We start from the raw sequence: 57,671 nt of genomic DNA, 5'->3' as shown, positions 1-57,671 counted from the left end.
ATCTCCTTCTCGGAAGATGCATCAGGCATGGCGGAAGGATGCGGCAGCCCTGACAGAATATGCTGCAATTACGTCGTTTCAGCGTATCAACGAAAAAAGGACAGGATAAAAGTTATCCTTGTAGAAGAAGATTTTGGATATTGACGGAGGGTAAAATGATAGTTTCATCTCTTGAAATGAGGCTTTATGCGCCGAATTGTCATTCTTTGAAGGAAAAGAGAATGATAGTGAAAAGCTTGATTCAAAGAACACGCAATAAGTTTAATGTATCAATAGCCGAGACAGATGAGCAGGATTATTATCAAACTATAGTGATTAGTACAGTATGTGTTTCTTCAAGCAGGGTTCAGGCAAATGCAGTGCTGGATGAGGTGATGCGCTTTATTGAAGAAAATACCGAGGCGGAGCTTACGGATTTTTTATTTGAGGACAGATAATAAAAACAAAGAAGCTGTTGCAGGAACGTTTCCATTAATCATGGTGAGTTCTTTTGCAACAGCCCTTTGCTTTTTTAGGGGAAAAGGTAATTTATGGTTACTGCATCTATAAAAAGTAATACTGTTATTTGTCTTCAGTAAAAGTCAGCTTAAGTGTAAGGGTTTTACCGCTTCTTATAACTACTGCATCTACAGTATCGCCTGCCTTATGCAGTTTTTTTACGGCATCAATATCAGACATGGTTTTAATTTCCTTACCGTCAAGCTTTGTCAATACATCACCTTTCACAATTCCTGCAGCCTGAGCGGCACCTTCGCCTGTAACTTCAACTACATATATTCCTACAGGGAGTCCATACATTTTGGAGATGTCTTCTGAAACCTCCTGACCGGATATTCCAACAAGCGGTTTTCCTTTTACATAGCCGTATGTCTTCAATTGTTCAATTATGGGCTTGGCAGTATTTATAGGAATGGCAAAGCCTAAACCTTCAACACCTGTAATTGATATTTTCGCAGAGTTTATGCCTATAACCTGTCCTTTTGAATTTAACAATGCACCTCCGCTGTTTCCGGGGTTTATGGCTGCATCAGTCTGGATAAGATTTAATGAAACATTCCCAGTGTCCAGCTGTCTGTTTAAGGCACTTATAACTCCTGAGGTAACAGAGCCCGCAAATTCCATGCCGAGAGGATTACCAATGGCAACCGCCAAGTCTCCGACTTCCACATCTGATGAATCTCCAAGCTCAGCGACCGGAAGATCGGTTAAATCAATTTTTATCAGAGCTAAATCGTTATCACTGTCTCCGCCGACAAATTTTGCTGTCGCTTCACGCTTATCAGGCAAATAAACCGTCAGTGTGGTGTTTTTTACATTGCTGTTTGGGTCGGCATATTCAACAACATGGTAGTTTGTCATTATATACCCGTCAGAGCTTATTATAATTCCGGAACCTTCAGAATCCGATGTTGAGGGAGACGACGAAGAACCGAAGAAAAATGAACGGTTAGTTGTTTGTATAGTCATTTTAATACCTACTATAGACGGACCCACCTTTTTAGCTATCTCGGTTACAGTCAGATCATCCGAATTATCCGAGGTTACGAGGTTTGTACCAGAAACGGAGCTTGAATCGGAAGCAGTCTGGGTAACTGTTGCTTTGTCGGTTGCTGAAATACCGCTCTGAATATCGCTGAGCTTATTAGAGAAGCTGGTATACAACGCTCCGCCTACTACAAAGCTTGTAACAACAGAAGTAACAAGAACAAGAGACATATATGTCAGAAATTTGTGCTTCCTTTTGCTCTCAGGCTTGATAATAATCTCTTTGTAATATGCTTGGCTTTGAGCCTGTGAGTCCGGGCTTCCATCAAAATCAAAGCTGTCCTGCGGCTGATTGCTGAAAGCATCATTACTTTGAGCTTGAGCTTCGTAATTGTCGGTGTCTTGCTCCTGATTGCTCATAAAAACAGGGTATTGCGATTGAGCAGACCAATCCTCCATGTTTTGAGCTTCGGTATCCGGCAGGTCAGTATTCTGCGGCTGCGTGTCCAAGTTACCGGAAGCCTGTGTGCTTGCGTTCATTTCATTATTTTGCTGCTCCTGAGAATATATATCGTTATTGTATTGTTGTTGAGAATCTGAATTATTATCATTTTGTGGTTGATTATTCCAATCGTTTTCGTTATACATAATATTTCCTCCAATCTATAAACAGAATTTATTTTACCTTATGTCTATATGATAAACAGAAATTATGTACAATTTACGAAGAAAATTTTAATAAATTGTTATAAAATTAAAAACAAATTGTTAACGAGCAAAATATGGAAGGGTTTTAATCCAGGCATACACCTTGGCAGACAAAAAATGCGGTATAACAGATACCGCACTCTGAAGCATGAATATAAGGGCTTCAAGGCTTATCCTGCAAGGAGTGTTTATCATTTACAAACATGAAATCATAAGGAATATCTTCGCTGAAGATTTCAAACAGGGATTTGCTTGCTGCTTTATCAATATCAACAAGTACATGCTTTTCTAATATTGCTGTGACCTTACCGTAGCCTATGAACCTGCCGTCTCTGGTTATAGCGATAAGATCGTCCTGCTTGATAAATTCTCTTTTTTCACATTGAACTAACATATATCCACCTTAGGTATAATTCTCACTTTCAATATTATATGAATATCAGCCGTAGGAATATAACAAAAACAGTACAGGATTGTTTATAAGAAAGCGGCACTATTATCATATCCTCCGGCTGGTACTTTTATACGTTATAAGGCGAATATTGCAAAAACCGTTCCATAAAATACAGAAACGGTTTTTGCATCACATATACATATATAAGTGCTGGGGGCACTGTATATCAAAAAAATAACGGAAGCTGTACAGAGTAAGAATTACTCAATACGAAAGGCTTTGTAAGCACCGGGACTAAGCGATATTTTAAAATAGGTCATTCCCTTGTGAACTGTTGCTTCCATTTCCGAGGAATCATAGCAGTTATGTGATTCAAGCTGAGACAAGAATCGGGCTTCTTTATGAACAACGATTGTAAATTCGGTGTTTGTTTCCCTGAAGGATTCAACTATAAAGGTGTCATTGTCATATATAAACAAGCCTATCCGGGAGGGAGCCTCCAAATGGACGGGCATATCTATTGAGGATGCCTCTCTGATTATATTCAGCACATCCTCCGGATAGCTGTACAAATCTCCGGGATTGTCAGGAATAGTTAAAACGTATAGCTTGCCTTTGCTGTATTTGTTCTCTAAAAGAATGGCATGATTGTTGCAGCTGTCTATTCCGACAGCTCTCTGCCAGCTGTCATTTGTTTTAAAATCAATATGAGGGATCAAAATTTCTTTATCAGAAGAACAGTACTTCTTGAAAGCGCAGGCTTCCATTGTCACTCCAAATTCTCTGACCTTTGATTTCTTATCGGTATAATTTATTGCCGCTATGTCGGAGAGCTGTTTGTTTAGTGCTCTGAGCAAGCCTGAGGTAAGCATTACGGATTTTCCGTCACGTAGGCTGGCTTTGATTTTATCAATAATTGCAGGATCCTTTTTCGCACTTTCGGTAAGCAATATAAACTTACTGTGTGAAGGGTATTCCGCAAATGGCTCCAGAGGCAATCCCAACATACCGAGATATCCATGGAGGTAATCCTCACCGTCTGAGTTAAACGGCTTATAGCAGGAGATGCCTGCAGGCTTGCCTGTGTTGCCCATGAGCTTGTCCGATTCATTAAATATGAAACCTGCCAATGGAACGAAAATTTTATAATCATATGCCAGCAAGCCGGCACAAAAAAGGGTTATTTCCTTTGCTTTAGAGAAAATGGTCATATACAGCTGCTCTGCATAAGCATTTAAATTACAGTTAAAGGCATCAAACCAACCGCCGAGATTTTTGCCGGGATTGATATTTTCAAAATATCTCATAATAAAATAACCGGCATATCTTTGGAGAACCTGTTGAGTGTACTGGGAATCACGGGTTTCGGTTCCTGTATAAAAGGAATCGAAAAGCTTTAGCTGAGTTTCAGGAGTGTAACCGTTAAACTGATGGTGATCATACCAGTTGGGATATTTTATTATCATATTTATATCAGGGTTGACTGATTTGGCAGTACTCATAATTTCAGAAGAGACTTCCGTCAGCAAATGAGTCCTGAAATCCGCCCAGCTCTTACCGCCCTTTGCTTCTATACATAAATCGCATTTACAATTAGTAAAATAGAAATCATCTAAGATTATTTCATCAAACAAACCTGCCGTATATGCAACAACCTCTTTCAGCTTCTCTCTTTGCTCAGGGCTGCTGTAGCAAAAGGAGCTGAAATCCCACGGGCTTTCAGCGGCAGGAGTTGTGGTTATAGCTCCTGATACCTTGACACCCTTGCCGTTAAGGTGTTTTTTACAGAAAAGCATATTTTCCTCCGAGAGAAAAGTACCGCTGCGATAGGTTTCCAAGTATATCTTTCCTATGTCTATATGCTTTGAGAAGAATTCAAAGGATGATTCAAATGCGCCGTCTTCTATCAGCCTTAATAAATCAAATGCATTGTAAAAAATAGCCGTACTGAAGTTTTTATAGGACATAATCTGCCTCCCTTGGCACAAAAATTTTTATAGATATTCTTTTCTGAAAGCTGCAGAGATTATTCGAATATATCTGTAATGCTGATATATTATGCTGATTACCATAGCTAAATTATAAATAACATAATAAAAAATATCTCGCCAAAGGTTGCTGTATATTACTCAAATATTGCCCTTTTAAATTCAGATGGAGAACAGCCTTTTACCTGCTTAAAAACACGATTAAAGGTTTTAATGCTGTTAAATCCTGAATTGAAAGAGATTTCCGATATGGAGTCAGAGGTATTAATGAGCATGCTGACTGCCTTAGAAACCTTATAATTATTCAGATATTGTCCAAATGTCATTCCGGTGGTCTCCTTAAAAAACCTTGTGAAATGAAACATACTGAAATTGGCTGATTTTGAGACATCAGCCAAGGTTATCTCCTCTTTGTAGTTTTCATCGATGTATTTTGTTACCTGCTCAAGAATTTCAAGCTTTTTCATCTGTTTATTCAATTGGGCAGAGCAGAGCTTTTCATTTGGTATATAACGGATTATGCCTGCGGCTATGTCATAAAGCCTGGCTCCTACAAAGAATTCATATCCTGCCTTCATATCGGATTTTTCTTGCTGAATGCCTAATATTTGTTTTTCAAAAAAGCTGTGTATGGAAAATTCAGAGTCTTTTTGAACCGTATCATAAGGAATGTGAGGCTTTAAAAGCTTTATTCGCGTTAATTGATTTGAAAGCTCCTCGAATAATGCAGGATTGAACAGAATAATTATCCGGTCGCATATTTGTGGCTGCATTAAAAAGTAATGCACCTCGCCCATGCCTACGATAAATATATCTCTGTTATGCAAGGTATAAACTGTGCTGTTCTGACCTATTTTCAGTTCATCTCCCAAGACATAAACTATTTCTATTCTTTCATGCCAGTGAGGAGGGAATTCTTGAACATCGGTGTGGAAGACGTTTATTGGAAAGGTATCTGTTTTGTTTGTGCTGATTTTCTGATGGTGTGCTTCCATAGCCAGTTCTCCTCGTATATGCAATATTGTTTTTTCAAACCCAAGCTGCGTTCAAAATCAGCTTAAAAGCTTACTTCGGCTGGAAAAGACGAAATAAATATAGATATCATCGCGAAGGCTTGAACCGTAATTGACTTAGTAATATACTAGCACAGAATATTTAATATATAAAGAATCATTTATAAATAGTTTCCATATTATATTATGAAATGAAATATAAATATTAATGAATATTTGGTAAGGAGGAATATATTTTGTATAATTTAAACCGATACGGAAAATATTCAAATGAAAATAATAATATTGTTGCAAGTGCTTTTGGGGATGTAAACGGAGATAATATTCCTGACTATGTATATCTTACCGGTATAAGGACTCACGACAGCTCGTTTATACAGGATATTACACTGAATATCAAGGATGGAAAGACCGGTATAAGACAAGGCTTCAAGCTGGCATCAAATGCAGGCTATAGTCCGGCTCTGACTTTGAAGGATTTTACAGGAGATAAGGTCAAGGATATACTTATAAGCATTGCTTCAGGCGGAAGCGGCGGAATTATGTTTTACTACATATTTTCAGATATAGATAATCAGATAAGGATGATTTTTGATTATGAGGAATATAACAACAGATACAGCTATAAAGTAAGTTTTGAGGACTTTTATCGGGTATGTGTTAAAAATATTGAGCTGAAAACAAAGTTTATAATAGATATAACATACAAAGGCTGTGAATACTTAAACGAAATATATGAGCCAAATGGTGAACTCAAGGCACCGATAGAAGGCTGGGTTGACCCGTTAAGCGGACTGTTTCCCATAGATTTTGACGGAAACGGGATTTATGAATTATTAGGCTATCAGGGCATATCAGGGAGATACCATGCAGATTCTTTGGGATATTTGCAGAGCGTGCTGAAATGGAACGGCAGGAAATTCTACCTTATGGAGCAGTATATTGCCATATTCGGCTCCGGTCCGGAGGATAAATAGAGGAGGTTATATATATAAAATAATCAACAATTTTATTTTCAAAAACACTAAAAATTTTTATAATTTTTCACATATACAATTTATTTTATATAATTTATAATATGTATTGTTGAAAATAATTCATTCTAGTTGGTGGATTAATTCCACCAGCTAGTCTTAATATATTTCTTTGAAAGTCATGTCCTTATGCGGAGGTTTAGCATAAGGCTTTTTATATTTTATCAGGTGGTTTATGCGAATTGAAGCTTTAAAATTGCTTCTCACAGAGCCGGCGAAAATACTCTTAAAAACAAATAAAAAATGAAAAATGCTATTGACATAAATCATCTTCTTTTGTATAATGTAAAAGCACGTTACAAAACGGCAGTATTATGGCGGCGTAGCTCAGTTGGCCAGAGCATTCGGTTCATACCCGACAGGTCGTAGGTTCAAGTCCCACCGCCGCTACCATATAAAGCGATAGAATATGTCGCTTTTTAACGGCCCGTTGGTCAAGCGGTTAAGACACCGCCCTTTCACGGCGATAACAGGGGTTCGATTCCCCTACGGGTCACCATTTGGGAGCTTAGCTCAGCTGGGAGAGCATCTGCCTTACAAGCAGAGGGTCATAGGTTCGAGCCCTATAGTTCCCACCAAAAGGATTGCATTTTATATGCAATCCTTTTTACATGTACGGATTTAATTACATAGTTATGTATCAATACTTCTAAATTCTTTTCCTGTAATTTCCGATGTGCTGACGGATGTGATAAAAGCACCCTCAGCTTTATAAACAGGGTCTCCCCCTTTTATTTTAAAAACCTTGTGCGATAGTATGCCGAAATGATATGTGACGTTTTTCAGGTGATAGCCTGAAAAAGTTTCGACAGGGTATATCAAAAACCGGTGGCTTTATAGCCGGGATTTTGTTTTAATCAAACTATAAGCACTTAAATTCATGTTATAGTTATACAGCTTTTTGATGATAACTGTCTAAAACATATTATTTCCCTATTCTAAATGTGACAAATAATTTTTATTGCCTGCATTATAATCATAAAGGCAATTACGGTTAAAAACAAATGATAAAGTACAGGGGGATTACTGAAGATGAAGACAGAGACGCTTCCATATAAGAATATCGGAGGATATAATTCGGCTGACCGCAAAAAGACAAGCGGTTCAAAAATTATGGCTTTATTGCAGTATTTGAACAAAACAAATTTTTTTATTCTGCCTATGGCTTTTTTGCTTGGAAGAATTACACTGTTTGACGGACGGATGCCGTTTGGCATTGCAATTTACGCTGCCACCTTAGGTATGAATATAAATAGGATATTTATATCAATTGCAATATTCGCAGGAATGCTCACAACAGGTTCTGCGTACGAAAGTGAGCTGTTTTACAAGCTGCTGACGGCAAGTACCGTAATGCTGCTGATTAATGCAATTAATATTCCTTTTAAAAAGAGTATGGGGTCTCATTTGAGAATAGGAATCATAACCTTTTTAGGTCTTTTAATCCCTGAAACGGTATTTATATATTTGGAAGGCTTTTATATGTATAGCATACTTGAAGCTCTTTTAAACGGTTTTATTATTTTTGCGCTTGTTTTTGTGCTGAAAAATGTAATGGAGGTTCTTGAGAGTCCTTCAAAGATATACAACATGACCAATGAGGAGATATTAAGCATTGCAATTGCATGTGCATTGGCAGTCAGTGGTCTGGGGCCGTGTAATATTTATGGAATAAGTCTCAGAAACATTTTCTGCATCATAATTATACTTATTTTCAGCTTTAAAACGGGTGCAGGAAACGGTACAGCAATAGGCGTTATTGTCGGCACACTTATAAGTATATCCTCAGAATCATCTGCTGCAATTGCTTCATATGCGTTCTGCGGGCTTATCTCGGGAATCCTGAGAAGCATGGGCAAAATAGGCTGCTGCATGGGTGTGCTAATGGGAGATGCAATACTGACTTACGTTATCACAGGATCTATTGAGGTGCTGATTTTGTACGAGATAGTCATATCTGTTGCAATCTTTATGTTAATTCCCGAAAAAGCGATGGATGCAATGGTAAGCAGGTTTGATAGAAAATTATTGGCTAAGGGAGACAAAAAGGGATACAGTGCCAGGATAAAAGAGATAACTGTAGAAAAATTAAACAGATTTTCAGCAGCCTTCGGTGAAATGGCGAAAACCTTCGATGAGATATCCGAAACTAAAACTATAACAGAGAAGCATGATATTACAGCAATATTTGACAGGGTTGCGGACAAGGTATGCAAGGATTGCAGCTTGTGCACCCATTGCTGGGAGCAAAATTTTTGCAATACCTATCAGGTGATGTTCAAAATTGTTGAAAAGCTGGACAGTAAGGGATGGATCGAGCAGGAGGATATACCCAGATATTTTATGGACAGATGTGAGAGGGTTGACGAATTTGTAAAAGCCGTTAACAATGTTTTTGAACTGTTCAAAGTGGACATGGTTTGGAGGAGCAGGATAGGTGAGAGCAGAGGCTTGGTTTCACAGCAGCTGAAAAGCATGTCAAAGGTAATCTCAAATTTGGCCGGTGAGCTGAATGTGGATATTGACTTCAAGGATGATATAGAAAATCAGATTATACTGGATTTATCAAAAGCAGGAATACGAAATGCGGAGGCTATAGTATACGAAAATAAATTCGGCAAGTATGAGGTGAGGCTAACGTATAAAGGCTGCGGGGGAAGAAGGGCCTGTATAGGGAATGTTGAAAAGGCAGTATCGGAGGTAATAGGGCGCAGAATGCTTAAAGACGGCAGTGAGTGCGGCTTGAATTCAAAAAGCAATATGTGCACAATCAATCTCGTTGAAGAAGAAACCTTCAAGGTAATTACAGGTGTGGCACGAATACCGAAAAATGAGAAATATGTATCAGGGGATAACTATACCTTTATTAATACCGGTGACGGCAAATACATTGCAGCCTTGAGCGACGGAATGGGAACAGGGCATAAGGCCTGTGTCCAGAGCAAGGCTACTGTAAATCTGATTGAGCAGTTTATGGAGTCAGGCTTTGACAAGGATACTACGGTTAAGCTTATTAACTCGCTTCTGGTTCTGAGGTCCAATGATGATTCTTTTGCGACCATTGATATGTCTGTAGTTGATTTATATGAAGGAGAGGTTGAGTTTGTAAAGGTGGGGGCGGCTCCTACTTTTATTAAAAGAAGTGAGGTTGTTGAAACTGTGAAAACAGCTTCGCTGCCGGCAGGGATTCTTAGTGAGGTAGAATTGGAGCTGGTACATAAGAAGGTAAATAACGGGGATTTTGTGATAATGGTTTCTGATGGTATTATTGATTCCTTTCAGAATACTCCTGACAGCGTAAAAGAAGTTCAAGGCATACTGGAGAGAATGACCAGTAAGAATCCTCAGGCGATAGCGGATGATTTGCTGGAGGAGGCATTATGCGCCTGCAAGGATAAGGCTCCTGTGGATGACATGATGGTGATGGTGGCTAAAGTATGGAAATCCAAGTAACTGGCTGTTATTAATCTGGTATATGCGTATAAAAATAGTAAACTTTCATAAACTACTGATAAATGCTCTTGTTGGAGGATACTATGTTTTATGGAAAAGCTAGAAGGGTGATTGTAATTAATGATATTTGTTCCAATTTATTTGAGTCGGCTATACTGGTTTTAAAAGAGGAGAAAGAAAGAGAGGAGAAATGTACCATTTTAAATTCGGATAAGCATAACAATGTAAAAAAGGATTTTATTCTGAAGGAGGCAGAAGCAATCATTAATAGCTATATTAAAGAAAATAAATGCAAGCTGCACCCTCCGGAGAAAAAAGAGAAAGCTAACAATAAATTCATTAAAAATATAATAATAAATTCAGCCTTGATTGGTAGCGTTGCAGCAGTTGTTTTTCTTTTAATGAAGCTGTTTTAATATGCATTAAACGGTAATAATTTCTTAAAATCAGTATTAATACTGATAACGCTCTTGATTTTAGCATGCCATATATATTATTATATGATATGTGTAAAACAATATTAAGGAGCATATATGAAATTGAGTTTTAACAAAATAATTGATTTTTTCCTGCTAAGAAAGGATTTTTATTCCAAGCTTAATGACAAAACTATGTGGCTTTATATAGGGATAGTCTTTGTTGGCTTGCGGGATGTATTCTTCGCTGCGGTTAGTATGTGTTCAAATAATGCAGAATTCAGAAATAATTTTGAATTCAATTTCAAGGTTATGGGGATATTGCTTTTGGCAGCCTTGGTGGTAGGCTTTGTGGATATGATGGGTTTTTCTTATCCCGCTTTTGATGCCATAAAGCATTTTAAAAACAGAAATGAAAGTAAGTCCATGTCATTGGTAATGATATATTCAAGCCAGTTAACAAAGGTCGCAAAGCTGTATGCAATAGCTAATGCTATTATTACACCTGTAGATTTGCTGTGTTATTTTACCGGAAGCATGGCTGTTACGTATAATTCTGATATACTGGCATACATATCCTCGGTGCTTGGCATATTGGCGTATTTTTGGTTCAACGGGGTAATTACACGGGGGCTGTGTGTGCTGTTCAAGCTTTCAAACAGTATCAGAGGAATTGTATTCGTACTTGTTTTTATTTGGAATGCATTGCTTAGTCAGGCAATTGTCTATTTGCTGGAGCTGGTTTTACTCCGGCTGTAATATATATGGCGGCATATTTTTTATAGTTGTAATGTAATTCAGCTATTTAGGGTGTACAGGGATAATTGAAACGATAATTTATTATATTGGCAGCTTTTTGATATTGTAAACAAGCAATTATTAGGCTATAATATGTATTGGATTTGTATGGGAAATTTACGTTGCAGGAAGCTTTTGTTTTAGCAGCTTAATTACATAATGTCTCGGTAGTCTAATGGATAAGACGGTGGATTCCGGTTCCACTGATACGGGTTCGATTCCTGTTCGGGACGCCAAGCGCTGGAAATTAAAGATTTCTGGCGCTTTTTGTTAAACAGTTATATTTAGGCAGGAGCTTTGGACTGCAAGTGATTCAGCAAAAGGAGACAACTTCTATGGATAAAAAAAATAAATTGGAACAAGGATACATAAATCAGCGCAAGGTTTTGGGCAATGCCCACAGCAGCATTGATGACAGTGTAAAGGATATATTTCCTGATTTAGAGAAGTATATGGTTGAATATGTTTGGGGGGAACTTTATAATAGAGAGGCATTGGATTTAAAATCAAGAGAGATAGCGGCAGTAGCAGCGTTAACAGCTCTGGGAAACGCCCAGCCTCAATTAAGGCTTCATATGAACGGAGCACTGAATGTCGGCTGCACTATTAATGAGATTAAGGAAATAATACTTCAAATGTCAGCCTTTTCAGGGTTTCCGTCATGCATTAATGCGGTAAACCTTCTGATAGCAGTTTTAGATGAACGGAAGAGCGAAGGTATAGAGGATGATATAGGGACTGAACCTACAAATGAAATTTTACCTGAGACCAGATACGAAATAGGCTCAAGGGTGCTTTCGGAATTGGACGGCAGGCAGGTGGAATTATTGGAGAAGTTTTACGGAGATTTTTCTCCGGAGCTTGTAGAGCTTATAGTTTGCGGGCAAGCGGATATTACAGCAAGAAATAATATAGACAAAAGGTATAGGGAGCTTGCTTCAATTTCTGCTATGACAGCTTTAGGGACTGCGCAGTCACAGTTAAAAACACATATTAATATGGCACTTAATATAGGGGTAACATCTGCTCAGCTAAAGGAATTAATGCTTTTAATGACAGCCTTTTCAGGATTTCCGTCGGCTGTAAACGGAATGAATAGCCTGATGGCTGTTTTAGCGGACAGGAAATAGCAATACATAGCCGGCAATAAAAATAAATTATCATACACTTATAAAAACGAGGAAACAAACAGTGAAAATAGGAAGCGCAGAATTGGAAAACAGGATTTTTTTGGCACCAATGGCCGGAGTAACGGATATGCCGTTCAGGGTGTTGTGCAAGGAGCAGGGATGCGGACTTGTCTTCACTGAAATGGTAAGTGCAAAGGGTATGCATTATAATGACGATAAAAGTACAAAGCTGACACTGCTTGATGAGAAGGAAAAACCCGGTGCAGTGCAGATATTTGGCTCCGAGCCTGAAATAATGGCGGAGGTGGCAGAGAAGCTGGACAGATCGGATGCCGGTATAATTGATATTAACATGGGCTGCCCTGCTCCCAAGATAACAAAAAATGGTGAGGGCAGCGCTTTGATGAAAAAGCCGGAGCTGGTCGCCAAAATAGTAAAGGCTGTTTCAGGAGCCACCAAAAAACCGGTTACGGTGAAGATACGCAAGGGCTGGGATGATTCCCTCGCTAATGCTGTTGAAATAGCCGGAATTGCCGAAGAAAACGGTGCCTGTGCAGTTACGGTTCATGGAAGAACCCGTGAGCAGTATTACAGCGGCAAGGCTGATTGGGATATTATTAAGCAGGTAAAGAGAGCTGTTTCTATTCCTGTAATCGGCAACGGTGACGTAACCGGCCCCGAAGCAGCAAAACGCTTATTTGAGGAGACGGGCTGTGATGCCGTAATGGTTGGCAGGGGAGCTCAGGGTAATCCATGGATATTTAATCAGATAAACAAATACCTTGAAGAGGGTATAATTATTCCTGCGCCTACAGCTGAACAAAAAATACAAACAATTATAAGGCATATGAATATGCTGATAGAGTATAAGGGAGAAAGAACGGGCATTCTTGAAATGAGGTCACATATAGCTTGGTATATTAAAGGCCTGAGAGATGCCGCATATACAAAGCAAAAGCTTTTTAAATTAACAAATAAAGAGGAGATTTTTAATCTTTTGCAGAGTTTTTTACTTCGTCAGGAAAATACTTAGCTGCGATGTCTTCTATTCCCAAGACTATCTGCTGTGCACATTTTTGCTGAAAGTCTCCGTCAGTTAATAGCTTTAAATCCTTCTTGTTAGACAGAAAGCCTATTTCCAGCAATATAGAAGGCATGCTTGTATAGCGGAGAACATATAAATTCGGGCGGGGCATCAGCTCTCTGTTTCTCATGCCCAGATTCTCAAGTCTTGACTGCATAATACCTGCAATATCCTTACCAGTGTCTGAGTATGGATTATATGCGGTTAATACACCTCTTTGAGCCGGATCGGTATAGGAGTTGTTGTGAATACTGACAAATAGCCTGCAAGCCTTTTCATTTGCAATTTTGATTCTGTCTTCGAGACTTACATATGTGTCATCATTTCTAATCATAAAATAACTGATATCTTTTTCTTTTAAAATTTTTTCCACTTCAAGGGCGATAGCTAGGGTAACCTCTTTTTCCTGTATTGAGCCGTTAATTGCACCGGGTTCCCAGCCGCCGTGACCTGCATCTATTATTACGGCAGGAGCAGGCCCTTCAGGTTGTGCAGAAAACTCGGACACAATAGCTTTCGGGAAAATATCTTTTATTGAGAAACCGTTTTTAACCAAAAAGGTAAATACTGATAACAAAATAATTGCTATAGAAAGCAAAGCTATTAAAATTCGAAGGCTTCGTTCACTTGGCCTTTTCATATAACCTCCACGCTGATTTCCGGCATAAAATATTTATTGAGTGTAAACTTGCGGAGAATATCTGCTCTGCGCTTAGTAACCCACTATTGTTTTTTCTGCTATTATTCTATCATAAGAGAAAATAAATAAAAAAGGCTTTCAGAAATTTTTTTCTGAAAGCCTTTTTAAAAGCATACCGGATTTTCGGTTTGCGATATTATAGCCTAATTAATTACTCTTCTTGCTCCTATATACCTGCTTGAATAATAATCACTGCTTAAGCTTGATATAGTGACTCCCTTTGAAGAGCTGGCATGTATAAAATTGCCGTTCCCCAAGTAAAAGCCTAGATGAGAAGGACCTTCTTTATAGGTTGTAAAAAATACTAAATCACCCACGCGCAGATTACTTTTTGAGACGCTTGTTCCTGATTTATACTGCTCAGCGGCAGTTCTTGGAACAGTAATGCCATTTTTGCCTAATACATATTGAGTAAATCCGGAGCAGTCAAAACCACTTGGAGATGCTCCGCCCCAAACATAAGGCACTCCCAGAAGGCTTTTTGCGGTACTGATTACAGCGCTTGCCTTGGAGCTTGTGGCAGAGGATGTCGTTCCTCTGTTTGAAGAAGTACTTTTTGTGCTTGAGGATGAACTTGAAGCAGCCTTATTGGTTGTTGCTTTTGCAGCTGATTCGCTTGAAGACGATGTGCTGGCTTTTGATTTAGCGGTATTTGCTGTTGTCTTGTTTTCTGTACTTGATTTTGAGCTTGTGACAGCCTTATTTGTGCTGGAATTGCTTGCGGCTGAGCCGGAAGTATTTTCAGCTGCTGCTTTTTTTTCTGATGTTATATTTTCAGTGCTCTCACTTTTAGATAATTTGACATCGTCGGTTAAGGCTTCTAGCTTTTCCGGATTTAATTGCTCCAGCTCACTGGCAGCTGATATACTGCTGTTGCTGCTGTTAAGCTCCAAATGCTTGTAAATTGGAATTATTGCTGCTGCACAAATAGATAATGCTAAAAAAGTTGATAACAATTTTTTATTCATTTGCCCTCCGATAGTTTCCCTATATGCCGGTTATAACAGCATAAGAACATTTTCTATAGGGTTATTTTTGATAGTCAGGTAGGCCTTATCCTCATGGACTGCATGCAGGGTGTTTCTACTATGCCATCATTTCTGAGAGCTTTGCGCAAAGCTGCTGTTAGGCCTATTATAAGGCTTTTTTGCCTGAAAGGGCAACCTGTAATATATGGCAAACCTCTTCAAACATAGAGACATAAATGGATACAAACTTCAATACTAATAGTAGAGAAGAGATATTTTGAATTAATATCTTTGTAATAAAATTACGACAGGATGAAAAATAAAATACTCAGAGGTGGCTATGACCAAAAAAACATTTATTACGGGTGCAATTATATTAATGATTGCAGGATTTATTTCAAGAGTAATCGGCTTTCTGTACAGGATATATCTCTCAAATCTGATAGGAGCAGAGGGCATGGGGCTTTATCAGCTGATAGTCCCTATATATACCCTTATTATATTGACATTGACCTCCGGAGTTTCAATAGCTGTATCAAAAATGACCGCTGAACAGATTGCGAAGGGAAACAGCATTAATATAAAAAGAATTTCAAAGATAGGCTTGTTTTTTGTTTTGGCGGCCGGCACAGTTGTTTCATCTGTTTTATATGCCAATATAAACTTTTTTGTTAATGAGGTATTGAAGGACAGCAGAACATATTTGTCGGTTATTATAATGCTTCCCTGCATACCCTTTATTGCGGCGGCTTCGGCATATAAGGGCTATTTTTACGGAATACAGGATGTTACTCCCACAGCAGTCTCTCAGATTGTGGAGCAGTTGGTCAAAATAGGTATAGTAATTACACTGGCTTCTCAGTTTTTAAAGGCGGGGCTTGAGTACGCATGTGCGCTGGCAACCTTGGCCATGGCAATAGGAGAGATGTCAAATTTGCTTGTGCTGGCTGTTTGCTACAAATATAAGAAATATTCATTTTCCGACAAAAATTCTGTGAAAGGCAAGATAAGAAAAAGAAAATTAGTCAGCTTGATTTTTGGCTGTGCAGCTCCAATATCCTTTAACAGATTTTTGATATCTGTAATGGCGGCTGTGGAGGTGATATTGATTCCGCAGAGATTGTTGGAGGGGGGCTTGAATTATATACAGTGTATGGAGGAATACGGCAAGCTCATGGGAATGGCAATGCCACTGATACTTTTTCCGGAGCTTGTCACCACATCGCTTGCGACTACCCTGGTACCGGCTATTTCAGAATCGATATCGCTGAAAAATTTCAATAGAGTTAATTACAGGATTTCCAAGTCGATTCAGATAACCATGGTTCTCGGCTTTGTATTTATGGCACTTTTTGCCTGCTATCCCAATAAAATATCTGATTTGATTTATCCCGGGCAGAATATCGGAGGAACATTGTTTTTACTTTCGTTTACCTGCATATTCCTTTATCTGCAGCAAATACTGATGGGTGTGATGAATGGTCTTGGCAAGCAGGGACTTCTATTGGCAAACTCTATAGCCGGGTCTGTTATAAGAATTCTGTTTGTATACTTCCTTATCCCTGAATATGGTCTGCCGGTATACATAATAGGTATGATAATAAGCTCATTAATTATATGCATTTTAAATTTTATTACTATAGTAAAAAATACGGGTATGGTACTGGATTTAAGGCATTGGGTGCTTTTGCCCGCGGCAGTGACGGTTGTTCTGTTCATTTTCGGGAAAAATATTTATGGCTTTTTCAGCTTTATGAGGCTAAATGCATCTGTGCATACACTTTTTGCAATAGCTGCATATATTATAATAGCATTATTCTTAATGGCACTGGTGGGTGTTATTAATTGGAGAGAGCTTTTACAGCTTCTAGGGCTAAAAAACAAAAGAGTGAGAAAATTTAAGAAATATTGAGACAGAGTGATATAAATTAAATAAACTAATTTTAAAGTACAATAAAGGTCAAAGAAAGTCAAAATCAAATATTGAAGCTTATATTAGTAATGAGTATAATATAGTCATAAGGTCAAGGAAAGTCAAAATCAAAAAACAACTAATAAATTAAAATTTTACGGAGGTGTTTTATATGTTTGGAATAGTACCATTCAGAAACAACAATGTTCAAGAAAGAGGAAGCTTGTTTGATATCGACAGCATGTTTAATGATTTCTTTAATGAACCTTTTATGGGAATTGTAAGTGCCGGTTCAATTAAAGCAGATATTAAGGAAACTGAAAACGAATTTGTAATTGATGCGGAAATCCCGGGTGCTAAGAAGGAAGATATTAAACTGGACTTGAAGAATGACAGGCTTACAATTTCAGTAGAAAAAACTGAAGAATCAAAGGAAGAGAAGAATAACTATATCAGAAGAGAAAGAAGATACGGCTCTGCAAGCAGGAGCTTCAATGTCCAGAATGTAAAGGCTGATGAGGTTTCGGCTAAATATGAAAACGGAGTTCTGTCGATTGTATTGCCAAAGAGTGAGTCTAAAAAGATTGAAAGCAGAATTGAAATTCAGTAAGCTCAAATCAGGCCCTGAGCTATACATTAGACTAAATTCAATTAGATTGAATTATGAAGCGAGGTGATATGATTACAGAGACTTAGCCTCCTAAAGCATTTTTTAACCATAAATAATTTCTCAAGAAGAGGTATGAAAGCAATTGAGCAATATGCTTTTATACCTCTTCTCCTTTATGCCTTCTATGCCCTATTGGGACACAAAAATTCTGAGTACAGCGGAATGTATTCTGAATATATCAGTTACTGAATTATTGATACATATAGAATATTATGGTAAAATTTTGCTTGTAGTAAAAATAAGGTGGGAACAATTTATTATGGAAATTATAAAAAATAAGAAACTATTACTCAGTTCAATAGGTGTATTGCTTTTGGTACTGCTGCTTTTAACAGTTTTTTTTATGATAAGGACACCAGCGGAGGTGTTTAATAATAATATTTCATTTAGTGGCTTATCTGTAAATCCACCATTGCCTGGTGGTGTATTAGCTTCATACAGGTATTATGAAAATTATGACCAGGCGGATAAATACGCTGATACAGTCGTAATAGGTGATGTTATTGAGGTTGATGCCCCAAAAGAGCTGGTGACAGGGAAGACTGTAAATACCCTGACGGGGGAAGGGGAACCGGTAAGTCATGTGTATACAGTTTCGGAAATCAAAATAAGTAAGGTTATAAAAGGGAGGTATTTTCCCGGAGACGTAGTAAAAATCAAGCAATTCGGAGGAGCCTATAAAGAGATTGAATATGATGAACGTAATATGTATGGGACTGTATACTATCAAACTGGAGAAAGACATATATTCTTTTTAGAGAGCTATGAGGATAGTCCATGTTCTACTATAAACCCGCAGCAGGGGGATATACTGATAGAAAACGGTAAAATAAAAGCAAGCAACAAGGTGCAGTTTATAAAGGACAATATATCGGAGGAACTAGCGGAGAAAGCACTAAAAGAAAGAATAGAGGCTCTGAAGGATAGAAATAACACAGAGAGTAAATAAGCACAAAGAGTCAGAAAATAAGGAGACGGACAAAGGAAATTAAAAGTCTGTCTCCTTGGTAACTTATAAGCCTTTCTGAATATACCAGTCAATTATTTGCCTTGAGATACTTACCTGTGAAGGCAGCTCAGGAAGATTGCCGGGGCTGAACCAGCCTGCTTTTTCGATTTCAGTACCGTCAACGGTTATTTCACCGCTTTCATATTCAGCTGTAAAGCCTGCCATTAATGAATTGGGATAAGGCCAGGGCTGGCTGCCGAAGTACTTTATATTCTTTACCCGTATGCCCACCTCTTCCATTATTTCTCTCTGAACACATTCCTCAAGGGTTTCACCCGGCTCCAGAAAGCCTGAAATAAGACTGTGCAGGTTTCCCTTAAAGGCTTTGGCATGTGCAAGAAGTATTTTGTCGCCTCTGAAAACAGCCGTTATTACAGCGGGACAAATCTGGGGATAGGTGATTAAGCCGCACTTGGGACAGCTTTTTGCCCTCTCGCCGGGCAGCTCCTGAGTAGGAGTACCGCATCTGCCGCAAAACTGATGAGATTGATCCCACAGTATTATTTGAAAGGCTTTGCCTGCTAAAAGAAATAAATCCATGTCAATTAAATCAAACAGGGCTCTCAAGGGTATGAATTCCATTCCCAAAGGGATATTATCCTGTGAGGCAATTTCTGCTGAATAGCAGGGGCAGCCTTTTAAGAGTCCCAGATACTGGGCTCTGACAGGAGAAATATTCATTTCCCGTAAATCGTTCATATAAGGGATACTGTAACTGCCGTTTTCAACCTTAACCAGCATATCATTTGCACAAAAAGCGAACCAATAAACCTTGCCGAAGGCTTTGCTTTGCGGTGTGACAGCCGGTTCATACTGCTTGTAAATACTTTCTTTACCCATAATTATAATCTGCCTTTTTATGTGATTTTTAAACAAATTAATCTTATAACAATAAAGCCAATGCTGGCTGTAAATAGCTGTAAATAATCAATTTGCCTCTTAAAAACTTTTTCTTAGAATATCATATGTAATATCGAAAATCAAATTCAAGGAGTATTCAATATTGTAATATGTTTTATACAAATATATACTAATAATATGCCTTGGAGAACCATATTATCAGAAAGGAAACATTAAATTGAATAAACTGAAATTTAAAGATATTATTTTTTACTTAATAATTTGCGGAGCTGTTGCCTTACTGGCGCTGATTTTAGTATGCGTTGTCCGTAATTTGGGACCGTCGGCAGTTAAAATGCCCTCGTATATGGGATACATTTATTTGATACTGTCAGCAGCGAGCATATTTTTATGCTGTAAGTTAAACTTAATTACAAAAATTAATACGGGACTGTTTATTATTTTGCTGGTGCTTGCCGCGCTTGCTCCAAGGCTGATATGGGTATACTTTGTTGATACTCAGCCCTTCTCGGATTTTCTTCATATCCATAACTATGGGGTAAGTGCAAGTCAGGGGAATTTTAAGGGCTTTGTCAATTTCTATGCCGTCTTTCCTTTCAAAATAGGTTTTGGTATGGTGCTGGCCGGCTTATACTCTGTATTCGGGTCCGGATTGATGGTTGCAAAAATGTTTAATGCAGTCCTTTCGATAATACTTGTAATGCTTATATATGCGGGAGGAAGAATGCTTTATTCTGAAAAGGCAGGAAGAATAGCCGCATTGATGACTGCATTCTGGCCCGCACAAATAATGTATACCTCTGTTATTGCATCGGAGCATTTGTTTATGGTGCTGTTTACAGGCTCGTTACTCCTTATTCTGAGGTTTATAAAAAGATATACCTATAAAAACTATGAAATTGGCAGCGGCAATCTGATATTAGCGGGAATAGGCCTGCTTACGGCTGCCGCGCAGCTTGTCAGGCCAATGGCAATGCTTTTGCTGCCTGTTTTTGCGGTATTTGTTTTGCTATATAAGAAATACAGGGCAAAGGCTATTAACAGCACCGGTTTGGGAATCAAGTCGATAGTCCTTGTTTTAATCTGCTATTTCGGAGCTCTCAATATAGTAAATATACCTGTGCAGATGGCCACAGGAGTGGATATAACAAAATCTGACGGCGGATTCAACCTGATGATAGGTACAAATACTAAGTACAACGGAGTTTTTAACAAGGAGGACTTTGGTATAATTGAAAAGAATGCTTATGATTTTGACAAAGTCCATAAGGAGGCAAAGCAGATAGCGTTTACCAGATTGAGAAGCAGTCCGGGGCAGCTCCGGAATTTAATTAAGAATAAATTTGAGATTTTATGGGGAAATGAAAATTATGGCTATTACTGGAGTACAGTAGCAGCTCACAGCTCGGAGGCAGAGGCGGTAATTAAATCACACCCAAGAGCGTTTTATGGACTGGCCCAGTTTTTCTATGTTTTGGTTATATTAATGGCTTTATGTTCATGCTTCTATACGCTTAGAGAGAAACGCTATGATGCGCTTGTTTTGCTTATGGTTTTTGGGGGAATACTTGTATCGTACACTTTGCTGGAGGTACAGGCCAGATATCATATGCCTGTTATACCTGTTTTGATTTTATTTGGGTCGGGTTTTCTGAATGAAGCTGAAGGGCATTAATTAACAGGCTTTAAAAGGAGTTCAAATGATAAAGATAACTGAAAAATATAACTGTACGGGATGTCATGCATGTGCTAATGTTTGCCCGAAGGAATGTATTAATATGGAGAGCGACAGCGAGGGCTTTTTGTATCCCGGAGTTGATTTGAAGAGCTGCATTGCTTGCGGACTTTGTGAAAAAGTATGTCCTGTGAGTAATAAAAAGGATATAGATAATGAGCCGCAGGCATTCGCCTGTTACAGCAAAAATGAACAGGTTCGTCTTGAAAGCTCTTCGGGGGGCATATTCACACTGATTGCAGAGCAGATAATTAATGAAGGCGGCGTGGTATTCGGTGTTATTCTGGATAAGGATATGACAGCTGTACACAGCTATGCTGAATCAATGGAACAGCTGAAGGCTTTCAGGGGTTCAAAATATGTGCAGAGCAAAATAGGAGAAGCATATAAAATCGCCGGGAATTTTCTCAAAAAAAACAGGAAGGTATTGTTTTCAGGGACACCCTGCCAGATAGCAGGATTAAAAGCCTATTTGCAGCAGGAATATGATAATTTGTTCTGCATAGACATTATATGCCACGGAGTACCGTCTCCAAGGGCATGGGGGAAATATGTTTCATATCAGGAAAGCCATATGGGGTCAAAGGTTCAAGGAGCAAATTTCAGACACAAGGACAAAGGCTGGAATAGGTTTTCTATGGAATTGGAATTTAATAATGGCACCCGGTATATACAGACTCTGGATAAGGACTTATATATGCAGGCATTTTTAAAGGATGCCTGTCTGCGGCCGTCATGTCACAAATGCAGTTTTAAAACCCTGCACAGGCAGAGTGATATTACACTTGCGGATTTTTGGGGGATTCAGAAGATTGCACCGCATATGGATGATGACAAGGGCACTTCACTTGTTTTTGCAAACAGCGGCAAAGGCAAGCTGATGCTTGACAGGCTTCAGAACCTGATTGTATCAGAAAGGGTTGATATTGATAAAGCAGTCTGTTATAATCCTGCCGCCTTTAGGTCTGCCGGAGAGAATCCAAAAAGAGGGGCGTTTTTTGAGGATATTGGCAAGCTTCCTTTCGACAAATTAGCATATAAATACTGCTCAGAGAGTATAGTAATAACAGCAAAAAGAAAAATGACAGAAGCAGCGGCAAAGGTACTAAAGAAAACCGGACTGCTGCATGCGGCAAAAAAGGTGCTGAAGTAGATGATTGTTATTTGCTGTGAAATAATTATAAATCCCCTCGTTCAGTAATATGCAGTAATATGCCGAGACGAGGGGATTTTTATAAGTAATTAATTTAATTATATGCTTTCATTCTGGGCTATAATTTTGGTGAGTACGTTGCTTGGGCCTTTTCTTATAAAACCCAGATAAACGCATACAGCTGATATTGTCCAGAAGTATGTGGTTACGGAAGGTGCATCGAAATTATTAAGGACTATATTAGTAAAAAGAATACCTATCATTGCTCCGAAGCCGCTCTGGACAATGCCCTTGGAAACCTTGTCCTCAACCTTTCCGATAGCTCTCAGAGGCCAGATTATCCCATTATACAAGGCTGTCATAAAGGCTATAAAGCCGAATATACCCATTTCTACAGCGGCCTTGAGATAATAATTATCTACGTAGAAGGCACCCTTGACCTTGTTATTTGTTGCTACCGCACCGCCGAACAATCCGAAGCCCGTACCGAATACAGGGCTGTTTAAAAACATTTCCATTGCCTTCGGCCATTTGGAAAACCTTCCTCCCCTGAAGCTGCTTATGATATATTCGGGATCCAGCATGTAACTTATTCTGCTCTGGACTGTGGGAACAAAGCTGTATGCCAAAGCAGCCACAACCACAAGCCCTGCTATTATCTTGTACCTTTTACTCAGCAAGGCGTAAATAATCAGTGCAAGGCCGAGTGCTATCCATGATGAGCGGGAACCTGTAAGCAGTATACAAATACCCATTAATCCGGCAGCGCATGTATATAAAAGCTTCTGCAATAATTTTTTCTCCGAAAACATGAGAGATACCGCAAGGGGAATGAGCATCGCCAGCAAACATCCCAAAACGTTAGGGCTGCCTACTATTGAAAAAACTCTTGGACCGGAGGTGACCTCAACCTTATCTGTCCAGTATGCTGGAGTTTCAACCTTGGCGATATACTGATATATACCAATCACAGACATAAAAATGCCGGTAAAAATCATTATTTTAACTACATTTTTAGCACCGTTTTCACTTCTGAGAAGCTTAACAACTATAAAGAAAAACATCAAATATTCTATATTTGCTCTTAAACCGTCAAAGCCCAGAGAATCAAAGGATGCCAGAACGAACAATACTATTGCCACAAAGAAAAACTGAAATAATGAAAAGTCCACAGGCGACCAGTTGAATGCAAAATCTCTTCTGTCAATAAGCCATCTGTAAAACCACACACCTATGCAGAAGATAATCAGAAGCTCATCCCATATTGATGCCAAGGAGCCTATGTCGGTACTGACGGCAATATAATACAGTATCGGATAAATACTTATCAGATAAGCTGCTCTCTCAAAATCCCGCAGGATAAATATAACAGCCAAAACTCCGATTATACCGGCAATCGCAAGCTTAGGCAGGAAAAGGCAAGCTGTACATAAGGCAAGAGCAAGAATGATATATAGTATGACCTTATATTGTCTGCCAAGGTATTTTTCAGAAAGGCTTTTAATGCTGCCGATTATTTTACATAAAAGACTATTTTTGTATGCTTTTAAATAGCATGAGTTTATACAGCCTGCAAGCTTATCCAGCTTGCTTCCGCAAAAAGCTAAAAATCTATATGCTTTGGAATGGGCATATTTAGGCATTTGTGCCATGTAATTCTGTATAGCTTTATATGATAGACTGCTTTGATTCCATGCTGACAGCGTTTTCAGACACTTATTCGCTAAGCTGTTGCTGAAGGCATTGGAAAATATATTATAAATATACATCAGGAATCTGAAAAGCAGGCTGTTGGATACATATTTCCACACTTTAAGATTCCTCCTAATTTAACTGAATAGCTTCTATAGTTCCTTGTGTTTCAAAGGTATGAGTTTTTAATGTAAATATCTTACCTACTGCAACATCCTGATTATCAAGCTTTATTATTCCGTTTCCCTTAGCAGCCTTCATCGTAAATGTAACAGTGAGTTCTTTTCTGACAGGATCCGGAGCGTATACTGCTTTACCGTCGGCTGTGCTTATAGGTACCTGCAAGTCTGCATAGGCTATAGATTTGATATAGGCGTCCGCCGGTTTCAGCAGGGATATAAGCTGATCACCTTCTTTTAAAGCTTTTATCTGATCAGTATTTCTTACGGTGCACCTATAGGTCACCGTTATATTCTGCTGACTTTCCTCAGTTGTGATAGGACCCACATCCGTACCTATTGCTTTTAATAGGACTACGGCTCCAATCAGAAGAACCAGAATGATAATGCTTAAATCAACGATATTAATTAACCCGAATAATTTACCTTTTTCATTTACAATTTTCATACGTGTTACTCTCCTCAATCTTTTATTAAAATAGTAATTTACTTTTCACATATTAATATATTTCAAAAACAGCTGTTTTTCAATGCATTTTCTTGTCCGTTTGCAGCAGTTCTAAAAGCATCGGTTTATAAATAGAATTTCAATTGCTAATCAGATTTATAACCATATCTGAAACGGATAAGCAGTTTTTTTATAAACAGCTTCAAACCCGGCTCGGACAGGCTTAGCCTGTAAGCAAAAACCAATTGCAGCGGAGCTCTTCTGAAAAAATCCTCCTCAGGCTTGGCTCCATTGGAAAGTCTCTGATAGAGGCAGGAAATTGCAATGCTGGGAAGCCTGTAGCTGTATATGGCTCTTTCAATATCCTGCTTATTGTATAGGTCTGATGAAGGGGCAGCCTTCACCCATTGCATAAACTCCTTCCATAATTGTATCTCGGGCAGTCTGTCCGGAGAGGCCGAAAGTGAGTTTGGCCTTTGTCTGTATAGTGCAAGAACCTCCTTGACACAACAAAAGTTACATTTATAAATAAGCCGGCAGAAAAAATCCATATCCTCCGCCCAATTCAGACCTGTCCTGAAAGCAATTGCATTGCTTACTACAACAGCTCTTTTTATTACAACAGTACTGGTCCAGACCAAGACCTTTTCCTTTATCACCTCCAGCAATATTTTACCTTCAAAATACCGCCTGGGAAAACGGTCGCCTTTTGAAGCTTCACAAAAGTATTGATAACCGCAGTAACATCCATCCATGCCGGCAGCTGAAAGCCTGCACACCTGCTTTTCCAGCTTGTCCGGAAGCCATAAGTCATCGCTGTCCAAAAAAGCCAGATATTCACCTTGAGAATGTACGATAGCATTGTTTCTGGCAGCAGAAACTCCCTGATTGGACTGAAAAATATATTTGATTCTGGAATCCTTCAGCATCAATGTTTTCACGATTTCCCCACTTCCGTCTGTGCTGCCGTCATCAACAATAATAACCTCAAAGCTGCTGTAGGTTTGAGCCAGCACACTTTCTACAGTTTGCTTAATATATTTAACGGTATTATACATAGGAATTATTACCGAAATAAGTGGTGAACTGCTCATTTAATCTCCTTTTGCATGCAGGATTGCTAAAAGCTGTACGAGTATCCCATATTTATCAGCTTTTTTAATCCTATTTTTGGTTTTAAGTTTAGCATTACTGATTTATGCTGTCAATTTTTCTGAAGAAGTATAATAATACTTAGCAAATAAAATATACGATTTAATTAGCTTATTCCCAGCTTTCTTACATATTCACCCGCTTTGTATGCTTTGCCGATGTATTCAGGCATAAAAGAGCTTAGGTGCTGCCTGATATCAGACTCTTGGGCTGACAGCGAATTATATGCATGTATGAGCTGGTTTTCCTGTTCCAATTTTTGAACCGGTAAAGTGTGCCTGTCCTCACTGCCGAAAATATCCTTAGCTATACCTCTTGCCTTTACGGAATAGCCGATAACCAATGTCGGCACACAGGTTGAATAGGCTGCGATAGTTGCGTGTGTACGGGCGCCGATAAATAATTTACAGCGTGAAATAAAACCCTTTAGCTCCATACAGTTATAATTGCCGTCAATTAATATAACTCTTCCGGTATCTTTAAATATATCATAGAGCCTGCACAGAGGTATCATGTCATTGTCATGCTCCCATAAAACATGAGGTATCAGCGCAAGCTGGCTGTCAGTAGTATCTATGATATGCTGTATCAGATTAATATAGCTTCTCAGGACGATACCGTCAGTACTCTCGTTTTTCATAATAAGAGGACTTACATTTATACCTATAGTATTGCCGGAAATAAAGCCTTCAGGAAGCTTTGAAAGCTTTGTGTCCAAAGTGAAGGCCGGATCTGGAAGAAGAACAGAGTTTGTCAGTCCGTTTTCAATAAAGGCCTGATAAGTGATACTTTCTCTGGCAATAATAAGGCTGTACCTTTTCAAATCCTCCAGCATTTCCCTGTTAATTGCCCCGGGATCTACCGAACATCCCCAGAAAACAGTTTTGCAGCCTTTTTGCGCAGCCATTCTGTTTGTATAATATATCCATCTGGGTATGCCGTAGCAGTAATTATCACCGCCTATTGAGAGGCATAAGGTGTTTTTATCCATAGTGTCAATTATGGCTTTCTGAGAAAATGAAAAAAGCATATTCTGGCTAAGACCCAGCTTTCTTAAGCCGGCATCAAACAGGCGAATAGGGTGTAAGCCTTCATATTTTTTATATTCCAGCATATTAAGGTTGAAATCAGTAGCCAGAAAAGATAAGTCTTCCTGCTGCCTGAAGGTTGCAAGAGATATTTTTACATTATTTAAATTTAAAATTTTCAGAGTTGACCTTACAATTGCCTCGCAGCCATGATTTCTGCTCCCTGCGTGGGCATAAAGCAATAGGTTTTCCATTATAAAATACCGCCTCCTTGTACAATACCTAATTATACATTTGTAGCAAAATCATTACAAGGCAATAAATTAAACTTGCACAAAAAGTATTATTAATAAGCAGTAATTATTCCGATATTATTAATGAAAGATATTTGTTTTTTAACCAATTAAGAAGGATATAAGTGTATAATTATTTTTGAACCGCTATTTCGGCAGAATTTATGCTATTGGTCTGAAATATATAACAGATGGAGGATATATGAGAAATATATTTAGCAGGAGAAAGAAAATACAAGAACTGGATATCAAGGTTTTGTTTAAAAATGATATATCCATCCTTATTTTAGACGAAAGATGGAACGGCTTATTTAAGAATATCGTTAAGACAGGGAAGCTATTAGACTGTGAAAGCAGCATAAAAGAGCTGTTAAAGGAACAGGCCAGATTGACATCAGAGGCGAAAGAAATAGCTTCAAAAAAAAAGGAATACATGGACTGTATTATAAAGCTTACAACAGAGGCTTTTGACAATAATAATGAAGAAGCCCGGTTAAAGATGCAGGAATGTGAGAAATTAATAGTTGCAATTAATAAAAGAACCAAGGAGATAGAAGAAAGGCTTCTGGATATACCAAAGGAAATAAGGCAGGCAAATCTTGAGCTTTTGGAGCAAACCATTAAAATAGTATATTTTTCCATAAAAGAGAGCAGGCAGAAGGTCGAAGCCCTTGACAAAGAGATTGCCGCTACAAGGGAGCATCTTAAGAAGCTAATTGATGAAAGAGGGCTGTTAGCTCAGGATGATACAGACACATATTCATATTTCCATGATTTACTGGGTAAAGACGAGTTGCAAAAGCTTGATGAAATATACTTTAATAATAAGTAGAGTCAATTGGCTCAAGGGTATTATTTTTAGTTTGGAAAGATATACTTTCTAAAAGTGCAGATAAGGACAGAAGCTTGGTGCGGAGGTTATATGAAAGCTGTAACAGGAACGGATATGGGCAGAATTGATAAATTTTCTATAGAACAAATAGGTATTCCGGGAATTGTGCTTATGGAAAATGCCGCCTTGAAGGTAGTAAAACATATTGAAATGTATCTTGAGCAAAAGAAGCCGGCGTTGCCTTGCGTATTGATTTTTGCAGGAAAGGGAAACAACGCGGGAGATGCTTTGGCTGCGGCAAGACATTTGATCGTAGCCGGGGTTAAGGTAAAAGTATATTGTTTGTTCGGAAAAGAAAGCTTTGCGGGAGATGCAAAAATCAATTTCGATATTTTGGAAAATATTAGTGCGGATATAGATTTTATTATTGATGATTTGAAGGAAGAATCAGAATTAAAGGCTCTGAGCAGCGATATTAAAGATGCTCAGGTTGTCCTTGACGGTATATTCGGCACAGGCTTTAAAGGGCAGATAAAAGGTCATATCGCTAAGGTTGCTGAGCTTATAAATCAAAATTCTGATTATACAATATCAATTGACATTGCCTCAGGAATAGAAGCTTCTACCGGAAAAACCGCTGTTAATTGTGTTAAGGCTCATAAAACCGTTACATTTGAGCTTCCCAAAATAGGGCAGCTTATTTATCCGGGGGTATACAATTCAGGTCAGCTGGCTGTGGAAAGTATCGGAATGCCAGAGCAATCCATAAATAGTGTTAATTTGAATACGGCTCTGACAGACAGCGCTATCGTAAACTCTGTTATACCTGAAAGGAAGGATGAATTCAACAAGGGGAATTGCGGGAAGGTGGCTGTTATAACAGGGTCTGAAGGTATGGCAGGGTCAGGCTGCATAGCTGCAAAGGCCAGCCTGCGGACAGGATCGGGCTTAGTTTATATAGCCGCTCCTTCAAGTCTTTTAAATATTTATCAAAGTGTTGTACCTGAGGCTGTGGCCATAGGATTGCCAGATTACAACGGAATAATAAGTGAGCTGAGTACCGAGAGCATTTTAAAGCTATTAAAAAAATGCAGTGCTGCAGCTATTGGGCCAGGCATTTCTACAGGTGAAAGTATATATAATATAATAAGAGATATTGCGGAGAATGTGAGTATTCCTTTAGTGCTGGATGCGGATGCGCTTAACGTAATTGCAAAGGACATCGGAATCTTAAATAAATTTCACAAGGATGTGGTTCTGACTCCTCATCCCGGAGAAATGTCAAGGCTGACAGGTCTTGATATAAGCTATATTCAACAAAACAGGATTGAAGTAGCCAGAAAATATGCCTGCCTGTGGGAAGTGACGGTTGTGCTTAAAGGAGCCAGAACTATAATTGCAGATAAAACGGGAGAAATATATATAAATCCAACCGGAAATTCCGGAATGGCGACTGCCGGAAGCGGCGATGCCTTGTCAGGTATTATTGCTTCACTTATAGGTCAAGGAGCGAGTGTATTTAAGGCTGCTGTTGCAGGTGTTTATATTCATGGCCTTGCAGGCGATATTGCAGCCGGGGTAAAGGGTATTCATGGACTTAATGCAATGGATATAGCAGAAAACATACCCTGTGCGATTATCCGGACAACATTAATAAAATAATACAGAACAAAATACATGTGCTCAAGCTTATATTACAAATGTCAATTACTATCGGCTGATGTAAGAAATAATGAAAGTATAATTTATTAAATAATTATGTTTTCAATAATTATAATATGGATATACTAAGTGTGTGAGGCTGATATTATATTTTTTTAGCATTCGGGGAACATTTTCTCTGGCGGCAAGAATTTTGCGGGGAAGTTCAGAAGATGAAAAGAGATATACAATTTGGGGGTTAATGGAAAAATGGGGTACAAACTGAACAGGGCATGGGCAGAGATTAATCTGGATAACATTGCCCATAATATTCGCGAGGTTAGAAGAATTACGAACAAAAATGCCGAAATAATGGGAGTCGTCAAGGCTGATGCATATGGGCATGGAGTTATGGAGGTGACAAGGACACTTTTAGAAAATGGTGTGACAAGGCTTGCGGTATCAATGCTGGATGAGGCCATTCAGCTCCGCAGAGACGGGATAAGTGTTCCGATACTTATTTTGGGCTATACAGACCCAAGCAGAGCGAATGAAATAATTGAAAATGATGTAACCCAGTCCTGCTACAGCTATGAACTGGCGCAGGCGCTATCTGATGAGGCTGTTAAGCAGGGCAGGAAGGTGAAAATCCACATTAAAATAGATACGGGTATGTCAAGAGTAGGGTTTTTACCAGGCTACAGTGCTGTCAAAAATGTGGTTGAAATAAGCAGGCTGCCAAATCTTATAATTGAAGGCCTTTTTACCCATTTTGCCACCGCAGATGAAAAAAACAGGGAGTTCACTTTAACGCAGTTTGAACGATTTATGAGTATATACAATGAGCTTCAAAGAATCGGAATACATATACCAGTCAAGCATTGCGCTAACAGCGCAGGAGTTATAGAATATCCCGAGATGCATCTGGATATGGTTCGCCCGGGTATAATACTGTACGGTATGTACCCTTCTGAAGAAGTTGACAAGTCAAAAATCGATTTAAAGCCTGCAATGACACTCAAAGCAAATGTAGTCTTGGTTAAGGAAGTTGAAAAAAATACTTCTATAAGCTATGGAAGAATATACACCACAAAAAGGACTTCGAAGATTGCAACCATTCCTATTGGCTATGCTGACGGATATACCAGAATGCTAAGCAATAAAGGCGAGGTTCTTGTCAGGGGACAATATGCGCCGGTAGTTGGCAGAGTATGTATGGATCAGTGCATGCTAGATGTTACTGATCTGGACTGCAGCGTGGAGGTGGGTGATGAGGTCGTACTGATAGGCAAGCAGGAAGACAAGGTGATAACTGCCGAGGATGTTGCTAAAACGATAGGAATGATTAATTATGAATTAGTTTGTATTGTTGGGAAAAGGATACCAAGAGCTTATATTCATGATGGTAAAATATCGAAAATTCTGAACTACTTGATATAAGCCGCTTACAGGGATTGAGTAACATAAACTTAATTTGACCTTATATTTTATGAGGTATTATAATAACTATATACAGCTATGTTTGTTTGTCCTTGGGGAAGGATGAATAGATTATTTATAAAAGGGCTTTTTTAGAGGGTGGGGGTTTACAAAATTGTCTCAATATAAAAAAATAATGATTAGTATTCCTGACAATTTGCTTGAAGAGTTGGATATTATGGTGTCTAATGAGAAAACTAATAGGAGTATGCTTGTAAGAGAAGCTATGACTCTTTATATTAGGGAAAAGCACAAGCTTGAGTTGCGGAATAAAATGAAAATAGGCTATGAAGAAATGGCGGAAATAAATCTTAAGCTTGCGGAGTTTTGCTTTGAGGCCGATGAGGAGCAACAACGCAAATATGAAGAAAGGCTTCAGAAGATGGAGGAAACGTGGTAATAAAAAGAGGAGATATTTATTATGCAGATCTGAGTCCGGTTATCGGCTCAGAACAGGGCGGTGTCAGGCCGGTTTTAGTTGTCCAGAATGATGTGGGAAATAAATACAGCCCTACAGTAATTGCTGCTGCAATTACTTCTCAAATTAATAAAGCCAAACTACCCACGCATATAGAAATAGGTGCTTTAGAATATGGCCTTGCAAAGGATTCGGTTATTTTGCTGGAGCAAATACGGACTATTGACAAACGGCGGCTTAGAGAGAAAATAGGGCATTTGGACGAAGAATTAATGGAAAAGGTTAATGATGCCTTGGAAATAAGTTTTGGACTTTATGAATAGTTAATATATTGGAAGATTGAAAGAATGTGCATTAAAAAGCTTTGTGCCTGTTTAAAGCAGAGGGATACCACAGAGGCTTTACCAAATTTTTGTGCCGATACTCGGCGTGGAGGTTATTATGAATAAACCAATGAAAAAAATGAAAAAGAACCCGTTTATTATGGCGGCGGTTGTGTTATGTTCGGTATCGTTTGTGCAGTTTGCACCGGTTGCCATGGCTGAGACAGGAAGTGATACAACACTTTATGACAGTACATATATAGATAAAATGGAAATCGAGATAAAGAGCTTAATTCAGACATCTAATGACGATTTGAAAAAACAAATCAGTTCTTTATCAACACAGTCGGAGCTTCAAAAGAAATTGACAGACACGCAAAATGAATTATCAGCGTTGAAGGAAAGCATAGTGTTCAAAATCATTAAGCTTCCTGCCGGAAAAACCTTAATAGGGGATGCAAGCACAGAAATCATCGTCAGGAACAAGGACAGGGTTACTGCGTATGTTTCAAGTACTGCAACAGGAGGAGTATCAAACTTAATATCAGGTACGGACATACCTAACGGAGCCGTTATTCCGGATAACCAGCTGCTGCTGATTCCTAAGGCTGACGGGAGAGGCATAACAGCTAAGGCTGATGCGGATATTATGATTAAAGGAACATATACAATCAAGTAAGTTATTTTGTTATACATATGCAGGGCAGGGGCTTTCCGCAGGAGGCTCACAGGCTTTTGCGCCAAGAACCCGGCATGGGGTTAATATAAACAAATATTAAGGGAAAGAAGCTAAATGACGATAGTATATTTGAGCTTCTTTTTTGTATAATTTTGTATATAATTAATAATTAAAGAAAAGGACAAATTCCATGAAAAAAGACACTGTCAAGCCAACCAACTGGCAAAAAAGGATGGATTTATTAATCCGGCTTTCAATAGTTATGGTCATTGCTGTTGCCATATTCTTTTTTGCAGTCAGACCAATGGTTAACAAGGATTATTACTTTAATTCAAATGAAGAATATACATTTGACAATTTAGGCTCTGTTTCCGGAAGTTACAGCTATGATGTTGCTGTTATCGGTGACGGTCCGGACGGAATCAGTGCCGCAATAGGAGCGGCAAGAGTGGGGGCAAAGACATTGCTGGTTTGTTCTGCAAAGGATTTAGGCAACGAGATTATAAAATCCTACAATGTAAACTGGTCGACTGATGTTTCGCCGACAGGTGTGAATGTCAGTGCGGATATATTTAAAGAAATAAGACATAATGCAGAGGAAGGCTATAATATATACAAGTATGCAGATGCTTTGAAGAAGATGGTGTCTGATGAGAAAAGGATTACGGTATTATATGACGCACAGCTGGAAAATGCATTATATGAAAACGGAAAGGTAGTAAGTGCGGACTTCAAAACAGGTCAGGGAAACAAAAACATTACTGCAAAAAGATTTATAGATGCAACAAAAAGCGGAGACCTTTTGAAAATATGTAAGGTGCCTTTCAGCAGCGGTTACAGCAATATTGGGATAGATGGACTGTACCCTCCGGTAACGCTTGGATTTATGGTGACAGGTGTTGACTATGCATCAATTGCGGAAATGCTGAAGAATCAAGCAATATATATAAATAAAATTCTTGAAAGCTACAGAACAGGTGATAAGGATATATCAATAGAAGGCCTTAATATATCGGATCAGGGTGAATCAAGGGTAATTGTTCAAAGCGTAACCGTAAAAAATGTTGATTTAAGTGATACAGGAAAGATAGATGAGGCTTATTCAAAAGCGGCAAAAGAATGTACCAATTTATATGAATTTTTAAAGTTAAACGTAGAGCAATTTAAAAATTCCGGCGGAATGAAAATTGCCGATGAGTTTAGCATGCCTTCTGCATATCACTTCAAAGGCAGCTATTCTCTTACTTTAACGGATGTTCTTACCGGAAAAAGGTTCAGTGACAGAATCAGTACTGCATCAAGACCGGTAACAATGACCCTTGAAGACGGTAACGGATATATACTTTGCAATCCTAAAGCCTTTTATATACCTTTGAGGGCATTAATACCGGAAGGCTTAAACAATGTGCTGATGACAGGAGATAAGGCATCTTATTCACCGCTGGTGCAGACAGCAATAAGTTCAAATTCCAGTATTGCAGGAACGGGTTTCTCTGCCGGAGTTATTGCGGCTTATAGCATTTCAAGGAATATGAGTGTCCCTCAAATCGGAGAAGACCAGAATATAGATGTTCAGTCTGAAATAGAAAGGACACTGAGAAGACTGGGTGTTTACATGTCGGATGTAAAGGAAGAGGCTTCTGCCCTTACAGATAACTGGAGTTTTTCGTATATTGAGAAATTAAATAATTTAGGCTTATTAAGCGCAGGGATAACAAATGATTTCAGACTTGAGAAGGATGCAAAGAGCGAGGACTTTGCTTATATCATACTCAATGGAGTGGCCAGAGCTTCAAAGAGTGTATATAATTATGAGTTTGATGCTAAAGTGAGGAAGTATATCAAAAGTGATCCGCTTACCAAGGCTTTATTTGCTGAAATATTACTTGACCTTAACGAACAAGCAGGAATAACTAAAAATTATTATTCTGAAGCATGCAAGATGGGCCTGATAGATGAAACCTTGCAGCAGAAGCTTAAAAGCAAGGATATACTGCAGTTCCCTGAGGTATACTACGCAGCGGTACAGTTTATAGAAAAGAAAACTGGAAAAACTCTGAAATGATATAAATTACAGATAAAGCTATATGATTAAAATTGTGCCTTTTTTAAGCTTAAATAAAAAATGACACCATTTTAATCATATATCATTTTATTTTTATTAATTTAAGGCGTATTCCAATTACATATAAAATGAATTTAGGCAGCTTCAGCATTCTTTTAAAGCGTCTGGGCTCCTTATAAAGTCTGTACAGCCATTCCAACCCGTGATTTCTGAAAAAATCCGGAGCCAGCTTAACATTACCGGCAAGAACATCCAAGGTGCCTCCGACTCCCATACAAACCTTAGCCTTGAGCTTATCCTTATTTTCATGAATCCAAAGTTCTTGCTTGGGAGCACCCAAACAGACAAAAAGAACTTCGGCACTTGAATTGTTAATTTCTTCTATAATTTTTTCGGTATCTTCTTCTGAAAAATATCCGTTACGAGTTCCTACAACATCAGCATAAGGATAATCGCAGATAATATTTGCCTGTGCTTTTTCCGCTATTCCCGGTTTGCCGCCGAAGAGGAAAAACCTGATAGGCTTTTTTGAGGAGGATTTAAGCAGGTTTTTTGCCAAATCAACGCCTGACACCTTTTGCCTGACCGCCTTGCCCAATATTTTAGAAGCTAAGACGACGCCTGCGCCATCAGCTACAAGCATGTCAGCCGTATTAAGAACTTGTCTCATTTGGCTGTCTGATATGCCATCCATCATTATTTCGGAATTAGGTGTATATATTGCATGACTTTTATCGGAAGAAATAAAATGATATATTTTTTTGACTGCTTGTTCCATTGTAATATCATCTATATTGATTCCCGCAATATTAACAATTTTTCGCATATACCCTCCACAATTCAAATACCGGTGATAAACCGAATCCCACAGCAACTAAAAGCAAATTCATTTGAAAAATCTCTGTTGTAATTTGACGAAATTCTCTTTTCTATGTGAATAATTTACTTATACAGTTTAGTTTATCTTATTTTATTTGTCAATGACAGGAAGGAAAAGGACAGAAATATACTAAATTATTTGATAATAAAATGATTATATAAATCAAAAAGAACATATATTAAATAAGTAATCAACCTTTCATGCGAAAGCTTTGCCTTATACCGGCTGCATAAATAATTATTTTATAAATAAGCCGGAAGGCTGGCAAAGTCAATACCATAGGACGATAGCTCGGGCTTGAGCTGCAATTGACTTGGCAAATAGAAAATAATAATGGAGGTACAAGGTCCATGCAGCAGGTAAATAGATGATTGGCAATTTGTTTGAGGCAGGGACGATATTGTTATGCGGAAAAATAAAATATTGCAATTTTTGAAAGTGTATATTCTGATAACTATAGGAGCCGGAATTACCGCACTGGCTATCAATATATTCCTCGTTCCTTATAAAATTGCTCCGGGAGGCTTGAGCGGACTGGCTACGGTGCTTTTTTATATAAGCGGAGGAAAGCTGCTTGTTGGTGCGACGATGCTGGTAATTAATGTTCCGTTATTTTTACTTGGATTCAAATTTATAGGTAAAAGGTTTTTTTTCAGGACACTTTACGGTACTGTCATTCTCTCTGTTATTATAGATTTAACCGAAGCATATTCAGCCGATTTTGCAAAAAGGCTTCTGGTAAACGGCACCGGTGCTGCAAATACTCCCGACATTTTGCTTTATAGCATAATTGGCGGGTTTATAAGCGGGGTAGGGCTTGGTATTGTATTAAAAATGGATGCTACAACCGGAGGAACAGAGCTGGCGGCAAAGCTGCTTAATAGAATATTCAAGAATATGACAATCGGACAATTAATTCTGTGGTTGGATGCATTAATTATACTATTTGCAATTATTGTATTTAACAGCATTTTGATAGGCCTATACTCATTTGTAAGTTTATTTCTGACAACTAAAGTAATTGATGCTTTGGTTGCCGGTGTGGATTACTCCAGAGCGGCATTTATTATTTCAGACAAGCAGGAGGAGATATCAAGGAGACTTTTGATTGAATTGGACAGAGGTGTTACGGAATTAAAAGGCAGAGGTGTCTACTCCGGAAAGGATAAAAACGTAATACTTTGTGTCATAGGAAGAACACAAATACAACGGCTCAAGGAAATTGTACAGGAAGTGGATAAGAATGCCTTCATGATTTTGGCAGAGGTTCACGAAGTTCTTGGAGAAGGGTTTATGGAAATACCAAAAGTTTAAGGAATCATTATGCTTTTTTAGCAGGTCTGCTTATGAATTTTTCCTCTTAATTCGACATAATTCGCCATAAAATATTGACAAATATATAAATTGATAGTACATTTATATTAATCTAAATTTAATATTTTTTGGGCTTTTCTACTTTGTGATCAGATGCTGTAAAGTCTTTGAAAATCTGTATTCCACAGGCTTGAAGACTACTTTTATTTAAAGGCTTTAAAGTTAACATATTCTATTTTATTTCAGGGGGATATTACATATGAAAATAAGAATGAAACTATCTATAGCAATGGTTTCAATGATAGTTGCCGCTTCAGTGGTTTTAGGAGCTGTGGCACTGTATAAATCAATAGACACAATTAATGACATAACAGAGACCTCCATGTCCGATATTGGCAGGTATGATTCAACCATTATCAGTTTAATGATTGAAAAGGAAATGAGAAATGTTGCTTTAATAGCACAGCAAAAGGAGGTTGAAGATATCTTGTCCTTGAAACAGGCAGGAGAGCCGGTGGAGAAGCTTCAGGCGGATTTGAACAAAAAGCTGCAGAATATTGCTGAAGAAGCAGGCAATGTAGACAACATTTATATTGCTGACTCAAAGTACATGGTTTTGGCTGATAGTGAAGTAAATCTTATTTATAGTGATATGAGTGACAGGGAATATGCGCGAAAATTATTTGAGACCGGTGAGCCTGTGATAAGTGAAACATTAGTATCAAAGTCAACAGGCTCTAATATTGTTGCCTTTGTTTATCCTATCAAGGTGGATGACAAGCTGATGGGCTTTGCTTCAGTTACGGTAAATGCAGAAAGTATAACAAATTATTTGTCAAATACAAAAATATTAGGTACCGAGTCAAGTTATGCCTTTTTAGTGGATGAAAAAGGGAATATTCTTTATCACCCCAGAAAAGATAAGATAGGTAAGCCGTCTGACGTAAGCCAGATTAATTCTATTGTTGAAAGGGTTAAAAAAGGTGAGAAATTAGAATCCGATATTATTCAATATGAATTTGAGGGACATTATAAGAAGGCGATATACAGCATAATACCTGAAACAAACTGGGTACTGGTTGTAACAGGGGACATTGAGGATATAATGCTGCCAATAACCAACATGGTGAGGTATATTCTGATTATAGGAGTTATTAGTGTAATTTTGGCACTTCTAATCGGACTAATAATATCAAATAAAATATCGTCTCCTATTATAAAGCTTACCGGACTGATAAATAAAACTGCAGATTTGGATCTTAAGGATGATAATACCTACGAATATCTTGTGAAAAGCAGAGATGAAATTGGCATAATGGCTAAATCCATATTCCAAACACGAAGGGTGTTGAAGGAAATGGTTGAAAAGCTTATTAATGTATCTCAGATTGTCATGGAAAATGCAGGAAAGATGGAAAGCCTGTCAATAGATATTCAGGGCAATGCCAATGATAATTCTGCCACTACACAGCAATTATCTGCTGGAATGCAGCAAACAGCGGCTTCGGCAGAGGAAATTACAGCTACAACCAATGATATTGATTCCAGTGTCGCTGCAATTGCTGTCAAGGCAAAGGAAGGTACAGAAGTTTCCAATCAGATAACAGAAAAGGCCGATATTTTGAAAAAGGATGCCCTTGAGTCTACTCAGCATACCAAAACAATTTATGAAGAGGCTAAAATAAAAATGGAGGATGCTATAGAGAAATCCAATACAATTGCGGAAATTGGTGTTTTAGCCAACACTATACTTTCTATTACCGAGCAGACAAATCTTCTTGCTTTGAATGCGGCTATCGAAGCCGCTAGAGCCGGGGAGGCCGGAAAAGGCTTTGCGGTGGTTGCCGATGAAATTCGAAAGCTGGCGGAGCAATCCTCACAAACAGCTGCCGGTATCCAGGGAATAGTTAAAAACGTCTATTCTTCGGTAGGAAATATGAAAGAGAATTCAGAGGCTATTTTATCCTTTGTTGACCAGAATGTATTAAAAGATTATGAGAAGCTGATAAAAGTAAGCGAACAATATAACAGTGATGCCTTATATGTTAACGACCTTATGAAGGAATTTGAAATGGCTGCCGGCAAGCTTAATGCAGCTGTTTCAAATATTACGGTTGCCATGAATGAAGTTTCTGTAACGATAAATGAAGGTGCAAGGGGAGTACAGGATATTGCAGCTAAGACTACGGAGATTGTAGATAAAACTGTGACAGAATCAAAGCTTGCTGATGAAAATTCGCAAGGAGCAGCTGAGCTCATGGAGCTGGTGGAAAAGTTCAAGATTTAGTTTTAAGCCCCAAGAATCGGTAGGGTAATCTTATTACTCGATTCTTGGGGCTTTTCAGGTTATTAGTATTCCTTAACCAGAAGTGCTCTTATGTAGCCTCTGTCTGTAGTGGTTGATTCAATATAGAAGCCGCGTCCGTAATAAAATCTGATTAGGTCAAGGTATTTTGAGGCAGTATGAAGACTTACCTTCCTCACTCCTTTTGATTTAAGCATTTTATCAACCAGATTAATTAAAGACTTGCCGATTCCTATATTGTGGTAGTCGAGCCGCACTCCGAATCTGCTTATGTAAGCGGTATTATCAGGTAAAAGCTTGATTCTGATAGAGCCGACGGGATTATCGTCTATAATGGCAATATAAACTTCCCTTTCCAGAATATCTGCTTCAATTTCCTCTATGCTTTCAGACAGGGCCTCCATTGTTCCTGATAAGCCCGTATCCTGCATGTATTTTTTAAAGGATTCCTGCATAATGGTTGATATAGCAGGGGCATCTTCTATAGAAGCCTTTCTTATAATAAATGAATAATTCATTTCGTTTTTCCCTCAATCCTAAGGCTTTAAGCTTTTGTGGCACTGTTATAAACAGATATGCAATATTCCGCTTATTTAGTTTTTGGGTTTTTTGTTATAACAGGTTGTGTATTTGCCGCTATACTTATTAAAATTACTTGACAAGCAGAGTCGCCAAGACAGCCTTTTGTGCGTGCAGCCTGTTTTCGGCTTCATCAAAAATTGCTGACTGCGGGCCGTCAATAACCTCTTTGGTCACCTCATAGCCTCTGTATGCAGGCAGACAATGCAGGAAAATTGCATCGTCATTAGCTTTTGCAAACAGCTCACTATTAATCTGGTAAGGCATAAAAATTTTGAGCTTTTCAGCCTTTTGCTCCTCCTGACCCATGCTTATCCAGGTATCGCCATAAACAACGTCTGCACCTGCGGCAGCTTCGGCAGGGTCCTGAGTCATTAATATCTCGGAACCTGTCAGCTTTGCAGCTGCCTTTGCTTCTTCCACATATTTGTTATCACATTCATAGCCTTCAGGTGATGCTATTGCAATATTCATTCCCACCTTTGCACAGCCGTGGAGCAGTGAATGTGCAATGTTGTTTCCGTCACCGATATATGCAAGCTTAAGGCCTTCAAGCTTTTTCTTGTGCTCATAAACGGTTTGAAGGTCGGCAAGAATCTGGCAGGGATGCATTTCGTCAGTCAGTCCGTTTATAATAGGAATAGTTCCGAATTCAGCAAGGTCATCCACGTCACTTTGCTTATATGTTCTGATCATAATACCGTCTAAATATCTTGACAATACGTTGGCTGTATCATAGATAGATTCGCCTCTTCCAATCTGGATATCATCTGAGCTCAGAAACAGGGCTGAGCCTCCCAGCTGATACATTCCAACCTCAAAGGAAACTCTGGTTCTGGTCGAGGACTTTGAAAAAATCATTCCAAGGGTTTTGCCTTCCAATATATGATGCTTTATGCCGCTTTTGTTCTGCTCCTTGAGCTTTAATGCAAGCTTCAGCAGATCATGTATTTCATCGGTAGTCAAATCGTTAAGACTTAATAAGTGCTTCACAATAAATTCACTCCTTCTGGACTAATTATAATTAATATATATTTTCGGAGAGCTTCTCCGGCTATTTTAAAGGTGCGCTATTTAATCTGCATTTTGTTTCTTTCAAGCTATCCCCTGTATACCGAGTATTCATCAAGAGAATATATATCTGCCTTGTTATCGGCAATCAGCCTTTCCAGAATGCTCAGAACTGCATTTGTGGTATCCAGAGAGGTTATGCAAGGTATATTGTACTCCATTGATGTCCTTCTGAGGATAAAGCCTTTCCTTTCGGGAATTTTGCCCCGGGTGGGGGTGTTTATAACAAGGGTTATTTTATCTTCCTTTATATAATTCAATATATTATCCTCTTCAATGAATTGGACAGGAAGCTCTGCCTTATGCAACGCAGCATATGTTCCGGCTGTGGCGGAGAGCTTAAAGCCCAGTTCAAGCAGCTTGTTTGCAATTTCAATACACTCCGTCTTATCTCTGTCTGCGACGGAAAGGAGTACGTTTCCGCCTGAAGGTATCAGCATTCCCGATGCGGCGATGGCCTTGTATAATGCATTGTAATAATCCTTATCAACACCCATTACCTCTCCTGTTGACTTCATTTCAGGCCCTAGGAAGGTATCAACGGTAGTCAGCTTTGCAAAAGAGAATACGGGAGCCTTTACAGCGAAGTAAGCAGCTTCTTTCGCAAGTCCGGGCTTATAATTCAGCTCTGTCAGGGTTTTACCCATAATCAGCTTTGTAGCCACACTTACCATCGGTATACCTGTAATCTTGCTCATTATCGGAACGGTTCTGCTGGCACGGGGATTTACCTCTATAACATAAACCTTCTCATATTTGTTCATGACAAACTGAATATTAAACAGGCCGACTACCTTAAGAGCCTTTGACAGGCGTACGGTGTAATCCTCAATCGTAGCCTTGACCTTCAAGGAGAGATTACGGGGGGGATATACAGCAATACTGTCTCCCGAATGTACACCGGCACGTTCAATATGCTCCATTATTCCGGGTATAAGAACCTCATTTCCGTCACATATACCATCTACCTCCATTTCTCTGCCGACGATATATTTATCTATAAGTATAGGATGCTCTGTGGAAATCTCGGCAGCCATCGTAATATATTCTTCAAGAACCTTGTCATTATAGACGACCTCCATGGCACGGCCGCCGAGTACATAAGACGGTCTGACCAGTACGGGATATCCTATTTTATTTGCTATTTCTCTGGCATGCTCAAAGGAGAATGCAGTGCTTCCTTCGGGTATGGGAATATTCAAGGCTTCCAGCAGCTGTAGGAATTTCTCTCTGTCTTCGGCTATATCAATGCTTTCCACTGTAGTACCGAGAATATTCACACCTTCGGAATGAAGGGTTTCAGCCAGATTGATTGCAGTCTGGCCTCCAAACTGAACGATAACTCCCAAGGGCTTTTCCTTTTCAATTATATCAAGGACACATTCCTTTGTAAGAGGTTCAAAGTAAAGCTTGTCGGCGGTATCAAAGTCTGTGCTGACAGTTTCCGGGTTATTATTGATTATAATTGACTCAATACCCATTTCCTTCAGCGTTTCAACAGAGTGAACACTGCAATAGTCAAATTCAATGCCCTGACCTATCCTGATTGGTCCGGAGCCTATAACCAATACCTTGTCACCGGGTGTTTCCTCTACATCATCCTTTTCCTCGTAGGTTGAATAATAGTAAGGTGTCACCGCTTCAAATTCACCTGCACAGGTATCAACGATTTTATATACGGGCTTTATCGGATATTTTTTTCTAAGTGCTATTATTTCGTCCAAGGAAACATTGGCAAGATTTGCGATGTATGAATCGCCAAACCCGATTTTCTTCGCTCTTGAATATAAATCATAATCCAGAAAGGCTATACCGGCATTTGTGATTTCTTCACCCAGCCTGACAATTTTTTTTAGCTTTCTGATAAAGAATTCATCTATTTTAGTTATTCTTACTATTTCTCCTGCAGAAACACCCTTCTGCAGTGCCTTGCACAGTGCGAATATACGCTGGTCACTGGGGTGCTGAACATATTCCACCAGCTCCTCGCGGCTCATGGTATCAAAGAGGCTCAGACCCAGCTGATAGTTAAATTTGATATCCAGAGAATCAATTGCTTTTAAAAGTGATTCTTCAAAGGTACGGCCTATTGCCATTACCTCTCCTGTTGCCTTCATTTGTGTGCCCAGACTTCTGTCCGCATTGGCAAACTTATCAAAGGGCCAGCGGGGAACCTTTGTAACAACATAGTCCAATGCCGGCTCAAAGCATGCGCTTGTGGTTTTGGTCACAGAGTTCTTGATTTCATCAAGAGTCATTCCTATAGCAATTTTTGCAGTTACACGGGCTATGGGATATCCTGTGGCCTTGGACGCAAGAGCACTGGAACGGCTTACTCTCGGGTTTACTTCGATTACTACGTATTCGAAGCTGTCAGGATTAAGGGCAAACTGGATATTGCAGCCGCCTTTTATATCAAGTGCGCGGATTATCTTGATTGAAGCAGTCCTGAGCATCTGGTATTCAACGTCGGATAGGGTCTGGCTCGGAGCGACAACGATACTGTCACCCGTATGAACACCCACAGGATCAAAATTTTCCATATTACATATAATAATACAGTTGTCGCTGCTGTCACGCATTACCTCATACTCTATTTCCTTCCAGCCGGCAACACTCTGTTCAAGAAGCACCTGACTGATCATACTTAGTTTAAGGCCTTTGCCGCATATATATTTGAACTCCTCCATATTGCTTGCGATACCTCCGCCGGAGCCGCCGAGAGTATAAGCGGGCCTTATAATAATGGGAAAGCCGATTTCCTCCGCAAATTCAACAGCATCCTTTAGGGTAGTAACGATTTTGCTTGGAGCAACCTTTTCATTTATTTCCTCCATTGTTTCTTTGAAAAGCTCTCTGTCCTCCGCTTTCTTTATTGAGGAAAGGGAAGTTCCCAGAAGCTCAATATGCATTTCATCCAGAATTCCGTCCTCAGCCAGCTGAACAGCCATATTGAGGCCTGTTTGTCCGCCGAGGGAAGCCAGAATGCCGTCGGGCTTTTCTTTATATATAATCTTTTTTACAAATTCCAGTGTGATAGGCTCTATGTAGACCTTATCGGCTGACTGCGTGTCTGTCATGATTGTGGCAGGATTACTGTTTATCAGCACCACCTCAATGCCTTCTTCTCTGAGAGATTTGCAGGCCTGCGTACCTGAGTAGTCAAATTCGGCGGCCTGGCCTATTACTATAGGGCCGGAGCCTATAACTAATACCTTTTTTATATTTAAATTCTTGGGCATATATCTTTCCTCCGTTATATTACACAATAAATATCCTTAACCGGTTACGGGATTCTTATCTTTGAAATCAGCTGTTTCAGCAGTCAGAGATAATATTCACCGTGAAACCCCGGCCTTAAAGCATTTTTACAAAATCATCGAAAATATAGGCCGAGTCCTCGGGGCCCGGTGCCGCCTCGGGATGGTATTGCACGCTGATAACAGGCAGGCTTTTGTGCCTGAAGCCTTCAATGGTATTGTCATTAACATTAATATGCGTTATTTCAATATCCTCATTTGAACTTCCGTCTATGGCATAGTTGTGGTTCTGAGAGGTAATATAGCATCTGCCTGTAATGTAATCCTTAACAGGATGATTGCCTCCGTGATGGCCGAATTTAAGCTTCTTGACACTGCATCCCAGTGCCAGCCCCAATAACTGATGTCCGAGGCATATACCCAAAACAGGCTTTACGCCAAGCAGCTTTTGTATAGTCTGTCTGGCAGCAGGTAAATCACGTGGATCGCCCGGGCCGTTTGACAGCAGGATGCCGTCAGGATTAACAGCCATTATCTCCTCAAAGGAGCTGAATGCAGGAAGGATGTGAATATCACAATCCCTGCTCTTTAGTGAGCGTACAATATTGCTCTTGACACCGAAGTCCAGAAGTGCAACCTTTTTTCCGGAACCGGGGACATGTATATGAGTTTTTGATGTAACCTCCATAACTAAATTTCTGGGAACAGCCTTATAGGACTCCAGATTTCTGCGCAGTATGTCAAGATTCCCGCATTCTGTGGAAATAATTCCGTACATGCTTCCGTATTTCCTTATATGCTGGGTCAATGCACGGGTATCTATGCTTTTTATGCCTATTATATTGTGCTTGGCAAAGTATTGATTAGGCTCTATTGTATTCCTCCAATTACTTGGCGTAGTGCATAATTCCTTGACGATAAAGCCTTGTACATGCGGTTTGTAAGACTCGGTGTCTATTTCATTAAAACCGTAGTTTCCAATCAAAGGATAGGTCATAGTTACAATCTGACCGTTATATGACGGGTCAGTGGCTATTTCCTGATATCCGGTCATACTTGTATTAAATACAATTTCTCCAGCTGTTTCGCCGTTTTTACCAAAACCCTCGCCTGAGAAATAAGTTCCGTCCTCAAGTAATAATACTGCTTTCATATTTTTCCTCCTAAAGTGCTTCATCGATTGCTGATGTCAATGCCGCAATAAATTCATCAGCATCGGCTTGTGTGATTATCAGCGGTGGAAGTATTCTGAGAATATTTTCTCCCACGTTTGCGATTAAGTATTTCTTTTCAAACATTTTTGCTTTTACAGCGGGAGCAACAGGCTTATTCAGCTCAATCCCAATCATAAGACCTACGGCTCTTATCTCCGATATTACCGGATAAGTAGAGGAGGACAAGGCTTCCAGCCTTGATTTTATATATAAGCCAAGCTTTTCTGCATTTTCAGAAAGCTTTTCTTCCTTCATTATTTTCATTACCGCTAATCCTGCTGTACAGGCTAAAGGGTTACCGCCGAAGGTAGAGCCGTGCTCTCCGGGTGTAAATGCTCCGGCTGCATGCTCTTTTGCACATACGGCTCCTATAGGTATTCCCCCTCCTAAGGCTTTTGCCAGTGTAAAGATATCGGGCTCCACATTATACTTCTGATAGCAGAACAGCTTGCCTGTTCTTCCGATACCGGTTTGAACCTCATCAAATATAAGGAGAATATCTTTTTCAAGGCACAGCCTTTTTACATTTTGCAGGTACTCGGGATTGCAGGGATATACACCGCTTTCTCCCTGAACTGGTTCAAGCATAACAGCACAGGTGTTTTCGGTAATTGCAGCCTCCAGTGCGGCAAAATCATTGATGGGTACCTTCTTAAAGCCTTGTGTAAGAGGCTCGAAGGGTTTCGCATACTTCTCCTGACCTGTGGCACTCAAAGTAGTAATGGTTCTTCCGTGGAAGGATTTCTGAAGAGTAATTATTTCGTATTTCTCAGGCTTTCCAAGCTTTTTGAAATAAATTCTGGCCAGCTTTATTGCACCTTCATTTGCCTCGGCGCCGCTGTTGGAAAAAAATATTTTATCTGCACAGGAGTTTTCAACAAGCTCCTTTGCCAGAAGAGCCTGCGCTTCAATATAGTAAAGATTTGAGCAATGTATCAGGCTTGACACCTGCTCAGTAACCATATCCACGAAGGTTGGATGGGAGTAGCCTATGGAATTGACAGCTATTCCTGCAAAGAAGTCCGTATATTTTTCGCCTTCGGTGCTCCAGAGATGTATGCCTTCACCTTTTGTAAAGGCTACAGGTATTCTGCTGCCAAATGTATTCATAAAGTATTTTTTATCATATTCCTGAATTTCATTTAAGAACATAAAATCACTCCTTTTAATACAAAAGTAATAAATAATTCGATATCATATAATGTATAATTTATAATTATACATTGTTATGCATAAAAATGCAATGATAATAATTCTTATAGTAAAAAGTCAATTGCTGCCGCCTGAAAAATGATACATATTGTTCAGATATGTTATCGCACTAAGGCTTGAACAGTAATTGACTTCAGTAAATTTGTGCTTGTTTATATGCAGCAGCCCTGAAAGGCTTAGCTATTATTTCTTAATAAAGTGCTTCGTTTTTATGGTATAATTTTTTTTCTTTCATAATCATAGTACCGATACCTTTGTTTGTAAATATTTCAAGAAGAATACAATGAGGAATACGGCCGTCCAGAATATGTGTCCTTCCTACTCCCTTTTCAAGTGCATCCACGCAGCCAAGAACCTTTGGAATCATACCTCCGTCAATAATCTTGCTGTCAATCAGCTCATGAACCTCGTCGGCAGTTAAGGCAGGTATTATTGAATCGCCTTCTTTGGAGGCTTTAACTCCCTCAACATCGGTGAGAAGCATCAGCTTTTCTGCTTTTAGCGCTGCGGCTATTTCACCTGCGACGGTATCTGCGTTTATATTGTAGCTTTCACCGTCAGAGCCCACTCCAATAGGAGCGACAACAGGTATATACTCATCCTTTGATATAAGCTCAAGAACCTTTGAGTTTATCTTTATAATGTTTCCTACATAGCCTATGTCTGTCATCTTACCGTCAAGCTCGGTTTTGTACTGCTCACATTCAATAAGCTTCCCGTCAATTCCGCACAGGCCTATAGCTTTTCCGCCTTTTCCGTTGAGCATTGAGACTATTTCCTTGTTGGTCTTTCCGACCAAAACCATTTGAGCTACCTCCATAGTCTGGGAATCTGTAACCCTCAGCCCGTTTATGAAGCGGCTTTTTATATCAAAAGCCTGCAAGGCCTTATTTATATCAGGACCGCCGCCATGAACAAGAACAGGATTCATTCCTATATATTTGAGAAGTGTAATATCCTCCATTACGGAGTTCTTCAGTTCGTCATTAATCATTGCATTTCCGCCGTACTTTATAACTACGGTCTTACCGTACAGCTTTTGTATATATGGCAGAGCCTCTATAAGTATTTCTGCTTTCTTTATTTGATTTTCCAAATTCATAAAATATGCCTCCCGGTTTTCTGAATACTTTAATTTCAAATCATTTTATGGAACGCTTAATCCGGTTTAAAGACCGTAGCCCTCCTCGATTCCCAGCATGATATTCATATCCTGAACGGCAGCTCCGGATGAGCCCTTGCCCAAGTTGTCAAGAACTGATACAAGCATTATTTGCTCATTATTTCCGACAACATATATTTCCAGATAGTTGGTGCCGTTTACTCTTGTTGCCCCTAAAAAGCTGTTTTGGTAATTATTTTCGCAGCCAAGAGGCATAACCCGGATATATTTTTCCTGACTGTAATAGTTTTCCATATATTCATGCAGGCTTTCTTTTGTATATGGAACAGGCAGCAGCCTTGTATGCAAGGGTACACATACGGACATTCCCTTATAATATGAGCTTATAACGGGAGAAAACAGTGGTGGGCAGCTAAGACCGCTTATTGCAGTCATTTCGGGTATATGCTTGTGAGTCAGGCCTAAGCTGTATAGCTGAGGACTTTCAAACGGATTGCCTTCGGGATTTTCATATTCGGCAATACGTTTTTTTCCGCCTCCGCTGTAGCCTGAAATGCCGAAGGTTGTAACAGGATAATCTTTTTGAACGATTCCGCCGGCTACCAAAGGATACATTATACTTATGAAACCTGTTGCATAACATCCGGGAACAGCCACTCTGCAGGAGTTCTTTATTTTAAGGCGGTGTTCTGTGCTCAATTCGGGCAAGCCATATGCCCAATCTTTACTTGTCCTGTGGGCTGTACTTGCATCAATCACTCTTGTTGTAGGATTTTCAATAAGAGAGACTGCTTCTGCTGCCGCTGAATCAGGCAGACAAAGAAAAACTATATCTGCCTCATTGATGCATTTTTTTCTTTCATCAATGTTTTTACGTTTATCGTAGTCAATTTTAATTATTTCCAAATCATTTCTGCCTGATAATCTTTCATTAATCATCAAGCCTGTAGTACCTTCGCTGCCGTCAACAAAAATATTATACTTCATATTTATATCATCAAATCCTTTCAATGAATAGAACTGCTATATCCGGCTTGTTTTCACTTTTGCACAAAGTTAATCACCATAGCCTTAAAAACGATACGTGTTGTTCCTGTATTTTAATGGGAAGGCTGAAATCCGGTCTTTTTCCTATGGAATATGGCCTGTTTTTAATTGTATTATAATTATACACTTCTGTGCATAAAAATACAACATAGCAGGATACTTTTTTGTATGCATGTCAGACAGTAGGTTGTGACTGTATAGTATACAAAAGTACTAAAAGCTAAAAAATAATTTTGTTAAAAAGCTATATGGTTTGTACTGGGAATGAAGTGTATTATATTAAATATAGAAGTCATACGAAAATATATTTAAACAATTTGCGAGTTTTTAGGAGGTAAAAATGGCTAGTTTAAAATTGAAGAATATGTACAAGAGATATTCAGGTGGGGTTACAGCTGTTAATGATTTTAATCTTGATATTGAGCACAATGAATTTATAGTTTTTGTTGGTCCTTCCGGATGCGGTAAAACTACTACACTTAGAATGATTGCCGGTTTGGAGGAAATTACTGAAGGCGAATTATATATAGGCGACAAATTGATGAATGATGTTGCACCAAAGGATAGAGATATAGCAATGGTTTTCCAGAACTATGCGTTATATCCTCACATGACAGTTTTTGACAATATGGCTTTTGGTCTGAAGCTAAGAAAAACACCAAAGGATGAAATTAAGAAGCGTGTTCATGAAGCAGCTAAGATTCTTGATATTGAGCATTTGCTTGATAGAAAGCCAAAGGCTTTATCAGGAGGTCAGAGACAGAGAGTTGCGTTAGGTCGTGCTATAGTTCGTGAACCTAAAGTATTCTTAATGGATGAGCCTCTTTCAAACTTGGATGCAAAGCTCAGGGTTCAGATGAGAACCGAGATAGGAAGATTACATCACAGACTTAATACAACCTTTATTTATGTAACACATGACCAGACAGAAGCCTTGACAATGGGTACAAGAATTGTTGTAATGAAGGACGGCTATATTCAGCAGGTTGACACTCCGACTGCACTTTATGACAGGCCTAATAACATGTTTGTTGCTACATTTATTGGCAGCCCTCAAATGAATATAATTACTGCTAAGCTTGAAAAACAAGGAAATGATTTACACCTTTTATTCGGAAAGAACGATATAAAGCTTCCTGAAGGAAAAGCTAAAAAGCTTGAAGGCACTGATTATATCGGCAAGGAAGTTTTGGTTGGTGTCAGACCGGAGCATATCCGTGACGAAGCTATGTATTTGGAATCAATGCCTGAAAGTGTTATTGAATCAAAGGTAGATTTAGTAGAAATGCTCGGAGCAGAGACTTACCTTTATCTGGTTGTTGAAGGTGCTATGGCAACCGTTACAGCAAGAGTTAATGCAAGGTCAAAGACTAGAACCGGTGATGTTATCAAAGTTGCAATTGATGCAAATAAGATTCACCTGTTTGACAAAGAAACAGAACGTACAATTATAAATTAATATTATTATAGCTATAAAAAAGGAAAGCTTAGCTTTCCTTTTTTTGTTGTATGAGCAACCTGATTTATATGCTGTGGCAATAATGACGATGCCTCAATTATACCTTTTAAAAGTTACCAAAATAATTTAATATAAGTATTGTAGTAATAAAAATTGTTTTAGTGTATAATTTTATTAGATTGTGAATTGTTATGACAACGTCTTCACATACTTTTGAGCGGGAGGCTTGACATGTCGGTAAAATTATTTCAGACGCTATCTGAAAAATATAGCGAGATTATAGGCAAAGAGATAGGGATAACTGACGAAAGTGGAGTTATTATAGCTCATTCTAATTTTCAGATGATAGGTATGTCGGATGATAGAGTTAATGATTTCTTGCAGACAAAAAAGCAGAATGAGATGATAGATGATAAGATCTATTATAAAGTTCTGGTTAAAAATAGAGTCGAATTTGTAACCTTTATTAAAGCTGCCGAGGAGCAGGACTTGAAATTTTTAGAATTGTTTACATTAAACATACTTAATCTTAAAAGCTTTTATGATGAAAAATATGATAAAAATACCTTTGTCAAAAATATAATAGTAGAAAATATTTTACAGGGAGATATTCTGTTAAAAGCCAAGGAGCTGCATATTGATTACAATTTGCTCAGAGTGGTTTTTTTAATTAAAGCTGTAAGTGAAAAGGATATCCATGTTCATGAAGTTATTGAGAGCTTATTCCCTAACAAGAACAAGGACTTTGTGATTGTGATTGACAATGATAATATTGTTCTTGTTAAAGAGGTGAAAAGCAAGGATGACTATAAAGAAACGTCTAAGATAGCCAAGATTATCCTAGACACACTTAGTTCAGAATTAATGGTAAAAGCCAGTATTGGCATAGGAACTATCATCAATAACCTTAAGGATATTACAAAATCATATAAAGAGGCTCAAATGTCTATGATTATAGGCAATATTTTCAGTGGCGACCAAAAGGTTTATGATTACAATAACTTAGGACTGGGAAGGCTTGTTTACCATATTCCTACTACGCTTTGCCAGCTGTTTCTTGATGAGGTATTCAAGGATAAATCTGCCGACTCGCTGGATAATGAGACAATGCTTACAATTCAAAAATTCTTTGAGAACAATTTAAATGTCAGTGAAACTGCAAGGCAGCTTTACATTCACAGAAATACTCTGGTATACAGACTGGAAAAAATCAAAAGGATTACAGGGTTGGAGCTTACAAGCTTTGATGATGCCGTAACCTTTAAGATAGCTGTCTTAGTCAGAAAATATTTGGCAAGCATCAATGAGTGAGCTTGGGGTAACGGACACAAAAACTAATAAGGAGTTATTTGAAAGTGGTAGAATTTATTAATGTGAGCAAGAAGTATCCAAACGGAACTGTTGCATTAAAGGGTATTAACTTAAAAATTAATAAGGGAGATTTTGCTTTTATCATAGGCTCAAGCGGATCGGGGAAGTCAACTTTACTGAAGCTTTTAATGAAGGAAGAGGCTGTTACCGAGGGAGAGGTAATTGTAAACGGTTATCAGCTGTCAAATCTTCATCACAAGCAGATTCCGTACTTACGCCGCGGAATGGGAATGGTTTTTCAGGATTTCAGGCTGCTCCCCAATAAAACTGTCTATGAAAATGTTGCATTTGCAATGGAAATAACGGAATGCATTCCGAAGGAAATACGAAGGCAGGTGCCTATGTCACTTGCCTTGGTTGGCTTGAGCAGAAAGGCTAATGCTTATCCTCATCAGCTGTCAGGAGGAGAACAGCAGCGTGTGGCTATTGCCAGAGCTCTGGTAAACAGCCCGGCTTTATTGATTGCAGATGAACCGACTGGAAACTTGGATCCTGAAAATTCATGGGAAATTGTAAAGCTTTTGACGGAAGTCAATCAGAGGGGGACTACTGTTGTTGTTGCTACTCATGAGAAAAGCATAGTTGATGCTATGAAGAAAAGAGTAATAGCTATTGACAAGGGACGAATAATAAGAGATCAGCAGAAAGGGCTTTATGGGGATGAAGATACGGAGTATAAAATATATTCTTAAGACAAGTATTCTGAATGCTTCAAGAAACAGGCTTATGTCACTTGCATCAATTAGTATAATAAGTGCCGCCTTGATTTTGTTTGGAGTATTTTATTTAATATTAGTAAACCTAAACTACAATATATCTGTATTATCACAGCAACCGACAATGCAGGTGTTTTGCCTTCCGGAGCTTACAGACGAGCAGGTTGATGCGGTTCAGACTGAAATTGCAGGCAATGAATATGTGGAGAGCTTTACTGTTGTGTCCAAAAAAGAGGCTTTTGAGCAATTAAAGAAATATCTTGCCGACAATAAACAGGAAGAAGGAGGCTCGGATATTTTATCGGGATATGACGAGAGCTTCATGAATGTATCTTTTATTGTTAAGGTGGACAATCCCGAAAATAGTGAGCTTGCCGCAACAGAGTTTCTTTCGTTTCCGGGAGTTGAAAATGTAGAGTATTCGCAGAAGACCATTGATGTCATTCAGAAAGTATCAAATTGGGTTAAAATCATCAGTATAGTGCTAATAGGGCTTTTATTGGTCATATCCCTGTTTATTATATCAAATACCATCAAGCTGACGGTATTTGCAAGACGTAAGGAAATTAATATAATGAAGTATATTGGTGCTACAGATTGGTTTATAAGATGGCCTTTCATATATGAAGGAATATTTATTGGTATTATAGGGGCAATTATAGCCTTTGTGCTTGTCGCATATATATACAGTCTTGGAGAGCCTATAATGAGCAAGGATTTGGCAGTGTTCGGCGGCGGTTTTGCGACTGTGAAGTTTAAAGCTGTTTGTGGCACGTTAGCGCTGATTTATATGGGCATCAGCACTGTTATAGGTGCATCGGGAAGTGCTTTGTCTATACGGAAGCATCTTCACGTATAAAAGCTAATGATTTGCCCAAGGGTTGGGGAAAGCTTTGATTAAAAACTAAATATGGTCTTGGTGACGATATTAATATCGTCTTTTTAGGAGAGACAAGCTTTAAAGCTAATTTTGAAAGCAGTATATAATTAAAATGAGTTTTTAACAGAAGATAAAAATGGGAGGATAAAAAATGAAGAAAAGATTATCTATGCTTATGGCGGCTATATACATATTTTCATGCGTTATTATACCTGTCAGTGCAGCATCAAGCCTTGAAAGCGCAAAAAATCAACAGAAACAGGTTAGCAGCAAGATATCTCAGCTGGCTAAGGAGAAAAAGGCTTTGGAAAGCGAGATAAAACAAAAAACTTCCGATATAGAGAAGCTTCAGGCTGATGCGGAAAAAACCAAGGACACTATGCAGAAAAAATCAGAAGAAATATCAAAGGTCAATGCGGATATTGACCTTATAAACAAAGAGATAGATGCCATCGAGAAGGAGTACGAATATAAAAACGAGCTGTTTAAGACTAGAATGAGGGTTATGTATCAAAATATGAATAAATCCTCACTGGAAATCTTTATTGAATCAAAAAGCTTCAGCGAGTTTTTCTCAAGAATTGAGCTTATATCTCTCGTAAAAGAGAATGACGAGAAATTAATTAAAGAAATCGCGTTAGGCAAGGAAAATACTGAAATAAAAAAGCAGGCGAAGCTCAATGAGCTCGAAAAAAAGAAGGTGCAGTTAAAAACTCTTAATGCAAAGGTTTCTGACATAAAGACTTCAAGAGCGAAAATGGAGTCTGATGTTGAAAGCCAAAAATCAAGGCTGAAGGCAGCTGAGAAAAAAGAAGATGAAATGATAGAGCTGTCAAAGGAGCTTGAAAGCAAGATATCCCAATTACAGGACAAGACAACAAAGTATGCCGGAGGAGTTATGAAGTGGCCGACTCCGGGATATACGGGAATTTCTTCTCCATATGGCTATAGAATACATCCGATATACAAGGTCAGAAAATTTCATACAGGTGTTGATATTAACGCTCCTTCAGGAGCCAGTATTGTTGCCGCCAACAGCGGTAAGGTAATTTTAGCGGGCTGGAACGGGGGATATGGGAATTGTATTATAATAGATCATGGAGATGGAATAGCCACCTTGTACGGACATCAAAGCAAGTTGCTTGTGAGTGTGGGAGATAAGGTTAGCAAAGGTGATGTTATAGGAAAGGTAGGAAGTACAGGGCTTTCAACCGGGCCTCATTTACATTTTGAAGTAAGAGTGAATGGTCAAACAAAGGATCCTATGGGTTACTTTACATAATAATTAAAAAATATAAAGCCAGTTGCCAAAGGTCAACCGCTGTCGGCTGAGGAACCGATGATATCGTCACGATAGTCTATCGTTGCCAACGCTTAAAACGTAATTGCCTTTAAAAATTTTATGAAATTGAGCCCGCATAAAAAATGCGGGTTTATTATTGCCGATTTAAGCATATCAATATATATAATACTTATTTGCATTGAAGCAATCTGTGGGATATTAATATGTGAATTAAAAATAAAAAGTTTGAAGATCAAGAGGTGAATATTTTGGATTTTGATAAAAAGGAATTCTATCCTAAGAATTTAAAAAGTATTATTGTAATGACAGCCTTGATATCTTTTTTGGTATGTGCACTGCTTTTTATGGGAATTGGCTATTTTTCGGGGAGCTATTCGCTGGCCTTCAGCAAAAGCAGCGTAAGCAGGGAAACGATTGAAAAGTTCAATGAAGCCAGAAGTATTCTGCAAAGCAAGTATTATGAGAATGTCGATACAAACAATCTTGTAGAAGGTGCTATAAAGGGAATGGCGGATTCGTTAAAGGATCCTTATACTGTTTATTATGACAAGGAACAGATGAAATGGTTTATGGATCTGCAAAAGAATACCGAGGATAATTATGTGGGCATCGGATTGCCTATAATTCTTGATAAAAATGGAATAGCGACGGTTCTGGAACCGTTTGATGACTCTCCGGCAAAAGTGGCCGGAATTAAGCAGGGTGACAAAATACTTAAAATTGACGGAAAAGATATAACTGACATTAAAGACGACACACTGATAGCAAGTATGATAAAGGGAGAGGAAAATACAGAAACCGTACTGACTATATTCAGAGAGTCTCTTAACAGCACATTGGATATTAAGGTTGTAAGAAAGAAAATAGTTGCGAAATTGAATATCAGAAGCGAAATGCTGGAGGGTAATATCGCATATATAAAATTAAAGATGTTTGACGAGAACATAAGTAAAAATTTTATCAGCCAGCTTGACAAGTTGACGGAGGATGGGGCAAAGTCTTTAATAATTGATGTAAGAGACAACCCGGGAGGCTTATACAAGGAAGTTGTAGACTTGGCCGACAGGATATTGCCAAAGGGAACAATTGTATATACCGAGGACAGAAACGGAAAAAAGGAAGTGGAAGCCTCAGATGATACAGAACTGAATATGCCTATTGTGGTTCTGACTAACGGTAACAGCGCAAGTGCATCAGAAATCCTTGCCGGAGCCATTAAGGATTTAAAAAAAGGAACGCTGATAGGAACCAAAACCTTTGGCAAGGGCTTGGTACAAACAACATACGGTTTTAATGACGGGACGGGAATAAAGCTGACCATCGCAAGGTATTTTACCCCGGCCGGTATATGCATTCAAGGAGAGGGCATAAAGCCCGATATAGAGGTTAAACTTGATGAGAAATATAAAGACACATCTGTTTCTGTTATTCCGCGAGAAGACGATATACAGCTTCAGAAGGCTATAGATGTATTATCCAACAAATAATACAAATTTTAAGGTATAATTTTTACTAATAAGCCACATAATACCAAGTAGCAGAGAAGTTTTATACAAACTGAAAAACTCTAAATATACTTATTCAAGGAGGTGCCTTATTCATGCCGATGTTTTACAAGGTTTTCAACAGATAATAGGCATGAACATAACTATGGATGAAAATGAGAAGGTAAAATATGAAATTGCACGTGAGCTTGGATTGATAGAAAAGGTTATGCGGGATGGCTGGAAAAGTCTGAGTCCAAAGGAAACAGGCCGAATCGGCGGACTGGTTAATAAAAGAAGGAAGACACAGATACAAGAGGGCCAGCAAATTTAATTTGCTGGCTTTTACGCAGTCTGGACTTTGAATCTGTTTTTAGCATTAGGAGGCTTTAGCAGATATGGATTGCGTATTGATAAATTCGCTCTTTATTTGTGGAATTTGTGATAGAATTATAAGGATATAAAAAGCCGATAAGGACGTGAGTGAAATTTATAATAATTTTGCGTATGTATATGATAAATTGACCCATGATATAGATTATAAAAAATGGGCGGATTATGTGGAAAGTATTATTGAGAAGCATAAGGCAGAGGCTTCTATGATATTGGAGCTTGGCTGCGGTACGGGCAGCTTTGGTATAGAAATGGCCAGACGCGGGCATGAGATGATTTGTCTGGATTTATCAACGGAAATGCTGGACTGTGCCAGCGAAAAAGCAAAAAAGGAAGGCCTTGATATACTGTTTCTTAATCAGGATATGTGTAATTTTGAGCTTTACGGCACTGTGGATGTAATAGTTTGCCTGCTTGACAGCTTTAATTACCTTACTAGGGCATCTCAGGTTCAAAAGCTGTTTAGGCTGGTCCATAATTACTTGAACCCTAACGGGCTGTTTATTTTTGATGTCAATACACAGTATAAATTTGAAAAGGTTATTTCGGATAATCTTTTTTATGAAATAGGTGAGGAGGTTACATATCTTTGGGAGAACCGGTATAATCACAAAACAAAAATAGCAAGGTTTGACTTGACATTTTTTGTAAAGCAGAATAAGTTTTATGAAAGATTTGATGAAATGCATTTCGAGCGGGCATATTCAAATGATGAAATAATAAAGTTTATCGATGCTTCTAGACTAGAGCTTGTATCTGTGTATAATGAACTGAGGCTGAAAAAACCGACAGAAAAAAGCAACAGAAATTTTTACATATGCAGAAAAGTTAATATCTGAAGCATTAGATTATATTTACAGGTGTAATTGCTCCAAAAGTAGAGAAAATAATTTATAGCGCTTAATATGATTAGTATTTTCTTTGCGTCATGTGGAGACTAAAAATAAATATCATTTGACAGTTAGCAAGATATATGTTAAACTTCTATATGTTGTTAAAAGGACGCGATCATATCGCGCAATAAGTTTAGTTATATTTCAGGAGGAATTGATCGATGGAAAAGGGAAGAGTTAAATGGTTTAATGCTGAAAAAGGCTTTGGATTTATCGAAAGAGACGGCGGAAATGACGTATTTGTACATTTCTCAGCAATCACTATGGATGGATACAAAACACTTGAGGAAGGCTCAGAAGTAGTATTTGAAGTTGTTGAAGGAGCTAAGGGTCCTCAGGCTGCAAATGTTCAGAGAGCATAATAATTGCTTTAACTATATACTGAAGTAGCCATTATACCCCGATATATTATATATATCGGGGTTTT

50 protein-coding genes and 4 tRNA genes (1 of these 54 only partly in view) are annotated in these 57,671 nt (G+C 38.6%); 35 read left to right on the top strand and 19 right to left on the bottom strand.

Annotation, left to right across the window (positions count from 1 at the left end; all coding sequences use genetic code 11):
* Both LY28_RS07740 and LY28_RS07735 read left to right on the top strand, forming a co-directional pair.
* Window positions 1-144, top strand: the end of a protein-coding gene (locus LY28_RS07740; protein WP_110461604.1) for a lactate utilization protein. Its footprint begins 531 nt before the window's first position; the window shows 144 of its 675 coding nt (coding positions 532-675); the start codon falls outside the window, past its left edge; the stop codon is at window positions 142-144.
* A gap of 11 nt (window positions 145-155) precedes the next feature.
* The gene (locus LY28_RS07735) at window positions 156-437 is read left to right on the top strand and encodes a DUF503 domain-containing protein (protein WP_110461603.1); all 282 of its coding nucleotides are present in this window, start codon (window positions 156-158) and stop codon (window positions 435-437) included.
* 124 nt (window positions 438-561) lie between these two features.
* Here LY28_RS07735 and LY28_RS07730 read toward each other — a convergent pair whose 3' ends face one another.
* The 4 genes from LY28_RS07730 to LY28_RS07715 all read right to left on the bottom strand — a co-directional run bounded on the left by LY28_RS07730 (window position 562) and on the right by LY28_RS07715 (window position 5,570).
* Window positions 562-2,133 carry a S1C family serine protease gene (locus LY28_RS07730; RefSeq protein ID WP_242981184.1) on the bottom strand — a complete coding sequence of 524 codons (1,572 nt, stop codon included), beginning with the start codon at window positions 2,131-2,133 and terminating at the stop codon, window positions 562-564.
* Between the two features lie 223 nt (window positions 2,134-2,356).
* A complete protein-coding gene (locus LY28_RS07725) occupies window positions 2,357-2,587 on the bottom strand; it encodes a hypothetical protein (RefSeq protein WP_110461602.1) in 231 nt (76 codons plus the stop codon).
* Window positions 2,588-2,847: 260 nt separating this feature from the next.
* Window positions 2,848-4,554, bottom strand: coding sequence for a permease (locus tag LY28_RS07720; protein ID WP_110461601.1), 1,707 nt, complete (start codon window positions 4,552-4,554; stop codon window positions 2,848-2,850).
* Between the two features lie 158 nt (window positions 4,555-4,712).
* Window positions 4,713-5,570, bottom strand: coding sequence for an AraC family transcriptional regulator (locus LY28_RS07715; protein ID WP_110461600.1), 858 nt, complete (start codon window positions 5,568-5,570; stop codon window positions 4,713-4,715).
* Between the two features lie 251 nt (window positions 5,571-5,821).
* On the opposite strand from LY28_RS07715, the gene LY28_RS07710 reads away from it, so the two are divergent.
* The 10 genes from LY28_RS07710 to dusB all read left to right on the top strand — a co-directional run bounded on the left by LY28_RS07710 (window position 5,822) and on the right by dusB (window position 13,452).
* The gene (locus LY28_RS07710; RefSeq protein ID WP_110461599.1) at window positions 5,822-6,565 is read left to right on the top strand and encodes a hypothetical protein; all 744 of its coding nucleotides are present in this window, start codon (window positions 5,822-5,824) and stop codon (window positions 6,563-6,565) included.
* Between the two features lie 373 nt (window positions 6,566-6,938).
* Window positions 6,939-7,015: transfer RNA gene (locus LY28_RS07705), tRNA-Met, on the top strand.
* Between the two features lie 31 nt (window positions 7,016-7,046).
* Window positions 7,047-7,121, top strand: a tRNA-Glu gene (locus LY28_RS07700).
* 3 nt (window positions 7,122-7,124) lie between these two features.
* Window positions 7,125-7,200, top strand: a tRNA-Val gene (locus LY28_RS07695).
* Window positions 7,201-7,654: 454 nt separating this feature from the next.
* Complete coding sequence (gene spoIIE, locus LY28_RS07690; protein WP_110461598.1) at window positions 7,655-10,075, top strand: stage II sporulation protein E; 2,421 nt, start codon at window positions 7,655-7,657, stop codon at window positions 10,073-10,075.
* An 83-nt stretch (window positions 10,076-10,158) separates the two neighbouring features.
* A complete protein-coding gene (locus LY28_RS07685; RefSeq protein ID WP_110461597.1) occupies window positions 10,159-10,491 on the top strand; it encodes a hypothetical protein in 333 nt (110 codons plus the stop codon).
* Between the two features lie 117 nt (window positions 10,492-10,608).
* A complete protein-coding gene (locus LY28_RS07680; protein WP_110461596.1) occupies window positions 10,609-11,250 on the top strand; it encodes a hypothetical protein in 642 nt (213 codons plus the stop codon).
* A gap of 200 nt (window positions 11,251-11,450) precedes the next feature.
* Window positions 11,451-11,525: transfer RNA gene (locus LY28_RS07675), tRNA-Arg, on the top strand.
* A gap of 99 nt (window positions 11,526-11,624) precedes the next feature.
* Entirely contained in the window at window positions 11,625-12,419 is a 795-nt protein-coding gene (locus tag LY28_RS07670) for a carboxymuconolactone decarboxylase family protein (RefSeq protein WP_110461595.1), read from the top strand.
* 61 nt (window positions 12,420-12,480) lie between these two features.
* Complete coding sequence (gene dusB / locus LY28_RS07665; RefSeq protein ID WP_110461594.1) at window positions 12,481-13,452, top strand: tRNA dihydrouridine synthase DusB; 972 nt, start codon at window positions 12,481-12,483, stop codon at window positions 13,450-13,452.
* On the opposite strand, the gene LY28_RS07660 is transcribed toward dusB, so the two are convergent.
* Window positions 13,409-14,143 (bottom strand): N-acetylmuramoyl-L-alanine amidase family protein, encoded by a 735-nt coding sequence (locus LY28_RS07660; RefSeq protein ID WP_110461593.1) that lies wholly within the window; start codon window positions 14,141-14,143, stop codon window positions 13,409-13,411. The two genes, dusB and LY28_RS07660, sit on opposite strands and share 44 nt — an antisense overlap.
* Before the next feature lie 203 nt (window positions 14,144-14,346).
* Window positions 14,347-15,171: a C40 family peptidase gene (locus LY28_RS07655; RefSeq protein WP_110461592.1), complete on the bottom strand. Its 825-nt coding sequence runs from the start codon at window positions 15,169-15,171 to the stop codon at window positions 14,347-14,349.
* A 340-nt stretch (window positions 15,172-15,511) separates the two neighbouring features.
* Here LY28_RS07655 and spoVB point away from each other — a divergent pair, with 340 nt between their 5' ends.
* The 3 genes from spoVB (at window position 15,512) to LY28_RS07640 (ending at window position 18,702) form a co-directional block, all read left to right on the top strand.
* The gene (gene spoVB / locus LY28_RS07650) at window positions 15,512-17,083 is read left to right on the top strand and encodes a stage V sporulation protein B (RefSeq protein WP_110461591.1); all 1,572 of its coding nucleotides are present in this window, start codon (window positions 15,512-15,514) and stop codon (window positions 17,081-17,083) included.
* A 172-nt stretch (window positions 17,084-17,255) separates the two neighbouring features.
* Window positions 17,256-17,693 (top strand): Hsp20/alpha crystallin family protein, encoded by a 438-nt coding sequence (locus LY28_RS07645; protein ID WP_110461590.1) that lies wholly within the window; start codon window positions 17,256-17,258, stop codon window positions 17,691-17,693.
* A 319-nt stretch (window positions 17,694-18,012) separates the two neighbouring features.
* Window positions 18,013-18,702: a hypothetical protein gene (locus LY28_RS07640; protein ID WP_133250181.1), complete on the top strand. Its 690-nt coding sequence runs from the start codon at window positions 18,013-18,015 to the stop codon at window positions 18,700-18,702.
* Between the two features lie 63 nt (window positions 18,703-18,765).
* Here the strand turns inward: LY28_RS07640 and nudC are convergent, their stop codons facing one another.
* Window positions 18,766-19,602, bottom strand: a complete 837-nt coding sequence (nudC, locus tag LY28_RS07635) for an NAD(+) diphosphatase (protein WP_110461588.1) — start codon at window positions 19,600-19,602, stop codon at window positions 18,766-18,768.
* 238 nt (window positions 19,603-19,840) lie between these two features.
* On the opposite strand from nudC, the gene LY28_RS07630 reads away from it, so the two are divergent.
* Entirely contained in the window at window positions 19,841-21,298 is a 1,458-nt protein-coding gene (locus LY28_RS07630; protein WP_110461587.1) for a glycosyltransferase family 39 protein, read from the top strand.
* 25 nt (window positions 21,299-21,323) lie between these two features.
* Window positions 21,324-22,511 (top strand): Coenzyme F420 hydrogenase/dehydrogenase, beta subunit C-terminal domain, encoded by a 1,188-nt coding sequence (locus LY28_RS07625; protein ID WP_110461586.1) that lies wholly within the window; start codon window positions 21,324-21,326, stop codon window positions 22,509-22,511.
* A 98-nt stretch (window positions 22,512-22,609) separates the two neighbouring features.
* Here the strand turns inward: LY28_RS07625 and LY28_RS07620 are convergent, their stop codons facing one another.
* The 4 genes from LY28_RS07620 to LY28_RS07605 all read right to left on the bottom strand — a co-directional run bounded on the left by LY28_RS07620 (window position 22,610) and on the right by LY28_RS07605 (window position 27,264).
* Window positions 22,610-24,322 (bottom strand): O-antigen ligase family protein, encoded by a 1,713-nt coding sequence (locus tag LY28_RS07620; RefSeq protein ID WP_110461585.1) that lies wholly within the window; start codon window positions 24,320-24,322, stop codon window positions 22,610-22,612.
* A 13-nt stretch (window positions 24,323-24,335) separates the two neighbouring features.
* On the bottom strand, window positions 24,336-24,830 hold the full coding sequence (locus LY28_RS07615; RefSeq protein WP_110461584.1) for a DUF4330 domain-containing protein: 495 nt from the start codon (window positions 24,828-24,830) through the stop codon (window positions 24,336-24,338).
* A 146-nt stretch (window positions 24,831-24,976) separates the two neighbouring features.
* A complete protein-coding gene (locus LY28_RS07610) occupies window positions 24,977-25,924 on the bottom strand; it encodes a glycosyltransferase family 2 protein (protein WP_110461583.1) in 948 nt (315 codons plus the stop codon).
* 164 nt (window positions 25,925-26,088) lie between these two features.
* Entirely contained in the window at window positions 26,089-27,264 is a 1,176-nt protein-coding gene (locus LY28_RS07605) for a polysaccharide pyruvyl transferase family protein (protein WP_110461582.1), read from the bottom strand.
* 241 nt (window positions 27,265-27,505) lie between these two features.
* On the opposite strand from LY28_RS07605, the gene LY28_RS07600 reads away from it, so the two are divergent.
* The 7 genes from LY28_RS07600 (at window position 27,506) to LY28_RS07570 (ending at window position 34,740) form a co-directional block, all read left to right on the top strand.
* Window positions 27,506-28,135, top strand: a complete 630-nt coding sequence (locus LY28_RS07600; protein WP_110461581.1) for a hypothetical protein — start codon at window positions 27,506-27,508, stop codon at window positions 28,133-28,135.
* Window positions 28,136-28,225: 90 nt separating this feature from the next.
* On the top strand, window positions 28,226-29,797 hold the full coding sequence (locus LY28_RS07595) for an NAD(P)H-hydrate dehydratase (RefSeq protein WP_110461580.1): 1,572 nt from the start codon (window positions 28,226-28,228) through the stop codon (window positions 29,795-29,797).
* A 249-nt stretch (window positions 29,798-30,046) separates the two neighbouring features.
* Entirely contained in the window at window positions 30,047-31,216 is a 1,170-nt protein-coding gene (gene alr, locus LY28_RS07590; protein ID WP_110461579.1) for an alanine racemase, read from the top strand.
* 154 nt (window positions 31,217-31,370) lie between these two features.
* Entirely contained in the window at window positions 31,371-31,655 is a 285-nt protein-coding gene (locus tag LY28_RS07585; protein WP_110461578.1) for a CopG family ribbon-helix-helix protein, read from the top strand.
* The gene (locus tag LY28_RS07580; protein ID WP_110461577.1) at window positions 31,649-31,996 is read left to right on the top strand and encodes a type II toxin-antitoxin system PemK/MazF family toxin; all 348 of its coding nucleotides are present in this window, start codon (window positions 31,649-31,651) and stop codon (window positions 31,994-31,996) included. Before LY28_RS07585 ends, LY28_RS07580 begins: the two co-directional genes overlap by 7 nt.
* 118 nt (window positions 31,997-32,114) lie before the next feature.
* On the top strand, window positions 32,115-32,675 hold the full coding sequence (locus LY28_RS07575) for a hypothetical protein (protein ID WP_110461576.1): 561 nt from the start codon (window positions 32,115-32,117) through the stop codon (window positions 32,673-32,675).
* 190 nt (window positions 32,676-32,865) lie between these two features.
* Entirely contained in the window at window positions 32,866-34,740 is a 1,875-nt protein-coding gene (locus LY28_RS07570) for an FAD-dependent oxidoreductase (RefSeq protein ID WP_110461575.1), read from the top strand.
* 82 nt (window positions 34,741-34,822) lie between these two features.
* On the opposite strand, the gene LY28_RS07565 is transcribed toward LY28_RS07570, so the two are convergent.
* On the bottom strand, window positions 34,823-35,566 hold the full coding sequence (locus LY28_RS07565) for a WecB/TagA/CpsF family glycosyltransferase (RefSeq protein WP_110461574.1): 744 nt from the start codon (window positions 35,564-35,566) through the stop codon (window positions 34,823-34,825).
* Between the two features lie 459 nt (window positions 35,567-36,025).
* On the opposite strand from LY28_RS07565, the gene LY28_RS07560 reads away from it, so the two are divergent.
* Window positions 36,026-36,934, top strand: coding sequence for a YitT family protein (locus LY28_RS07560; RefSeq protein ID WP_110461573.1), 909 nt, complete (start codon window positions 36,026-36,028; stop codon window positions 36,932-36,934).
* Between the two features lie 259 nt (window positions 36,935-37,193).
* Window positions 37,194-39,221 carry a methyl-accepting chemotaxis protein gene (locus LY28_RS07555; RefSeq protein WP_110461572.1) on the top strand — a complete coding sequence of 676 codons (2,028 nt, stop codon included), beginning with the start codon at window positions 37,194-37,196 and terminating at the stop codon, window positions 39,219-39,221.
* Window positions 39,222-39,283: 62 nt separating this feature from the next.
* On the opposite strand, the gene LY28_RS07550 is transcribed toward LY28_RS07555, so the two are convergent.
* The 7 genes from LY28_RS07550 to argC all read right to left on the bottom strand — a co-directional run bounded on the left by LY28_RS07550 (window position 39,284) and on the right by argC (window position 48,685).
* Window positions 39,284-39,757, bottom strand: a complete 474-nt coding sequence (locus LY28_RS07550) for a GNAT family N-acetyltransferase (protein WP_110461571.1) — start codon at window positions 39,755-39,757, stop codon at window positions 39,284-39,286.
* A 133-nt stretch (window positions 39,758-39,890) separates the two neighbouring features.
* On the bottom strand, window positions 39,891-40,811 hold the full coding sequence (gene argF, locus LY28_RS07545) for an ornithine carbamoyltransferase (RefSeq protein WP_110461570.1): 921 nt from the start codon (window positions 40,809-40,811) through the stop codon (window positions 39,891-39,893).
* Between the two features lie 107 nt (window positions 40,812-40,918).
* Window positions 40,919-44,131: a carbamoyl-phosphate synthase (glutamine-hydrolyzing) large subunit gene (gene carB, locus LY28_RS07540; RefSeq protein WP_110461569.1), complete on the bottom strand. Its 3,213-nt coding sequence runs from the start codon at window positions 44,129-44,131 to the stop codon at window positions 40,919-40,921.
* Window positions 44,132-44,246: 115 nt separating this feature from the next.
* Window positions 44,247-45,302 (bottom strand): glutamine-hydrolyzing carbamoyl-phosphate synthase small subunit, encoded by a 1,056-nt coding sequence (carA, locus tag LY28_RS07535; RefSeq protein ID WP_110461568.1) that lies wholly within the window; start codon window positions 45,300-45,302, stop codon window positions 44,247-44,249.
* Window positions 45,303-45,312: 10 nt separating this feature from the next.
* Window positions 45,313-46,515 carry an aspartate aminotransferase family protein gene (locus LY28_RS07530; protein ID WP_110461567.1) on the bottom strand — a complete coding sequence of 401 codons (1,203 nt, stop codon included), beginning with the start codon at window positions 46,513-46,515 and terminating at the stop codon, window positions 45,313-45,315.
* 250 nt (window positions 46,516-46,765) lie between these two features.
* The gene (argB, locus tag LY28_RS07525; RefSeq protein WP_110461566.1) at window positions 46,766-47,677 is read right to left on the bottom strand and encodes an acetylglutamate kinase; all 912 of its coding nucleotides are present in this window, start codon (window positions 47,675-47,677) and stop codon (window positions 46,766-46,768) included.
* A gap of 66 nt (window positions 47,678-47,743) precedes the next feature.
* Entirely contained in the window at window positions 47,744-48,685 is a 942-nt protein-coding gene (argC, locus tag LY28_RS07520; RefSeq protein WP_110461664.1) for an N-acetyl-gamma-glutamyl-phosphate reductase, read from the bottom strand.
* A gap of 400 nt (window positions 48,686-49,085) precedes the next feature.
* Here argC and LY28_RS07515 point away from each other — a divergent pair, with 400 nt between their 5' ends.
* The 9 genes from LY28_RS07515 to LY28_RS07475 all read left to right on the top strand — a co-directional run bounded on the left by LY28_RS07515 (window position 49,086) and on the right by LY28_RS07475 (window position 57,606).
* Window positions 49,086-50,204, top strand: coding sequence for an ABC transporter ATP-binding protein (locus LY28_RS07515; RefSeq protein ID WP_110461565.1), 1,119 nt, complete (start codon window positions 49,086-49,088; stop codon window positions 50,202-50,204).
* Window positions 50,205-50,435: 231 nt separating this feature from the next.
* Window positions 50,436-51,515 (top strand): PucR family transcriptional regulator, encoded by a 1,080-nt coding sequence (locus LY28_RS07510; RefSeq protein WP_110461564.1) that lies wholly within the window; start codon window positions 50,436-50,438, stop codon window positions 51,513-51,515.
* A gap of 44 nt (window positions 51,516-51,559) precedes the next feature.
* On the top strand, window positions 51,560-52,267 hold the full coding sequence (gene ftsE / locus LY28_RS07505; RefSeq protein WP_110461563.1) for a cell division ATP-binding protein FtsE: 708 nt from the start codon (window positions 51,560-51,562) through the stop codon (window positions 52,265-52,267).
* Window positions 52,230-53,150, top strand: a complete 921-nt coding sequence (gene ftsX / locus LY28_RS07500; RefSeq protein WP_242981183.1) for a permease-like cell division protein FtsX — start codon at window positions 52,230-52,232, stop codon at window positions 53,148-53,150. Before ftsE ends, ftsX begins: the two co-directional genes overlap by 38 nt.
* A gap of 172 nt (window positions 53,151-53,322) precedes the next feature.
* The gene (locus LY28_RS07495; RefSeq protein WP_110461562.1) at window positions 53,323-54,453 is read left to right on the top strand and encodes a murein hydrolase activator EnvC family protein; all 1,131 of its coding nucleotides are present in this window, start codon (window positions 53,323-53,325) and stop codon (window positions 54,451-54,453) included.
* 269 nt (window positions 54,454-54,722) lie between these two features.
* Entirely contained in the window at window positions 54,723-55,961 is a 1,239-nt protein-coding gene (locus LY28_RS07490; protein WP_242981182.1) for a S41 family peptidase, read from the top strand.
* A 163-nt stretch (window positions 55,962-56,124) separates the two neighbouring features.
* Complete coding sequence (locus LY28_RS19735) at window positions 56,125-56,292, top strand: alpha/beta-type small acid-soluble spore protein (protein WP_340162533.1); 168 nt, start codon at window positions 56,125-56,127, stop codon at window positions 56,290-56,292.
* Window positions 56,293-56,437: 145 nt separating this feature from the next.
* Window positions 56,438-57,190, top strand: a complete 753-nt coding sequence (locus LY28_RS07480; protein WP_110461560.1) for a class I SAM-dependent DNA methyltransferase — start codon at window positions 56,438-56,440, stop codon at window positions 57,188-57,190.
* Between the two features lie 215 nt (window positions 57,191-57,405).
* Complete coding sequence (locus LY28_RS07475; protein WP_004627690.1) at window positions 57,406-57,606, top strand: cold-shock protein; 201 nt, start codon at window positions 57,406-57,408, stop codon at window positions 57,604-57,606.
* Window positions 57,607-57,671: the final 65 nt, after the last annotated feature.

This window comes from Ruminiclostridium sufflavum DSM 19573 (assembly GCF_003208175.1).
Classification (GTDB): Bacteria; Bacillota; Clostridia; order Acetivibrionales; family DSM-1351; genus Ruminiclostridium; species Ruminiclostridium sufflavum.
This window is presented reverse-complemented; position numbering and strand designations above follow the sequence as displayed.

Excerpts from the sequence above, each read along its gene's own strand:
- LY28_RS07605 (WP_110461582.1), bottom strand. The coding sequence starts at position 27,264 with ATGGAAAACCTATTGCTTTATGCCCACGCAGGGAGCAGAAATCATGGC.
- LY28_RS07725 (WP_110461602.1), bottom strand. The coding sequence starts at position 2,587 with ATGTTAGTTCAATGTGAAAAAAGAGAATTTATCAAGCAGGACGATCTT.
- LY28_RS07515 (WP_110461565.1), top strand. The coding sequence starts at position 49,086 with ATGGCTAGTTTAAAATTGAAGAATATGTACAAGAGATATTCAGGTGGG.
- LY28_RS07640 (WP_133250181.1), top strand. The coding sequence starts at position 18,013 with ATGGAAATTATAAAAAATAAGAAACTATTACTCAGTTCAATAGGTGTA.
- LY28_RS07730 (WP_242981184.1), bottom strand. The coding sequence starts at position 2,133 with ATGTATAACGAAAACGATTGGAATAATCAACCACAAAATGATAATAAT.
- carB (WP_110461569.1), bottom strand. The coding sequence starts at position 44,131 with ATGCCCAAGAATTTAAATATAAAAAAGGTATTAGTTATAGGCTCCGGC.
- LY28_RS07680 (WP_110461596.1), top strand. The coding sequence starts at position 10,609 with ATGAAATTGAGTTTTAACAAAATAATTGATTTTTTCCTGCTAAGAAAG.
- LY28_RS07625 (WP_110461586.1), top strand. The coding sequence starts at position 21,324 with ATGATAAAGATAACTGAAAAATATAACTGTACGGGATGTCATGCATGT.
- LY28_RS07735 (WP_110461603.1), top strand. The coding sequence starts at position 156 with ATGATAGTTTCATCTCTTGAAATGAGGCTTTATGCGCCGAATTGTCAT.
- argC (WP_110461664.1), bottom strand. The coding sequence starts at position 48,685 with ATGAAGTATAATATTTTTGTTGACGGCAGCGAAGGTACTACAGGCTTG.
- LY28_RS19735 (WP_340162533.1), top strand. The coding sequence starts at position 56,125 with ATGGATGAAAATGAGAAGGTAAAATATGAAATTGCACGTGAGCTTGGA.
- LY28_RS07560 (WP_110461573.1), top strand. The coding sequence starts at position 36,026 with ATGCGGAAAAATAAAATATTGCAATTTTTGAAAGTGTATATTCTGATA.
- carA (WP_110461568.1), bottom strand. The coding sequence starts at position 45,302 with ATGAAAGCAGTATTATTACTTGAGGACGGAACTTATTTCTCAGGCGAG.
- LY28_RS07660 (WP_110461593.1), bottom strand. The coding sequence starts at position 14,143 with ATGAAAAGGCCAAGTGAACGAAGCCTTCGAATTTTAATAGCTTTGCTT.
- LY28_RS07595 (WP_110461580.1), top strand. The coding sequence starts at position 28,226 with ATGAAAGCTGTAACAGGAACGGATATGGGCAGAATTGATAAATTTTCT.
- LY28_RS07570 (WP_110461575.1), top strand. The coding sequence starts at position 32,866 with ATGAAAAAAGACACTGTCAAGCCAACCAACTGGCAAAAAAGGATGGAT.
- spoIIE (WP_110461598.1), top strand. The coding sequence starts at position 7,655 with ATGAAGACAGAGACGCTTCCATATAAGAATATCGGAGGATATAATTCG.
- LY28_RS07715 (WP_110461600.1), bottom strand. The coding sequence starts at position 5,570 with ATGGAAGCACACCATCAGAAAATCAGCACAAACAAAACAGATACCTTT.
- LY28_RS07530 (WP_110461567.1), bottom strand. The coding sequence starts at position 46,515 with ATGTTCTTAAATGAAATTCAGGAATATGATAAAAAATACTTTATGAAT.
- ftsX (WP_242981183.1), top strand. The coding sequence starts at position 52,230 with ATGGGGATGAAGATACGGAGTATAAAATATATTCTTAAGACAAGTATT.
- spoVB (WP_110461591.1), top strand. The coding sequence starts at position 15,512 with ATGACCAAAAAAACATTTATTACGGGTGCAATTATATTAATGATTGCA.
- LY28_RS07550 (WP_110461571.1), bottom strand. The coding sequence starts at position 39,757 with ATGAATTATTCATTTATTATAAGAAAGGCTTCTATAGAAGATGCCCCT.
- LY28_RS07575 (WP_110461576.1), top strand. The coding sequence starts at position 32,115 with ATGAATAAACCAATGAAAAAAATGAAAAAGAACCCGTTTATTATGGCG.
- LY28_RS07670 (WP_110461595.1), top strand. The coding sequence starts at position 11,625 with ATGGATAAAAAAAATAAATTGGAACAAGGATACATAAATCAGCGCAAG.
- LY28_RS07720 (WP_110461601.1), bottom strand. The coding sequence starts at position 4,554 with ATGTCCTATAAAAACTTCAGTACGGCTATTTTTTACAATGCATTTGAT.
- LY28_RS07600 (WP_110461581.1), top strand. The coding sequence starts at position 27,506 with ATGAGAAATATATTTAGCAGGAGAAAGAAAATACAAGAACTGGATATC.
- LY28_RS07655 (WP_110461592.1), bottom strand. The coding sequence starts at position 15,171 with ATGAATAAAAAATTGTTATCAACTTTTTTAGCATTATCTATTTGTGCA.
- LY28_RS07510 (WP_110461564.1), top strand. The coding sequence starts at position 50,436 with ATGTCGGTAAAATTATTTCAGACGCTATCTGAAAAATATAGCGAGATT.
- alr (WP_110461579.1), top strand. The coding sequence starts at position 30,047 with ATGGGGTACAAACTGAACAGGGCATGGGCAGAGATTAATCTGGATAAC.
- LY28_RS07475 (WP_004627690.1), top strand. The coding sequence starts at position 57,406 with ATGGAAAAGGGAAGAGTTAAATGGTTTAATGCTGAAAAAGGCTTTGGA.
- LY28_RS07645 (WP_110461590.1), top strand. The coding sequence starts at position 17,256 with ATGTTTGGAATAGTACCATTCAGAAACAACAATGTTCAAGAAAGAGGA.
- LY28_RS07495 (WP_110461562.1), top strand. The coding sequence starts at position 53,323 with ATGAAGAAAAGATTATCTATGCTTATGGCGGCTATATACATATTTTCA.
- LY28_RS07610 (WP_110461583.1), bottom strand. The coding sequence starts at position 25,924 with ATGAGCAGTTCACCACTTATTTCGGTAATAATTCCTATGTATAATACC.
- nudC (WP_110461588.1), bottom strand. The coding sequence starts at position 19,602 with ATGGGTAAAGAAAGTATTTACAAGCAGTATGAACCGGCTGTCACACCG.
- argB (WP_110461566.1), bottom strand. The coding sequence starts at position 47,677 with ATGAATTTGGAAAATCAAATAAAGAAAGCAGAAATACTTATAGAGGCT.
- LY28_RS07565 (WP_110461574.1), bottom strand. The coding sequence starts at position 35,566 with ATGCGAAAAATTGTTAATATTGCGGGAATCAATATAGATGATATTACA.
- LY28_RS07555 (WP_110461572.1), top strand. The coding sequence starts at position 37,194 with ATGAAAATAAGAATGAAACTATCTATAGCAATGGTTTCAATGATAGTT.
- LY28_RS07685 (WP_110461597.1), top strand. The coding sequence starts at position 10,159 with ATGTTTTATGGAAAAGCTAGAAGGGTGATTGTAATTAATGATATTTGT.
- LY28_RS07615 (WP_110461584.1), bottom strand. The coding sequence starts at position 24,830 with ATGAAAATTGTAAATGAAAAAGGTAAATTATTCGGGTTAATTAATATC.